Source organism: Brevundimonas sp. (genome assembly GCF_035627475.1).
GTDB lineage: Bacteria > Pseudomonadota > Alphaproteobacteria > Caulobacterales > Caulobacteraceae > Brevundimonas.
Window position 1 is genome coordinate 1 of record NZ_DASPLR010000015.1, and the last position, 54,129, is coordinate 54,129.

At 68.8% G+C, this 54,129-nt stretch carries 58 protein-coding genes (1 of these 58 only partly in view); 28 read left to right on the forward strand and 30 right to left on the reverse strand.

The window, feature by feature from the left end:
• From rpoD to VEA62_RS03685, 5 genes are all read left to right on the forward strand, one after another.
• Positions 1-1,195, forward strand: a 1,195-nt coding sequence (gene rpoD, locus VEA62_RS03665) for an RNA polymerase sigma factor RpoD (RefSeq protein ID WP_324818553.1), incomplete at its 5' end; no start/stop codon positions are given.
• Between the two features lie 217 nt (positions 1,196-1,412).
• On the forward strand, positions 1,413-2,114 hold the full coding sequence (locus VEA62_RS03670) for a hypothetical protein (protein WP_324818557.1): 702 nt from the start codon (positions 1,413-1,415) through the stop codon (positions 2,112-2,114).
• 90 nt (positions 2,115-2,204) lie between these two features.
• Positions 2,205-2,714 carry a 6-pyruvoyl trahydropterin synthase family protein gene (locus tag VEA62_RS03675; protein WP_324818560.1) on the forward strand — a complete coding sequence of 170 codons (510 nt, stop codon included), beginning with the start codon at positions 2,205-2,207 and terminating at the stop codon, positions 2,712-2,714.
• Positions 2,715-2,983: 269 nt separating this feature from the next.
• The gene (locus VEA62_RS03680) at positions 2,984-3,127 is read left to right on the forward strand and encodes a hypothetical protein (protein ID WP_324818563.1); all 144 of its coding nucleotides are present in this window, start codon (positions 2,984-2,986) and stop codon (positions 3,125-3,127) included.
• 72 nt (positions 3,128-3,199) lie between these two features.
• Positions 3,200-3,979, forward strand: a complete 780-nt coding sequence (locus tag VEA62_RS03685; RefSeq protein WP_324818564.1) for an HAD hydrolase-like protein — start codon at positions 3,200-3,202, stop codon at positions 3,977-3,979.
• Positions 3,980-4,039: 60 nt separating this feature from the next.
• Here the strand turns inward: VEA62_RS03685 and VEA62_RS03690 are convergent, their stop codons facing one another.
• Positions 4,040-4,831 (reverse strand): glucose 1-dehydrogenase, encoded by a 792-nt coding sequence (locus VEA62_RS03690; protein ID WP_324818568.1) that lies wholly within the window; start codon positions 4,829-4,831, stop codon positions 4,040-4,042.
• A 72-nt stretch (positions 4,832-4,903) separates the two neighbouring features.
• Between VEA62_RS03690 and VEA62_RS03695 the strand changes: the two genes are divergently transcribed.
• The 4 genes from VEA62_RS03695 to VEA62_RS03710 all read left to right on the forward strand — a co-directional run bounded on the left by VEA62_RS03695 (position 4,904) and on the right by VEA62_RS03710 (position 9,391).
• Positions 4,904-5,476, forward strand: coding sequence for a TetR/AcrR family transcriptional regulator (locus VEA62_RS03695; RefSeq protein ID WP_324818570.1), 573 nt, complete (start codon positions 4,904-4,906; stop codon positions 5,474-5,476).
• 205 nt (positions 5,477-5,681) lie between these two features.
• On the forward strand, positions 5,682-6,059 hold the full coding sequence (locus VEA62_RS03700; protein ID WP_324818573.1) for a MarR family winged helix-turn-helix transcriptional regulator: 378 nt from the start codon (positions 5,682-5,684) through the stop codon (positions 6,057-6,059).
• A 124-nt stretch (positions 6,060-6,183) separates the two neighbouring features.
• The gene (locus VEA62_RS03705; RefSeq protein ID WP_324818576.1) at positions 6,184-8,376 is read left to right on the forward strand and encodes a TonB-dependent receptor; all 2,193 of its coding nucleotides are present in this window, start codon (positions 6,184-6,186) and stop codon (positions 8,374-8,376) included.
• Between the two features lies 1 nt (position 8,377).
• Positions 8,378-9,391 carry an alpha/beta hydrolase gene (locus VEA62_RS03710; protein ID WP_324818578.1) on the forward strand — a complete coding sequence of 338 codons (1,014 nt, stop codon included), beginning with the start codon at positions 8,378-8,380 and terminating at the stop codon, positions 9,389-9,391.
• Positions 9,392-9,438: 47 nt separating this feature from the next.
• Here VEA62_RS03710 and VEA62_RS03715 read toward each other — a convergent pair whose 3' ends face one another.
• The 5 genes from VEA62_RS03715 to VEA62_RS03735 all read right to left on the reverse strand — a co-directional run bounded on the left by VEA62_RS03715 (position 9,439) and on the right by VEA62_RS03735 (position 18,686).
• Positions 9,439-10,953: a tryptophan halogenase family protein gene (locus VEA62_RS03715; RefSeq protein ID WP_324818581.1), complete on the reverse strand. Its 1,515-nt coding sequence runs from the start codon at positions 10,951-10,953 to the stop codon at positions 9,439-9,441.
• A gap of 24 nt (positions 10,954-10,977) precedes the next feature.
• Positions 10,978-12,921 (reverse strand): glycoside hydrolase family 3 protein, encoded by a 1,944-nt coding sequence (locus VEA62_RS03720; RefSeq protein ID WP_324818583.1) that lies wholly within the window; start codon positions 12,919-12,921, stop codon positions 10,978-10,980.
• A gap of 103 nt (positions 12,922-13,024) precedes the next feature.
• A complete protein-coding gene (locus VEA62_RS03725; RefSeq protein ID WP_324818586.1) occupies positions 13,025-15,880 on the reverse strand; it encodes a TonB-dependent receptor in 2,856 nt (951 codons plus the stop codon).
• Between the two features lie 194 nt (positions 15,881-16,074).
• Positions 16,075-17,511 carry a glycoside hydrolase family 30 protein gene (locus VEA62_RS03730; protein WP_324818589.1) on the reverse strand — a complete coding sequence of 479 codons (1,437 nt, stop codon included), beginning with the start codon at positions 17,509-17,511 and terminating at the stop codon, positions 16,075-16,077.
• Positions 17,512-17,618: 107 nt separating this feature from the next.
• A complete protein-coding gene (locus VEA62_RS03735; RefSeq protein WP_324818591.1) occupies positions 17,619-18,686 on the reverse strand; it encodes a LacI family DNA-binding transcriptional regulator in 1,068 nt (355 codons plus the stop codon).
• A 92-nt stretch (positions 18,687-18,778) separates the two neighbouring features.
• On the opposite strand from VEA62_RS03735, the gene VEA62_RS03740 reads away from it, so the two are divergent.
• Entirely contained in the window at positions 18,779-20,005 is a 1,227-nt protein-coding gene (locus VEA62_RS03740; protein ID WP_324818593.1) for an MFS transporter, read from the forward strand.
• 124 nt (positions 20,006-20,129) lie between these two features.
• Here the strand turns inward: VEA62_RS03740 and VEA62_RS03745 are convergent, their stop codons facing one another.
• Positions 20,130-20,480, reverse strand: a complete 351-nt coding sequence (locus VEA62_RS03745; RefSeq protein ID WP_324818597.1) for a DUF1428 domain-containing protein — start codon at positions 20,478-20,480, stop codon at positions 20,130-20,132.
• Between the two features lie 131 nt (positions 20,481-20,611).
• On the opposite strand from VEA62_RS03745, the gene VEA62_RS03750 reads away from it, so the two are divergent.
• Positions 20,612-21,301, forward strand: a complete 690-nt coding sequence (locus tag VEA62_RS03750; RefSeq protein ID WP_324818599.1) for a helix-turn-helix domain-containing protein — start codon at positions 20,612-20,614, stop codon at positions 21,299-21,301.
• Positions 21,302-21,306: 5 nt separating this feature from the next.
• Here the strand turns inward: VEA62_RS03750 and VEA62_RS03755 are convergent, their stop codons facing one another.
• Positions 21,307-21,516, reverse strand: a complete 210-nt coding sequence (locus VEA62_RS03755) for a flagellar hook protein FlgE (RefSeq protein WP_324818601.1) — start codon at positions 21,514-21,516, stop codon at positions 21,307-21,309.
• A gap of 136 nt (positions 21,517-21,652) precedes the next feature.
• On the opposite strand from VEA62_RS03755, the gene VEA62_RS03760 reads away from it, so the two are divergent.
• Both VEA62_RS03760 and VEA62_RS03765 read left to right on the forward strand, forming a co-directional pair.
• Positions 21,653-22,204, forward strand: a complete 552-nt coding sequence (locus tag VEA62_RS03760; RefSeq protein WP_324818603.1) for a hypothetical protein — start codon at positions 21,653-21,655, stop codon at positions 22,202-22,204.
• Between the two features lie 176 nt (positions 22,205-22,380).
• On the forward strand, positions 22,381-24,615 hold the full coding sequence (locus tag VEA62_RS03765; RefSeq protein WP_324818606.1) for a TonB-dependent receptor domain-containing protein: 2,235 nt from the start codon (positions 22,381-22,383) through the stop codon (positions 24,613-24,615).
• Here the strand turns inward: VEA62_RS03765 and VEA62_RS03770 are convergent, their stop codons facing one another.
• Genes VEA62_RS03770 through VEA62_RS03800 form a run of 7 tightly spaced genes read right to left on the reverse strand, consistent with a single transcriptional unit; the run spans position 24,616 to position 28,158 of the window.
• Positions 24,616-25,038 (reverse strand): DUF1801 domain-containing protein, encoded by a 423-nt coding sequence (locus VEA62_RS03770; protein WP_324818609.1) that lies wholly within the window; start codon positions 25,036-25,038, stop codon positions 24,616-24,618. It abuts the gene before it with no gap.
• Positions 25,039-25,052: 14 nt separating this feature from the next.
• Positions 25,053-25,475 (reverse strand): DUF1801 domain-containing protein, encoded by a 423-nt coding sequence (locus VEA62_RS03775; RefSeq protein WP_324818611.1) that lies wholly within the window; start codon positions 25,473-25,475, stop codon positions 25,053-25,055.
• The gene (locus VEA62_RS03780) at positions 25,472-25,696 is read right to left on the reverse strand and encodes a hypothetical protein (protein WP_324818612.1); all 225 of its coding nucleotides are present in this window, start codon (positions 25,694-25,696) and stop codon (positions 25,472-25,474) included. The genes VEA62_RS03775 and VEA62_RS03780 overlap by 4 nt, the downstream gene beginning before the upstream one ends.
• 26 nt (positions 25,697-25,722) lie before the next feature.
• Positions 25,723-26,154 carry an SRPBCC domain-containing protein gene (locus tag VEA62_RS03785; protein ID WP_324818614.1) on the reverse strand — a complete coding sequence of 144 codons (432 nt, stop codon included), beginning with the start codon at positions 26,152-26,154 and terminating at the stop codon, positions 25,723-25,725.
• A complete protein-coding gene (locus tag VEA62_RS03790; protein WP_324818616.1) occupies positions 26,151-26,474 on the reverse strand; it encodes a metalloregulator ArsR/SmtB family transcription factor in 324 nt (107 codons plus the stop codon). The genes VEA62_RS03785 and VEA62_RS03790 overlap by 4 nt, the downstream gene beginning before the upstream one ends.
• A gap of 59 nt (positions 26,475-26,533) precedes the next feature.
• Positions 26,534-27,382, reverse strand: a complete 849-nt coding sequence (locus VEA62_RS03795; protein WP_324818618.1) for a glycoside hydrolase family 16 protein — start codon at positions 27,380-27,382, stop codon at positions 26,534-26,536.
• 59 nt (positions 27,383-27,441) lie between these two features.
• Positions 27,442-28,158 carry a YbhB/YbcL family Raf kinase inhibitor-like protein gene (locus tag VEA62_RS03800; protein ID WP_324818620.1) on the reverse strand — a complete coding sequence of 239 codons (717 nt, stop codon included), beginning with the start codon at positions 28,156-28,158 and terminating at the stop codon, positions 27,442-27,444.
• Positions 28,159-28,254: 96 nt separating this feature from the next.
• Between VEA62_RS03800 and VEA62_RS03805 the strand changes: the two genes are divergently transcribed.
• Positions 28,255-28,578, forward strand: a complete 324-nt coding sequence (locus VEA62_RS03805; RefSeq protein ID WP_324818622.1) for an Mpo1-like protein — start codon at positions 28,255-28,257, stop codon at positions 28,576-28,578.
• Between the two features lie 3 nt (positions 28,579-28,581).
• Here VEA62_RS03805 and VEA62_RS03810 read toward each other — a convergent pair whose 3' ends face one another.
• Both VEA62_RS03810 and VEA62_RS03815 read right to left on the reverse strand, forming a co-directional pair.
• Positions 28,582-29,268 (reverse strand): hypothetical protein, encoded by a 687-nt coding sequence (locus VEA62_RS03810; RefSeq protein WP_324818625.1) that lies wholly within the window; start codon positions 29,266-29,268, stop codon positions 28,582-28,584.
• Positions 29,269-29,343: 75 nt separating this feature from the next.
• Positions 29,344-29,955 carry a 3D domain-containing protein gene (locus VEA62_RS03815; protein ID WP_324818628.1) on the reverse strand — a complete coding sequence of 204 codons (612 nt, stop codon included), beginning with the start codon at positions 29,953-29,955 and terminating at the stop codon, positions 29,344-29,346.
• 217 nt (positions 29,956-30,172) lie between these two features.
• Here VEA62_RS03815 and VEA62_RS03820 point away from each other — a divergent pair, with 217 nt between their 5' ends.
• The 3 genes from VEA62_RS03820 to VEA62_RS03830 all read left to right on the forward strand — a co-directional run bounded on the left by VEA62_RS03820 (position 30,173) and on the right by VEA62_RS03830 (position 32,636).
• Complete coding sequence (locus tag VEA62_RS03820; RefSeq protein ID WP_324818630.1) at positions 30,173-30,757, forward strand: glutathione S-transferase family protein; 585 nt, start codon at positions 30,173-30,175, stop codon at positions 30,755-30,757.
• A gap of 64 nt (positions 30,758-30,821) precedes the next feature.
• Positions 30,822-31,853: a S1/P1 Nuclease gene (locus VEA62_RS03825; RefSeq protein WP_324818632.1), complete on the forward strand. Its 1,032-nt coding sequence runs from the start codon at positions 30,822-30,824 to the stop codon at positions 31,851-31,853.
• 6 nt (positions 31,854-31,859) lie between these two features.
• The gene (locus VEA62_RS03830; protein ID WP_324818635.1) at positions 31,860-32,636 is read left to right on the forward strand and encodes an RNA methyltransferase; all 777 of its coding nucleotides are present in this window, start codon (positions 31,860-31,862) and stop codon (positions 32,634-32,636) included.
• Here the strand turns inward: VEA62_RS03830 and VEA62_RS03835 are convergent.
• Positions 32,633-33,340: an NAD-dependent deacylase gene (locus tag VEA62_RS03835; protein ID WP_324818637.1), complete on the reverse strand. Its 708-nt coding sequence runs from the start codon at positions 33,338-33,340 to the stop codon at positions 32,633-32,635. The two genes, VEA62_RS03830 and VEA62_RS03835, sit on opposite strands and share 4 nt — an antisense overlap.
• A 191-nt stretch (positions 33,341-33,531) precedes the next feature.
• Between VEA62_RS03835 and VEA62_RS03840 the strand changes: the two genes are divergently transcribed.
• The 9 genes from VEA62_RS03840 (at position 33,532) to VEA62_RS03880 (ending at position 40,367) form a co-directional block, all read left to right on the forward strand.
• Positions 33,532-34,638 (forward strand): S-(hydroxymethyl)glutathione dehydrogenase/class III alcohol dehydrogenase, encoded by a 1,107-nt coding sequence (locus VEA62_RS03840; protein WP_324818639.1) that lies wholly within the window; start codon positions 33,532-33,534, stop codon positions 34,636-34,638.
• Between the two features lie 59 nt (positions 34,639-34,697).
• Positions 34,698-35,081, forward strand: coding sequence for a VOC family protein (locus VEA62_RS03845; protein WP_324818641.1), 384 nt, complete (start codon positions 34,698-34,700; stop codon positions 35,079-35,081).
• 48 nt (positions 35,082-35,129) lie between these two features.
• Positions 35,130-35,963, forward strand: coding sequence for an S-formylglutathione hydrolase (gene fghA, locus VEA62_RS03850; RefSeq protein WP_324818644.1), 834 nt, complete (start codon positions 35,130-35,132; stop codon positions 35,961-35,963).
• A 45-nt stretch (positions 35,964-36,008) separates the two neighbouring features.
• On the forward strand, positions 36,009-36,974 hold the full coding sequence (locus VEA62_RS03855; RefSeq protein ID WP_324818647.1) for a DUF4350 domain-containing protein: 966 nt from the start codon (positions 36,009-36,011) through the stop codon (positions 36,972-36,974).
• Positions 36,975-36,993: 19 nt separating this feature from the next.
• Positions 36,994-37,236 carry a hypothetical protein gene (locus tag VEA62_RS03860; RefSeq protein WP_324818649.1) on the forward strand — a complete coding sequence of 81 codons (243 nt, stop codon included), beginning with the start codon at positions 36,994-36,996 and terminating at the stop codon, positions 37,234-37,236.
• An 86-nt stretch (positions 37,237-37,322) separates the two neighbouring features.
• A complete protein-coding gene (locus VEA62_RS03865; RefSeq protein WP_324818651.1) occupies positions 37,323-37,937 on the forward strand; it encodes a superoxide dismutase in 615 nt (204 codons plus the stop codon).
• 101 nt (positions 37,938-38,038) lie between these two features.
• On the forward strand, positions 38,039-38,998 hold the full coding sequence (locus tag VEA62_RS03870) for an MBL fold metallo-hydrolase (protein ID WP_324818654.1): 960 nt from the start codon (positions 38,039-38,041) through the stop codon (positions 38,996-38,998).
• Between the two features lie 148 nt (positions 38,999-39,146).
• Entirely contained in the window at positions 39,147-39,764 is a 618-nt protein-coding gene (gene rpsD, locus VEA62_RS03875; RefSeq protein ID WP_324818656.1) for a 30S ribosomal protein S4, read from the forward strand.
• Between the two features lie 213 nt (positions 39,765-39,977).
• Positions 39,978-40,367 carry a hypothetical protein gene (locus VEA62_RS03880; RefSeq protein WP_324818659.1) on the forward strand — a complete coding sequence of 130 codons (390 nt, stop codon included), beginning with the start codon at positions 39,978-39,980 and terminating at the stop codon, positions 40,365-40,367.
• Positions 40,368-40,373: 6 nt separating this feature from the next.
• On the opposite strand, the gene VEA62_RS03885 is transcribed toward VEA62_RS03880, so the two are convergent.
• From VEA62_RS03885 to map, 8 genes are all read right to left on the reverse strand, one after another.
• Positions 40,374-40,802 carry a thioesterase family protein gene (locus VEA62_RS03885; protein ID WP_324818662.1) on the reverse strand — a complete coding sequence of 143 codons (429 nt, stop codon included), beginning with the start codon at positions 40,800-40,802 and terminating at the stop codon, positions 40,374-40,376.
• Positions 40,802-41,158: a Grx4 family monothiol glutaredoxin gene (gene grxD, locus VEA62_RS03890; protein ID WP_324818665.1), complete on the reverse strand. Its 357-nt coding sequence runs from the start codon at positions 41,156-41,158 to the stop codon at positions 40,802-40,804. Before grxD ends, VEA62_RS03885 begins: the two co-directional genes overlap by 1 nt.
• Before the next feature lie 70 nt (positions 41,159-41,228).
• The gene (locus tag VEA62_RS03895) at positions 41,229-42,146 is read right to left on the reverse strand and encodes an aldo/keto reductase (protein WP_324818667.1); all 918 of its coding nucleotides are present in this window, start codon (positions 42,144-42,146) and stop codon (positions 41,229-41,231) included.
• 3 nt (positions 42,147-42,149) lie between these two features.
• The gene (locus tag VEA62_RS03900; RefSeq protein WP_324818668.1) at positions 42,150-42,419 is read right to left on the reverse strand and encodes a BolA family transcriptional regulator; all 270 of its coding nucleotides are present in this window, start codon (positions 42,417-42,419) and stop codon (positions 42,150-42,152) included.
• Between the two features lie 77 nt (positions 42,420-42,496).
• A complete protein-coding gene (locus VEA62_RS03905; RefSeq protein WP_324818670.1) occupies positions 42,497-43,015 on the reverse strand; it encodes a GNAT family N-acetyltransferase in 519 nt (172 codons plus the stop codon).
• The gene (locus VEA62_RS03910) at positions 43,012-43,998 is read right to left on the reverse strand and encodes a N(4)-(beta-N-acetylglucosaminyl)-L-asparaginase (protein WP_324818672.1); all 987 of its coding nucleotides are present in this window, start codon (positions 43,996-43,998) and stop codon (positions 43,012-43,014) included. The genes VEA62_RS03905 and VEA62_RS03910 overlap by 4 nt, the downstream gene beginning before the upstream one ends.
• The gene (gene radC / locus VEA62_RS03915) at positions 43,995-44,705 is read right to left on the reverse strand and encodes a RadC family protein (protein ID WP_324818814.1); all 711 of its coding nucleotides are present in this window, start codon (positions 44,703-44,705) and stop codon (positions 43,995-43,997) included. Before radC ends, VEA62_RS03910 begins: the two co-directional genes overlap by 4 nt.
• Positions 44,706-44,859: 154 nt before the next feature.
• A complete protein-coding gene (gene map / locus VEA62_RS03920) occupies positions 44,860-45,681 on the reverse strand; it encodes a type I methionyl aminopeptidase (protein WP_324818674.1) in 822 nt (273 codons plus the stop codon).
• Between the two features lie 105 nt (positions 45,682-45,786).
• Between map and VEA62_RS03925 the strand changes: the two genes are divergently transcribed.
• Entirely contained in the window at positions 45,787-46,539 is a 753-nt protein-coding gene (locus VEA62_RS03925; protein ID WP_324818677.1) for a competence/damage-inducible protein A, read from the forward strand.
• A gap of 161 nt (positions 46,540-46,700) precedes the next feature.
• On the opposite strand, the gene VEA62_RS03930 is transcribed toward VEA62_RS03925, so the two are convergent.
• The 4 genes from VEA62_RS03930 to VEA62_RS03945 form a co-directional block, all read right to left on the reverse strand.
• Complete coding sequence (locus VEA62_RS03930) at positions 46,701-47,789, reverse strand: endo-1,4-beta-xylanase (RefSeq protein ID WP_324818679.1); 1,089 nt, start codon at positions 47,787-47,789, stop codon at positions 46,701-46,703.
• Entirely contained in the window at positions 47,779-48,189 is a 411-nt protein-coding gene (locus VEA62_RS03935) for a flagellar export protein FliJ (protein ID WP_324818681.1), read from the reverse strand. The genes VEA62_RS03930 and VEA62_RS03935 overlap by 11 nt, the downstream gene beginning before the upstream one ends.
• A 13-nt stretch (positions 48,190-48,202) precedes the next feature.
• Complete coding sequence (gene fliI / locus VEA62_RS03940; protein WP_324818684.1) at positions 48,203-49,543, reverse strand: flagellar protein export ATPase FliI; 1,341 nt, start codon at positions 49,541-49,543, stop codon at positions 48,203-48,205.
• Positions 49,544-49,616: 73 nt separating this feature from the next.
• Positions 49,617-53,387, reverse strand: a complete 3,771-nt coding sequence (locus VEA62_RS03945) for a calcium-binding protein (protein WP_324818686.1) — start codon at positions 53,385-53,387, stop codon at positions 49,617-49,619.
• Positions 53,388-53,548: 161 nt separating this feature from the next.
• Between VEA62_RS03945 and cysK the strand changes: the two genes are divergently transcribed.
• Positions 53,549-54,129 carry the 5' portion of a cysteine synthase A gene (gene cysK, locus VEA62_RS03950; protein WP_324818689.1) on the forward strand. The gene runs 400 nt beyond the window's last position, so the window shows 581 of its 981 coding nt (coding positions 1-581); the start codon lies at positions 53,549-53,551; its stop codon lies beyond the right edge, outside the window.

A 54,129-nucleotide genomic window follows, 5' to 3' on the forward strand; every position in this document is an offset into this window, starting at 1 on the left:
CTTCAAGAAGCTGCGCCGCCTGCAGGAGCAGCACGTCGAGAACCGGCTCAAGAACACCACGCTCTCGCCCTCGCAGGAGCGCCGCTACAAGAAGCTGGAGGAGGAGATCCAGGAGGACGTGAAGTCCCTCTCGCTCAACTCCGCCCGCATCGAGAGCCTGGTCGAGCAGCTCTACGACATCAACAAGAAGCTGATGAGCCTGGAAGGCAAGCTGCTGCGCCTCGCCGAGTCCTACGGCGTCTCGCGCGAGGACTTCCTGCGGCAGTACCAGGGCTCCGAGCTCGATCCGAACTGGATCCGCCGCGTGGCCTCGCTCGCCTCCAAGGGCTGGAAGGACTTCGTCGCCCGCGAGAAGGAGGACATCCGGGAGATCCGGCAGTCGATCCAGAACCTCGCCAGCGAGACCGGCCTGGAGCCCGGCGAATACCGCCGGATCGTCCATCTGGTGCAGAAGTGCGAGAAGGAGGCCCGTCAGGCCAAGAAGGAGATGGTGGAGGCGAACCTGCGCCTCGTGATCTCCATCGCCAAGAAGTACACCAACCGCGGCCTGCAGTTCCTGGACCTGATCCAGGAGGGCAACATCGGCCTCATGAAGGCGGTCGACAAGTTCGAGTACCGCCGTGGCTATAAGTTCAGCACGTACGCCACATGGTGGATCCGGCAGGCGATCACCCGCTCGATCGCCGACCAGGCCCGCACCATCCGCATCCCGGTGCACATGATCGAGACGATCAACAAGATCGTCCGCACCAGCCGCCAGATGCTGCACGAGATCGGCCGCGAGCCGACCCCGGAGGAGCTGGCCGAAAAGCTGGCCATGCCGCTGGAGAAGGTCCGCAAGGTTCTGAAGATCGCCAAGGAGCCGATCAGCCTCGAGACCCCGATCGGGGACGAGGAAGACAGCCACCTGGGCGACTTCATCGAGGACAAGAACGCCGTCCTGCCGATCGACGCGGCCATCCAGTCGAACCTGCGCGAGACCACCACCCGGGTGCTGGCCTCGCTGACGCCGCGCGAGGAGCGGGTGCTGCGCATGCGCTTCGGCATCGGCATGAACACCGATCACACCCTGGAAGAGGTCGGCCAGCAGTTCTCGGTGACCCGCGAACGCATCCGCCAGATCGAGGCCAAGGCGCTGAGGAAGCTGAAGCATCCGTCGCGGTCGCGGAAGCTGCGGAGCTTCCTGGACAGCTGAGGTCAGGCGACAGGCAGCAAGCAACAAGGGGGCCCGGTGGAAACGCCGGGCCCTTTTCGCGTTCGGGTTGGCCCGGTTTGTCCCTGCCGGTTTTGTCCCTGTCGCGGGGACAGGGGCGGGACAGACGGGGACGGAAGAGGGACAGGACTCCGACTTCAAGATGCATGCTCGATCCCCACGTCCGGTTTTGACGTAGCGGCGCGGCAAGCTTCCCTGCATGAGCAAGCCGCCGCGCATCCGCCGATTTCCCGGCCAGCCGACCTGGACCCTGGCGCAGGAGGCCTATCTGGCCGGCGAGAGCGCCCGCTCAATCGCCGCCCGGCTCGACCTGACCGAGAACGGCATCCGCAAGCGCGCCGCCCGCAAGGGCTGGACGCGGACGCAGCACGCCGAGGCGGTGAAGCGCAGCGAACACCCGGCCGAGGCGCTGACTGCCTTGCTGGCCCGCATAGGCCGGATGATCCACGACGGGCGCGTCGCAGAGGCGGCGGCCCTGACCCGGAGCGCCGAAGCCCTCGCTCGCGCCGTCCGGGCCGCCCCGCCCATGCCCCGGCCCGCCCCCTCGCCCGAGGCGATGAAGGCGTGGCGCGAGGCCGAGACCCGGCGGTTGGAGGACTACCTGGGGCCGCGCGCCCGGGAGATGGCGGAGGCCCTGCTGAGCGACACCGGCTACGACGTCGGCGACCGCTGGGCCGCCTCGGCCCTGCGCTGGCGCGCCCGGGTGCTGGGCCCCGAACAGGCGGCGCAGGACTTCGCCCGCGGAGTCAGCGGCGGCTGGGCGGATCGCTACTGGGACGAGGCTGGCGAGCTGTGGCCGCCGCGCCCGTCGGAGAGCCCGGACGGGGGGATGCAAAGGCAGCACCAGAGGGGGTGTGAATGGCGGCGGACCCGGGGGGAGGACTGGGAAGAGGAGGTGTAGGGGTCATTGCGCTGCGGCAAGGCGGTTGTGCTCGGGCGCCGGTATCGAGGGGGGCCGGCGTCGCGGCCGGCGGCTCCGGAGACGCGGCCCATGGCCTTCCTGTCAACCAAGACCTACGGGGCCGAGCGAGGGCTGTCCTGCGCCCTGCGCCAGTGGGCGGCGTCGTCGCACTGCGCCCTGCTGCATGGCTACTCGCTGGGCTTCCGCTTCACCTTCGCGGCCGAACAGCTGGACGCGCGCGGCTGGGTGATCGACTTCGGCAAGGACGGCTTCGGCCCGATCCGCGACTGGCTGCACCGGACCTTCGATCACACCCTGCTGGTCGCGGCCGACGATCCGGAGGGGCCCGAGTTCCTGCGCCTGCGCGACCGCGGCCTCGCCGACGTGCGCATCCTGCCGGGGGTGAGCTGCGAGCGCATCGCCGCCTGGGTGGGCGAGCAGATGGAGCCGGGCGTGCGCGAGCGCACCGGCGGCCGCTGCTGGATCGCCTCGGTCGAGGTGTTCGAACACGGCGCCAACAGCGCGATCTGGCGCAACCCGGAGGACGTGCTGAGGGGGGTATCGGCGGAGGTGCTGGGGAGGCTGGCGGGGGAAGGGTGAGGGGGAAGGGGAGTATTTGCGCCAGATTGTCAGTCACGGGGGCGCGCATCGTCTTCCAGCAAGATCGCTACGACCGGAGTTGCAGGGCCCACAAGCGAGGGTGAGATTCTCCGGGTCATCAACGCCGCCCGCCCGCTTCAGCCGGACCTTCAAACGCATGTTCGGCCTGCAGCCTGCAGCCCTTCGCCTGATGTAGCCCCTACGTTCAAGTCGCCACTGCCGGGCGGGCCTAGACAGCGGACATCACCAACCGAAACCAGGAGTTTCACATGTCCGACCAGCCCCCCGCCCTGACCGAAGCCGCCGCGGAGGCCTCCACCTCTCAATCCTGCAAGGGCGGCGAGACCTGCGCCTGCGGTTCGAACTGCAATTGCGGCGACGCCTGCGCCTGCGCCGACGGCGCCGCTTGCTGAACCGATCGACCGGGAGGCGGCGGTTGCTGTCGCCCGGTCGACTCACCCTGCGATTTCAGACGTCCAGACCTCATGTCGAACCGACCCGAAACCCGTCGCCGACAGGGCGTAAAGCCGATCGTCACCGATATTCCCGGCTTCACGGGCTCCGCCGTGTCTCGCGCCTTCGCCGAAACCGATCGCCAGGCCTGTCAGGAGATCGCCGCGGAGGCGGCTGTCACACCGACATATCGGCTGGTCGTGTTCGACTTCGACGGCGTGCTCGCCGACAGCGCCGACTGGATGCTCCGAATGCTCCCCTCGATCATCGATGAGTTCGGCCTGACCCCGAAGAAGACCGGCGAGCTCCAGACCCTACGGGGCTCGCCAACGCGGGAGGTCGTTCGGTCGCTTGGCGTACCGGCCTGGAAGATCCCCGCCATAGCGCGCCGTCTGCGCCAGATGAGTGAGGGCTCCGCGGGGGAAATCACTGTCTTTCCCGGCGTCAGAGAGCTCCTCCGGAGCGTCAGGACGGCCGGCGTCGCCACGGCCATCGTCAGCTCAAACGGCGAGGCCACGGTCAGGACCGTACTGGGAGACGAAGTGCTTGGTTGGATTGATCATCTCGACTGCGGAGTTGCCCTCTTCGGCAAGGCCGCGCGGCTCCGTAAGCTGGCGCGGCGTTCAGGCGTCCCACCCCGAGAGTCAGTCTATGTCGGCGACGAGACGCGCGACATCGAGGCTGCGCGGTGGTCGGGATTTGCTTCGGCGGCCGTCACCTGGGGCTATGGGACCCGCGAGGTGCTGGCCGAACACTCGCCGACCGCGCTCGTGGAGACGGTGTCCGACCTGAAACTCTGCCTGGGAATCTGATTGATCCCTGGAGGTCAGCCAGGCGCCGCGAGCGGTCATCGAGAACAGGACCGGATCGACTCAGTCGGCGTGTGCGCCGCCCTCGCAGGGCAGCACGGCGCCCGTCGTCCAGCGCGCCTCGTCCGACAGCAGATAGAGCGCGGCGCGGGCCATGTCGTCGGGATGCGCGATGTAGTTCATCGGAAAGGCGTCGGCCATGGCCGCGCGTCCCTCGTCCGTAGGGATCCAGCGGTCGAACATTTCCGAGCGGGTGGCGCCCGGCGCGATGCAATTCACGCGGATGTTCTGGCGCGCGTACTCCAGTGCGACGCATCGGGTGAGACCGGTCAGGGCCCATTTCGACGCAGCATAGATTCCGTTGGAGGCGGCGCCGACCATTCCGCCGATCGACGAGGTGTTGACGATCGAACCGCCACCCGAGGCCAGCATCGCGGGGATCTGGTGCTTCATGCAGAGGAACGGGCCCCTCAGGTTGGTGGCCATCACTGCGTCCAGGCTGTCGGCCGGGAGCTCGGTGAACGGCGCCCGGACACCTCCCACGCCGGCATTGTTGAACGCCCCGTCCAGCCGACCGAACCTGGCCATGGTGAAGGCGATGGCGGCCTGAACCGAGGCCTCGTCCCGTACGTCGCAGGTGACAGCGGCGACGGGCAGCCCCTCGCCGCGCAGTTCGGCGGCCAAGGCCTCGATCCGGTCCGCGCGCCGCGAGGCGGCCACGACCGAGGCGCCTTCGGCGGCGAAGCGGCGAACCGCGGCGGCGCCGATGCCACTCGCGGCGCCGGTGACGAAGACGACGCGATCCTTCAACCGCGCACCGGCCCAAGCCAGCGGCGGCGGATTCTGGTAAGACATGTCCAAGGCTCCGGTTGACATTGTCAACCTAAGATGGGTGGTTGACGCTGTCAACCAAGTGGAGGCATTGGCTTGAGCACGCGGGATGCAATCGTGGCGGCAGCGGGCGACCTGCTGGACGAGGCTGGTCCCGAAGCGGTGACGTTGCGGGGCGTGGCTCAGCGGGTCGGCCTCTCGCATAACGCTCCCTACAAGCATTTCGCCGACAAGGAGGCGCTCCTCGCCGCGGTCGCGACGGCCGAGCTGCGGCGCCGGGCAGACGCGCCGCGGCCCGAGAGAGGCGAGCCGCTCGCCATTTTGAAGCGCATGCTGAGGGACAATGTGCGCTGGGCCGTACGGCACCCGGCGCGGTTCAAACTCACCTTCGGCAGCTGGACCCGGCACGACAAAGACCTGGGCGAGGCGGCCCACGCCGCCCGGAAGCGGTTCGTGGAGGCGGTCGCCGCTGCGCAGGCTGGGGGCGCCCTGCCTCCCGGAGACCCGGAGCGCGTGTCGGCGATGCTGTTGGCGCTGGGCCATGGCGCGGCCGACCTGGCGCTGGGCGGCCACCTGTCGCGGGAAGGCAAGGGGCGCGCAGATCCCGAGGACCTCGTGGACGACCTCTTCGACCTGCTTGAACGCGCCGCCCCACGAGGAACGCCATGAACGCCGGCCGGGCGCCGGGAGCGGACATCCGGGTGTCGGCCGGAACCCGACGCTCGACGCCTGCGGCGACAGGCGCTTCCTGACCGCGGAGCTCATGATCCCACGGCCGCCTTGGTGAAGGCGCCGCCCAGGCTGTCGTGGCGGTCATCGTCGCCCCGCCCGGAGGCGGGACTGGAATTTGTCAGCCGTTTCTGGACTATGGGCCATGGAGTCGCGCGACACTGATGAACTCATCGTCTGGGCGCAGGCGCTCGAGGCCTATGCCCGCGACTGGGACGAGACCTTCGAGAAGCGGCCCGGCTATTTCACCCAGGAGTTCTGGTACCTGCTGGTGGGCTGCATGATCGCCAACTGGAACGGCCGGCCGATGACCATGAGCCAGGCCTGCCAGCAGATGAAGAGCGGCTCAAACCGCACCCGCGAGGAGCGCATCAAGCGCGCCGTGGACGACGGCTTCCTGGTCAAGGAGCGGACCGGCGACGACGGCCGCACGGCCCTGGTCCGGCCGACGCCCAAGCTGGAGGCCCTGATGGTCGGCCACCTGCGGCGCACGCGCGAGATCATCCGGACGGCGCTCGACTGAAGCGCGATTGGGCGCAGCTTTTGCGGACAGTTTCGCGCGCAACTCTTCGCTAGTCGGCCAGGCGGCGCCGTGATGCCATGCCCCAATCGAGATCGCCCGTCAGCGGCGACCGGGGGAGGACATCATGAAGATCCACACCGCTGGCGGCGCGCGCCGCGCCCTCATGCTCGCAGGCGTCTCCGCCGCCGTGCTGACCGCCGTGCCGGCCGTGGCGCAGGAGCAGCCCCAGGCCGCTGAACAGGTTTCGACCGTGGAAGAGGTGGTGGTCACCGCCCGCCGGCGCGAGGAGCGGCTGCAGGACGTGCCGGTGGCGGTCACCGCCCTCTCGTCGGAGGCGCTGGAGAACCTGCAGGCGACGGACATCGGCGACCTGCAGGGCGCGGTCCCCAACCTGACCCTGCACGAAGGCGACGCCGCCAACGCCGTGGTCTATCTGAGGGGCGTCGGGCAGGTGGACAGCCTGGCCTTCGCCGATCCGGGCGTCGGGGTCTATGTGGATGACGTCTATCTGGGCCGCGCCCAGGGCGCCTTCCTGTCAGTCTATGACGTCGACCGGATCGAGGTGCTGCGCGGCCCGCAGGGCACGCTCTACGGCCGCAACACCATCGGCGGGGCGGTGAAATTCGTCTCGACCCCGCTCAGCGCCGAGTGGGGTGGCCGGGCCGAGGCGTCGGTCGGCGACTACGGGCTGGTCGAGTCGCGGATCAGCGTCGGCGGCGCCCTGAACGGCGACGCCACGCTGCTGGGCAAGGCGGCCGTGTCGCTGTCGCGGCGCGACGGCTATTCGGACAACGCCTTCGACGGCATGGACGACGGCGACAAGGATCAGGTCGCCGGCCGGGTCTCGCTCGAATATCGCCCCACCGACGCGCTGTCGGTCCGGTTGAACGTCGACGCCTCGCGGGATCGTCCCGACACCTCGCGGACCCCGGCGCGGGCGACGCCGGTGCTGGGCCTCTATCCCGACACTATGGCCGATCCCTTCGAGGTCGACGCCGATTTCAACGACCTGAACACGCTCGATACGTTCGGCGCCGCCCTGACCGCCGACTGGGCCCTGTCGGACCTGTGGTCGTTCAAGTCGGTCACGGCCTGGCGGTCCATGGACTACGCCAGCCATCTGGACCTCGACGCGACGCCCCTGGCCGTGTTCGGCGTCTATGTGGACGAGGACCAGCACCAGTTCAGTCAGGAGTTCCAGCTGACTTACGCCGGCGAGCGCCTGAACGCCGTCGCCGGCGTCTTTTATTTCGACGAGAGCGACCTGACCTATTCGGGCCTGCTGGGCCCGGTCATCAGCCTCGTCACCGGCTCGATCAACGACCAGCACAACCGGTCCTGGGCGGCCTATGGTCAGGCGACCTATGACCTCAGCGAGCGGCTCAGCCTGACGGCGGGCCTGCGCTACACCTATGAGGACAAGGACTTCCGCCGGACCCAGACCTTCTACGGGCCCCTGACCGAGCCGCCGGCGCGCGACGATCCCGGCCTGCTGGTGACCGACATCGACACCTCGGAAAGCTGGGATTCCTGGTCGCCGAAGCTGGGGCTGGACTATGCGGTCTCGGACGACGTCATGGCCTATGTCAGCGTCAGCCGGGGCTTCAAGTCGGGCGGTTTCGACGGCCGCGCCAACGACGCCTCCGGCGCCGCGCCCTACGACCCCGAGACCCTGTGGGCCTATGAGGCAGGGGTGAAGTCGACGCTGATGGACCGGCGCCTGACCGCCAATATGGCCGTCTTCTGGAACGACTACACCGACCTGCAGCTGTCCAGCTTCTCGGCCGATGGCGGCGGGGGGTTCATCGCCCTGTTCACCAACGCCGGCGCGGCCACCATCCGGGGGGCCGAACTGGAGTTGACAGCGCGGCCGGTCGCGGAACTGACGCTGAACGCCACCGTGGGCTATCTGGACGCCCGCTACGACGAATACATCGGGCCGGGCGGCGTCGACATCAGCGACCAGCGCCATCTGGTCAATGCGCCGGAGTGGTCGGCGCGGCTGGGCGGCGTCTATGTCGCGGACCTGGGCGTCAACGGCTCGCTGACCCTGGGCGCCGACGCCTCGTACCGGTCCAAGGTCTATCCGACGGTCTCGTCGAGCGAGGTCCTGGCCCAGGACGGCTACACCCTGGTCGACGCCTTCGTGCGCTGGAGCGACCGAGACGACCATCTGTTCGTCCAGCTGGGCGGCCAGAACCTGACGGACGAGCGGCATATCGAACAGGGCTTCGACCTGTCGGACTCGCTCGGCTACCAGCTGGCCTATTTCGGCGCGCCGCGGACGGTGCGCCTGACCGCCGGATTCAATTTCTGAGATGAGCCGGGCGCGAGGGCCGTGGGTCGAGCCGGATACGGCGGCGCTGCTGGCGGCCATGGCCAGGGACTTCGCCGGCGCCCCGGCCGAGCCGACGGTCGACGAGCGGCGCCAGGGCCTGAACATCGCCGCTGACCTGTACGGCCCGGCCCCGGCCCCGGTTGGGCGGATCGAGGATCGCTTCGCGCCGGGCCCCCACGGACCCGTGCCGGTGCGGATCTACTGGCCGCCGGAAGGCGAGGGGGAACGGCTGCGGCCGCTTGTGGTGCACATCCACGGCGGGGGATGGGTGCTGGGCGATCCCGACGGTTATGCGCGCGTCTGCCGGGCCTATTGCGCGGCCGGCGACTGCGTGGTGGTGGACGTCGACTACCGCCGGGCGCCAGAGCACAAACATCCCGTAGCCCTGGACGACTGTCTGGCGGCCCTCGCCTGGGCCGCGGCCAACGCCCGGGCGCTGGGGGGCGACCCGGCGCGCATCGTGGTGACCGGCGACAGCGCCGGCGGCCATCTGGCGGCGGCGACCTGTCAGCAGACCTCGATCCCGGTGGCGCTGCAGATTCTCGTCTATCCGGTGATGAGCGCCAGCGCCCGCGCCGACTTCCCTTCGCGCAGGGCGCTGGGCGACGGCGCGTATTTCCTGCGCGAGTTCGACATCCTGCGCGCCGAGAGCGAGTATTTCTCGCCCGGCGACGACCGCGAGAGCGCGCCGGCCTCGCCGCTTCTGGCGTCGGCCGCGGTGCTGTCGCGCCAGCCGCGCACCGTGGTGATAACCGCCAGCCTCGACCCGCTGTGCGACGAGGGCGCCGCCTATGCGAAGGCGCTGAAGCGCGCCGGCGTGGACGCCCGGGAGTGGCGGATCAGGGGGACGATCCACGGATTCGTCCTGTTCGCCGGGCGCATAGGCAAGGGGCGCGACATCATCCGGCGCATCGGGCGGGCCGTGTCCGGCGCGCGCTCGGGACCGGGGCGCTTCGGCCTGTTCCGACGCCAGCCGTCAGCCCCCCGGGGCTGAAGCGTTCGGCCCGGGTGCGGATTGGCGCGGACGATGGGCCGGGAGCGTCAGGCGGCCGGAACAGGGTCGGCGGGGCAGGTCCGCGCGACATAGTCGGCGTGATCCGGCATGACGGCGACGCATTTGCGGATCACTCCCTCGACGTTGTCGAGGAAGGCCACCACCTCGGCGTCGCTCTTGATGTCGACGAGGGGATCGTAGCCGCGCGGGATGACGCCCTGGCCGAGGAAGACCTGGATCCAGCTCTCCTCGGCGAACAGCTCCTCGTCCTCGCGAAAGACGCGGCCGTTGGCGGCGAAGAGGTCCATCTTGCGCTGGAGGGTGTCGGGCACCTCCATGTCGCGGCAGTAGCGCCAGAACGGCGAGTCGTCCCGCGCGGTGGCCTTGTAGTGCAGGATGATGAAGTCGCGGATCCGCTCGTACTCGAAATCGGTCTGACGGTTGAACTCGGCGATCCCGGCGGGGTCGAAGCCGGCGTCCGGCAGCAGGCGCACCATGCGGATGATGGCCGACTGGATGAGGTGGATGCTGGTCGACTCGATCGGCTCGAGGAAGCCGCCGGCAAGGCCGATGGCGACGCAGTTCCTGTTCCACGCCTGTTTGCGCTTGCCGGGGAGGAAGCGGAGCCGGTTCGGCTCGGCCAGTTGTTCGCCGTCCAGATTGGCGAGCAGGACCCGTTCCGCCTCGTCGTCGTCGATGTGGGCGCTGGAGTAGACGTGGCCGTTGCCGGTGCGGTGCTGCAGCGGGATGCGCCACTGCCAGCCCGACGAGCGGGCGGTGGCGCGGGTGTAGGGGGTGAACGGCTCGGTTCGCGTGCAGGGCACGGCCATGGCCCGGTCGCAGATCAGCCAGCGGCTCCAGTCCTCGTAGCCGGTCTTCATCGCCTGTTCGATGATCAGGCCGCGGAAGCCCGAGCAGTCCACGAACAGGTCGGCCTCGATGACCTCGCCGTCGTCCATGGTCACGGACTGGACGAAACCGTCGTCGCCCCGCAGCGTCACGTCGGCGACCTTGCCCTCGCGCCGCTTCACGCCCGTGGCCTCGGCCAGACCGCGCAGGTAGCGGCCGTAGAGGCCGGCGTCGAACTGGAAGGCGTGGGCGATCTGGCCGATGGGCGAGTCGACCATCTTCGGATCGGCGCGCATGAATTTGTTCTCGAGCGCCGCGGCCGTGTTGATCGAGAAATTGGCGAAGTCGGAGGCGCGGCCCAGGCTGTTCATCTTCAGCCAGTACTGGTGGCAGCGCAGCCATTCCATGTCGCGGCCGATCAGGCCGAAGCCGTGGATGTAGCTGTGCCCCTGCTTCCACCAGTCGACGAACTGGACCCCCAGCTTGTAGCTGCCCTGGGTCCGTTTCATGAACTCGTTCTCGTCGAGACCGAGCAGCTCGTTGTATTTCTTGATCGCCGGGATGGTGGCTTCGCCGACCCCGACGATGCCGATGGCCTCCGACTCGATCAGGGTGATGTCGTACAGGCCCTTGAAGAGCCTGGAGAGCAGGGCCGCCGTCATCCAGCCGGCCGTGCCGCCGCCGACGATCAGGATCTTCTTGAGCTGCCTCATTCCGTCCCGTGAGCTCCTGTGAATCTAGTTCTCGCAGGTCGCCGGCGTCGACGGCAAGGGCAGGCGGCCGACCGGGGCGGCGCGGCCGTAGCTGAGCCCGTAACCGCGGGCGAACTGAACCACCTGGCCCGCGCCCTCGCCGGTGCTGCACGCCGAGCCGGGCCAGGCGAAGGAGAGCCGGCCGGTGAAGTCGTTTGCGCCGCCGACCAGGACGTCCGCCAGTCCGCCGCCCTCGGTGCCGGGCAGGAAGGCGGCCACAAAGGCGTCCGACAGATTGATCAGGTCGTTCGCATAGGCCGGGCGGCCCGAATAGAGCACGGTGATCACCGGCACACCCTTGCCCGACACGGCCTGGAGGGCGGCCAGATCGGCGGGGTGCTGCAGGCTGTGCTGGACCGGCGCGGGATAGCGGACATCGCCGTTGTATTCGGCGTAGGGGGTCTCGCCCAGCACGGCCACCACGGCGTCGAACTGCGATACGTCCACGCCGGCGCCATCGACGGAATATGTCACGTTGTCGGCCCCGAGAGTCTCGCGCAGGGCGGCCAGCAGGGTCTGGCCGGTGGCGAAGTCGGCGTTGACGTTCTCGGTCCCCTGCCAGGTCAGCGACCAGCCGCCGGTCTGGTTCGACAGGCTGTCGGCGCTGGCCCCGACGACGAGGATTTTCCGGCCCGCCCGCAGCGGCAGGGCGGCGTTGTCGTTCTTGAGCAGGACCACTGACTTGCGCACGGCCTCGCGGGCGAGCGCGGCGGCGTTCAGCGCCTCGGCGCGGCCGGTGAGGGGACTGGCGTCGGCCGGGCGCTCGAACAGGCCGGAGCGCATCTTGACGCGCAGGATGCGGGTCACGGCGTCGTCGATGCGGGCTTCGGGGATGCGGCCCTCGCGGACGTCGGCGATGGTGTTGGCGATGAAGGCGCGCCAGTCCTCGGGCACCATGAAGACGTCGATGCCGGCGTTGACCGCTTGCGGGCAGTGGTCCTTGGCGCAGCCGGCGACCTGTTCGATGCCGTTCCAGTCGGACACCACCAGGCCGTCGAAACCGAGGTCGCCCTTCAAGTGGCCCGCGATCAGGTCGCGGTTGCCGTGCATCTTGCCGTGATCCTGACCCGCCCCGGTGTCGTACCAGCTGCTGTAGGAGATCATCACCGTCTGCACGTCGGCGTCCAGCGCGCCGATATAGCCGGCGCCGTGGCGGGTCAGCAGGTCCTCGCGGGTGGCGCGGGTCTGGCCCTGGTCGACGCCGTTGAAGGTTCCGCCATCGCCCAGATAGTGTTTGGCCGTGGCCAGCACGTCGCCGTCGCCGGTCAAGCCGCCCTGCAGGCCGCGCACCATGGCCTCGCCATAGCGGCGGACGAGGGCCGGATCGCTGGACCAGCTTTCGTAGGTCCGGCCCCAACGGCGGTTCTCGCCGACCGCCAGGGTCGGGGCGAAGGCCCAGGTGATGCCGGTGGCGCGGACCTGCCGCGCCGTGGCCCGGCCGATCCGCTCGATCAGGGCCGGATCGTTGGCGGCGCCGAGGCCGATGTTGTGCGGGAAGATGGTGGCGCCGGAGACGTTGTTGTGGCCGTGCACGGCGTCCGTGCCCCACAGCAGCGGAATCTTCACCGGCATGTCGGTGGACATTGCGGCGTCGGCGTAGGCGTCGGCCCAGGCGGCCCAATCGGCCACGGTCGAACGCTTGTCGTTGTCCGGCCAGGCGCCGCCGCCGTTCAGCACCGTGCCGATGTAGTACTGACGCACCTCGTCCGGAGTGATGTTGCGGACGTCCGGCTGGGTGATCTGGCCGACCTTCTGCTCCAGCGTCATGCCCGCGACGATCCGGGCGATGCGGGCTTCCATGGCGGGGTCGAGGGCGGCGGCGGGACGCGCGGCCGCAGCTTCAGCCTGCACCGGCGGCAGGATCGCCGTCGGCGCGCAGCCCGCCAGCAGAAGGAGCGAAAGCGAGAGCTTCAGGACGGGGCGCTTCATTCGTGTACTCGACGACTCACAGGGAAGGTAGGCCGCCGGGACCGGACGGGGAGGCCTCCGGTCCCGGCGTTTCCGAATCCGGCGCGTTGGGCCGCGCCGGTGGTCAGAACCGGTAGTTGATGCCGAACAGGAACTGCCGGCCGTACTCTTCGTAGGTCTCGGGCAAGCTGCCGCCGTCCGCCGTGGTGGTGCCGCCGCTGTCGAGGCCGAGACGCGTGCGGTAGGGCGAGTTGGTCAGGTTGTTGACCTGGAACAGCAGGCCAAGACCCTCCAGCTGACCTTCCTGGAAGGTGTAGCCGATCTGGGCGTCGATCTGCTCGTCGTCGAGGATCTCGGTCTGACCGCGGGTCGCGAACAGCTGAACCACCTCGCCCTTGAAGGCCTCGCGGAAGCGCTTGCTGATGCGCGCCTGGAAGCCGTCGCGCTCGTAGTAGGCGGTCATGTTGTAGACCATGCCCGAGAGCCCCGGGATGCGGACGGGCGGCCCGCCGGCGGTAGGGTTGAGGTCGGACTCCGTGAAGGAGACGCTGCCCAGCACGCCAAAGCCGTCCAGCGGCTCCCATACTGTGCCGAAGTTGAGGGCGCCGCTGATCTCGATGCCCTCGACCACGCCGCCCTTGCCGTTGGCGGGGAGGGTGATCTGGCCGATCGGGCTGATCGTCACGCCGGGCGGGATGGAGGAGGCGGTGCTGGGCAGCGGGATGCCCGAGAAGTCGAACTCGGTAGTCTGCTGATAGATGTAGGTGTCGAGGTTCTTGTAGAAGCCTGCAATCGACAGATAGGTCGTGGGGTCCACGTACCATTCATAAGCCAGGTCGAAGGCGGTGGCCCGCCACGGCTCGAGATGCGGGTTGCCGCCCGAGGCCGACCATGGATTGACCGTCGTGCCCGGCAGGCAGGGCTGACCGCTGCAGACCAGGGCGTTGAAGCCCGGCGTCACATTGGCGCGCATCTCGTCCATACGGGGACGGGCCATGGTCTTGGAGGCCGCGAAACGGATGCGGTGCCCGCCGCCCAGGTCGTAGATCATGTTCAGGCTGGGCAGGACGTCGGTGTAATCCGCGCCCTCCGTGATCGTCATCGGCGTGATCGGCTGGCCCGGCTCCAGGCCGTTGATGACTACGCCGGTCGATTCCTGCGACTGTTGGACGATCTGGACGCCCACGTTGCCGCGGACCTGGCCCTTCTCGAAAGCCGCCCGCGCGAACCAGGTGATGACCTCTTCCTCGATGTCCCAGTTCTTGTCGAAATAGTTGGCGTCGAGGATCGGCGCGCGGTCGTAGTAGACGTCCAGCGCCCGGCTCAGATCGATGCTCAGCACATCGCCGAAGCCGCCGAAGTCCAGCGACGTAGGCTCCACCAGGTACTGGGAATCGACCAGCACCTGCTGGCGTCCATTCTTGAGGAACAGGTCGAAGTCGTCGACGCGCTTGGTCTTGTTGCGGTTGGCCAGGTTCACCCCGGCGCTGACGGTGTGGATGATGCCGTCCAGGTCGCGCTCGAACCTCAGGTCGGCGGCGTAGATACGCTCCTCGACGTCGGGGAAGCGGATGGCGCCGTCGTGGCCCCAGCCGCCCCAGGGCGCGCGGTCGCCCAGCGACACCTGCGAGGCGTCGGCGTAGTTCAGGCCGGCTCCATAGGTCGGATAGCCGTCGTCGTTGACCTCGAAGGTGATGGTGTCGAGCGTGCGGCCGACGTCCGGGGTGCCCGGCGTCACGCCGCCGACGCCGCGGCCGTAGCCGGCGTAGGTCTCGAGAATCTGCTCGCGCCGCTCGTTGGTAGAATACGACAGGTCGGCCACGACGCGCGTGCGCTCGTCGATCTCGTATTCGGTGTTCAGCCCGGCCGAAAACAGCTCGTCCTCGCGGGTGTTGTAGTCGTTGCGGATGATGGGAACGCCGCCGTTCAGGGTGCCGCTCGTGGCGAACAGCGAGCCCCCGCGATCCTCGGTCTGGACGTTGGTGAAGGTGGCGTTGTCGGCCCAGCCGTTTGAGAACCACTGCGCCCCGCGCGTCGTCTCTTCCTGGTCGAACTTCGAATAGTAGAGGTCCAGCGTCGAGTGCAGCCGGTCGTTCGGACGCCATTCGACGATACCGATGACCGCGTCCCGCTGGTTCAGGCGCGAGGTGGCGAACAGCTCCTGCCCGTTCAGGATCAGGGCGTTATCGGCGCTGTCGGGAGTGACGGCGAAGCCGAACGCCTCGTAGCCATAGGCCTTGTAGTGCCGGTTCTGCGACGGCGAGTCGAGGTGGGCGTAACCCAGGGCGACGCCGATGGTGTCGTCCGCGAACTGGTCGATGTAGCTGACCGAGAAGCGGCCGCCATAGTTGCGGACGTCGTCGTTCAGGCTGTCGCCCTCGATCATTTCGCCGCGCAGGTTCAGCGCGATGGCGCGGCTGCCGAACTCGAGCGGGCGGACGGTCCGCAGGTCGGCGGTGCCCGACAGGCCCATGCCGGAAATCTCGGCGTCCGGCGTCTTGTAGATGACCACGCCGGACAGCAGTTCCGAGGGGTACTGGTCGAACTCGACCGCACGGTTGTCGCCGGAGCTGGCCTGCTGGCGGCCGTTCAGCAGGGTGGTGGTGAAGTCGGGCGCGAGGCCGCGGATGGAGATCACCTGGGCGCGGCCGTTGACGCGCTGGGCGGCGAGGCCCGGCAGGCGGGCGATCGACTCGGCGATCGAGACGTCCGGCAGCTTGCCGATGTCCTCGGCCGAGACGGCCTCGACGATCGAGGTCTCGTTGCGCTTGATGCTGATCGAGTCCGCCAGGCCGCGACGCAGGCCGGTGACGACCACCTCCTCGACCTCGGTGACCGGCTCATCCTGGTCGCTGGCGGTATCCTGAGCGACCGCGACGCCCGGCGCCGCCAGCGCCAGGGCGAGGGCGGATACGGTCAGGCAAAGCTGTGACGGCGAGACGGCGCCGAATCCCCTGACGCCCGCGAACTGGCTCCGCATGAGTACCCCCTGTTGTTTCCCCGGCGTGGACCCTTGAGCCGCACGTCCCTTTTTCTTTCGCCGCCCCATCCCTGGAGGATGGTGTTGGAAGCGCTTCCAACCGGTAATCGAATTGACGGCGGGGCGCAATCCGAATCCCGGCGCCGCAGATCACGCCTTGCAACGACCGGCGGCGCCGGCCGGGCGCGGACCGGTCAGTCGAGGGCTTTCCAGACGTAGGTGGCGGCGGTCTGCGGCGGCAGTTCCGCGGCGGCGCCCCGATCGCCCTCGCGAATTTCGAACGTGACCGGGGCGGCGCCTTCGTTGAGGACGATCAGCACCCGCTCGCCGTCCGGATTGACGAAGGCGAGCGCCTGCAGTCCGTCGGTCACGGTCGAGGCCACGCGCCGCGCGCCGGGACGGACGAAGCGGCTGGCGTGGCCGAAGGCGTAGTATTCCTGGTTCCGAGTGACCTCGCCGGTGCGGCTGTCGATGGTGACCACGCCCCGGCAGTCGCCGCAGCCGCCCGCATGGGGGCCGTGGTTCTCGTCGAGGGCCAGATTCCACATCAGCACGCCGCGCGCCCAGTGTCCGGTCGAGCCGATGATCAGGTTCTTCATCGTCCAGGTGAAGCTGTCCGCGAAGGCGGGAGTCCATTCGCCCCCCGAGCACTCGGTGAAGAAGACGTCCTTGTCGGGCCAGACGTCGCGGACCTGGCTCTGGGCCGCGACATCGCCGCCGTAGCAGTGCCAGGCCACACCGGCGATGAAGCCGCGGGCCTGCTCGTCCGCCAGTACGGTCAGGGGCTGCTGCGGCAGATCCCAGTTGTGATCCCAGTCCAGGATCCGGGTTTCGATGCCGGCGTCGCGGAGCAGCGGCCCCAGGCGCCCGCCCACGAACTCGGCCCGGCCCTCCGGCCCCCAGCGCATGCCGGGGTAGCTGTCCGGCTCGAAATCGGGCTCGTTCTGGATACTGAGATAGTCCGTCGGCACGCCGTGCGCCGCCGCCGAGTCGATATAGCGGCGGAGATATTCGGCATAGGTCGGATAGAATTCCTTCTTCAGCTGGCCCTGGATCATCGAGCCGGTCGTCTTCATCCATCCCGGGGCGCTCCACGGCGAGGCCATGACCTTGAGGTCGGGATTGATGGCGACCGCCGCGCGCACGGTCGGGAAGACGTACTCTTCCATTCGCGCCGTCGAGAAGGTCGCGAGGGTCGGGTCGGGGGTGTCGGCGAGGCTGTAGTGGTCGAGCGAGAAGTCCGAGGCGCCGATGGTCACGCGGGTGAAGCTGAAGCCGAGACCGCCGTCCTGCCGGCCGAACAGCTCGCGCAGCAGCGCGTCGCGGCGGGCGTCGTCAAGGCGGGTCTGGATCAGCCAGGCCGAGGCGTCGGTGATGGCGGCGCCGAAGCCGACCATTTCCTGGAGCGGACGGCCCGGGTCGACGGCGACGGCCGCGCCCTCAGCGCCGGGCGACGGCTGGAAGCGGAGCGGGGCCTGCTCCGAGAGCAAGCGGCTGCGGTCGCCCGAGGTCATCCAGACGCGCGCAGACGGCTCGGCCGCGGCGCCGGCGCACGCGGCCGTTCCGAGAGTTGCGAGAGCCGCACCTGCCACCAGGGCCCGGCGCGCGAGCGATGCGATTCGGCTCGTCATGGGCATTCCTCCTCCCGTTGGTCGGACGCTCAAGCCTCGGGCGGCGTCCGTTGATCCGGCGCTTCCTGTTGGGAGCGCTTCCAATAGGAAGGGGCCTGAGCCTCGCGTCAAGCGCTGGCGGTCGCGAGCCTCGGCGCCGCGCGCCCGGCGGAGGCCCGGGCGATCACCGCGTGGGGCATGACCGTGAATTGCCAGTCGGAGCCCCGCCGCGTCCCCGCGAGCCGTGCGGCGATGATCCTGACCGCCTCGCCCGCCATATCCTTCAGGGGCTGGTGGACGGTGGTGAGCGGGGGCCAGACGATCTCCGACACGGGGGTGTCGTCGAAGCCGGTGATCGACAGATGCCCCGGAACGTCCAGGCCCCGGCCGTGCGCGGCAGACAGGGCCCCCGCGGCCATGTCGTCGTTGGCGCAGACGAGGGCGGTGGGCGGATCCGGCTGATCGAACAGGCGGGCAGCGAGGACGCTGCCGGACCGGAAGGTGAAGTCACCCTGCACGACGGTCACCGCCCCGGGTCCAAGGCCGCGCTCGCCCAGGGCGCGCTTCAGCCCGTCGAGGCGCTGCCCGGCGGACAGGTGACCCTCGATGCCGCTGATGAAACCGAATCGCCTGTGTCCGAGATCCAGCAGGCGCCGCGCGATGTCATAGCCGCCCGCCTCGTCGTCGATGCCCACGCCGTCGGCGACCGACCGGCCCGGTCCGCCCGGCGAGATGGTCGCGACCTCGCAGCCCTGCCGGCGGATTTCCTCGATCAGGGTGGCGTCGTCGGCGAACGGCGGAGTCAGGATCAGACCCTGGCAGCGCTGGGTGGTCATCAGCTCCAGCACCTGTTCACGGCGGTCCGGGCTCTGCTGGGCCACGTGACGGGTCATCAGCTGGAAGCCGAGGGACAGGCACTCGCGCAGGGCGCCGAGCTCCAGCGCCGAGGCGTAGAAGGAGTTGGGCTCCGCCTCGAGGTCCGAAGCCAGGATCAAGGCCAGCATGCGGCTGCCGCCGCCGGCGAGCGAGCGCGCCTGCGGATTGACCCGGTAGTTCAGCGCCGCCACCGCCGCCAGCACCCGGTCACGCACCTCGGCGCGAACGTTGGGCCCGCCGTTGAGCACGCGGGACACGGTGGTGCGGCCGACGCCGGACTGCCGGGCCACATCGTCGATGGTGGGTTTTCTGGACGTCAAGCTCGCTCCCCGCGGACAAGGCGCGCGTCCTCCGCGTCGCCCAGGCTCTACAATAGGTCGACGCGGCGCGCAGGGCGACCTCATATGTCGTCATGACCGCCCCCGCCGCCGAGTCGACGCCGACCCATCGCTCCCGCTGGTTCATTCTCGGCTATGGGGCGGCCCAGGCCGGGGCCTTCATCTGCTTCATTCCCCTGCTCACCCTTCTGTTGCCCGGAAAGGCCCAGCTGCTGGGCGGCGCGGACAAGGCCCTGCTGCTCAGCCAGATGGCCATGCTGGGCGGACTGACCGCCGCCGTCGCCAATCTGCTGTTCGGGAGTCTGAGCGACCGCACCCGAAGCCCGCTCGGGCGGCGACGGCCATGGATCCTGGCCGGGCTGACGCTTGTCGCCCTGGCCTTGGCCCTGATCGGCGGCGCGACCACTCCGCTGCAGCTGGCCCTGGGCGTGATGGCGTTTCAGATGGCCGTGAACGCCCTCTACGCGCCGCTCACCGCCCTTGTCCCGGACATGGTGGCCGACTCCCAGAAGGGCCTGGTCTCTGCCTGGGCCGGCGCCGCCCTGCCGGTCGCCAACCTGTTCACGGCGCTGGTCGTGACTCGCCTGGCGAGCTCGCCTCCGCTGCAGTTCGGGATCGTCATCGCCGTGGCCGCGATGATGATCCTGCCCTTCGCCCTCACCCTGAGCGAGCCCCGCCTGTCGCGCCAGCCGGCGCCGCCCCCGCGGCTATCGTTCGAGGCCCTCAGGGACCTCCGCTTCTTTCTGACCTTCGTGTCGCGTTTGCTGGTCGAGAGCGCGGTGGCCATCAACACACTCTTCCTGCTGTTCCTGCTGCAGGACCAGCCCGGCGCGCGGCCGCAGGGGTGGTCCGCCCTCGAACTGTTCGGCGCACTCCTGATCGCCTCCACCGTGGCGGCGGCGCTCGGCGGCTTCATCGGCGGCGTGGGCTCGGACCGGCTGGGCAAACGCCGGATTTTCGTCGTCGCCGGCGGCCTCGGCATGGCCGCGGCGCTGGCCGTGATGGTGTTCTGGCCGGCCTGGCCGGGGCCGCTGGCGGGCCAGTTGCTGTTCGGCGCCGCCCACGGCCTGCACGCCACCCCGGTGGCGGCCATGACGGCGGAGATCCTGCCGGACCGGGCCGCGGCAGGGCGCGATCTGGGCGTGATGAACATGGCGGTCGCCCTGCCGCAGAGCCTGGCCCCGGCCTCCGCCGCCGTCCTGCTGGGTCTGGGCCTGCCGCTGACCGCCGTCTTCCTGGCGGCGTCTGTCGCCGCCCTGATCGCCGCCTGCGTCCTCGCGCCGTTCCGGCGTCTGACCTGACGGAGGCGCCGGGGACTTCTCATCGTCGGTCCGGGTCAGGAGCGGACGCCGCCGCCCTCCCTTGCGGTGAGGAAGAGACGGGAGGCGTCGCGGCCATTATTCCCCGATGGGAAAGGTCTGCCGACTACCGCCCCTCGAACACCGGGGCGAAGCCGCCCCACATCATGCGCTTGCCGTCGAAGGGCATGTCCATGTTGGCGAAGTCGGGGTCGGACGACATCTCGGCGAAACACTTGTCGGCCGTGGCGCGGTCGGGCCAGCGGAGCCAGGAGAAGACCACGGCCTCGCCGGGCTCGAGCTTAACGGCCAGGTCGAAGCCGGTGACCTTGCCGGGCGGAACGTCCTCGCCCCAGGTCTCGACCTGTTCGAGAGCGCCGTATTTCTGGAACAGCGGCCAGGATTTGCGGGCGGACTCGATGTAGGCCTCCTTCTTGGCGGCCGGTACGGGAAGCAGGAAGCCGGTGATGTAGGACATTCTGGTTGCTCCTTGGGAGAGGCTACCGCTCGGGACGCGGTCCCTCGCTGCTTGAGCCCGGTGGGTTCTGACTGCCGCGGACGTGCTGTGCGACTTGAGACTCATGCCGTGATAAGTTAGGTATGACAAGTATGAAGTTAGAAAAAATAACCAGCCTGCATGGGAGGCGGTACGAAGACGCCTGCGGGACCGCGCTGGGGCTGGAGATACTGGGCGAGCGCTGGGCGCTGCTGGTGGTGCGCGAACTGATGCTGGGCCCCAAACGGTTCGGCGACCTCCGCGCCAGCCTGCGCGGGCTGAGCGCCAATGTGCTGACCCAGCGGCTGGAAGGGCTGGAGGCGGCGGGCGTGCTGGTCAAACGGAGGCTGCCTCCTCCGGCGTCAGTGCAGGTCTATGAATTAACGCCGTGGGGGCTGGAGGCCGAGCCGATCATCCAGGCCATGGGTCGGTGGGCTGCGCGGTCGCCGGACCACGACGCGACCCTGCCGCTGAGCCCGGTGGGGCTGATGCTGTCGTTCCGGACCATGTTCGATGCGGGCAAGGCCGGGGCGACGCGGACGGTGCTGGGATTCCGCTTCGGGGCGGAGAGTTTCGTGGTGCGCGTGGCGGATGGGGCGCTGACCGCGGCGCGGGCCGAGCCCGCCGGAGCCGAGGCGGTGGTGACAGGCTCTCCGGAAGGCGTGGCCGCCCTGGTCTATGGCGACGAGGCCGGGCTGGCGGCGCGGATGGCGCAGCTGACGGTGGAGGGCGACGCGGGCGCCCTTGTCCGCTTCACCCGGTGGTTCGAACTGCCCCCCAAGGCGGAGCGGCGCGCAGCCTGACGGGATCAGGCCAGGATGTCGAGCAGGGTTCCGGCCATGTCGTCGGCCGTCCTGAGCACAGAGACGTTGGCCTCGAGTGCGATCCGGGCGCCGAGGCGCTCGACGGTTTCGCCGGCCAGGTCGGCGAGCGGATCGGCGGCGGTTCGGCGCGCGCTGGCCTCGAAACGGGCCGAGGCGGCGGCGATGCCGGCGGCGGCGATGGCGTGGGCCTGCATGAGCGTCTCTCCGGAGGTCGGGGGCAGACTGGCGCGGGAGGCTGAAGGCGGCGCCAATAAAACTGGTGAACAGGCCGCGCGATCGGTGTTCGCTGAATCGACAGGCCGGTGCGGACATGATTGGCTGCGGCCGGGGATGCAGCAACGGACGGTCGTCATGGTCAGCCTCGCCCATCTGAAGCGCCGCCTGGGACAGTACGCGGCCGTCTGGGTGGCCGCCTTCCTGCTGTCGGGGACCGCGATCCTCGTCGGGCTTTGGTTCGCCGACCTGATGACGGCGGCCGATCTGGTGCTGCCGGTCGGGCTGGCGCTGACGGCGCTGGTGCTGGGGGCGGGGGTGGTCGCCAGCCTGGTCTCGCGCGAGACGGTGGGGACCAAGCTGCTGGTGGTGCTGCTGGCGCTGCTGCTGGTCCTGCCGCTGCTGTGGGCGCCGGTGTCGGCGGCGGTGGCCATCGCCTTCTTCGCCGACCGCTCGATCGAGTATTCGGAGGCCTACGCAGCCTTCCAGATCGGCGTGTCGCAGGTGCTGTTCCCGATCAGCCAGGCGCTGGGGGAGGGCGAGCTGTTCGGCTGGGTCTGGAGCGCCTTCCAGTGGGTGTCGACGATCGTCGGCTTCCTGTCGGCTCTGGCGAAGGTGTGGCCGATGGTGAAGCGGCTGCTGGGGCCGGAGCCGGCGGCGGAGGTCTGAGGACGCGGCCGGCCTTGCGAATATTCGGCCGACGCAGATGACCAAACCGTAATGTTCAGTCGGCTCTAATCTGGCCCCCAGCATGACCAAGAAGTAACTTTCGGAGAGTCGGTGCGCTCTATAGTTGAGCGAGGCAGTTGCGGGAGCCGTTTCCCGCAACCCCGGGGGAGTGCGTCGTGAATACAGTCAAGGTTCTGCTGCTGGCCGGCACGGCGTTTGTGACGTCGGCCGGGGCGGCGCTGGCGCAGACGCCCGCTCCCCCGCAAACGCCGCCTGGCGCGCAGGACCTTGAGCCCGAGCCCGAGGCGTCGGAGGAGGAGGAGGCGACGGCGGTCGAGGAGGTGGTGGTCGAAGGGCGCAACACCGACATCCGCACCTCTATCGACTCCGTCAGCTACAGCCTCGCCGACGACCTGCAGGCCCGGACCGGCAGCCTGGCGGACGCCTTGCGCAACGTTCCGTCGGTGGACGTGGACCCGCAGGGCAATGTCTCGCTGCGGGGGGATTCGAACGTTACCATCCTGATCGACGGCCGGCCCTCGGGCATGCTGAGCGGCCAGGGTCGGGGGCAGGCGCTGCTACAACTGCCGGCCGACACCTATGCGCGCATCGAGGTGATGACCAATCCGTCGGCGGCCTACAGCCCGGAGGGCTCGGGCGGGGTCATCAACCTGATCACCAAGCCGACGACGGTGCGCCCGGGTGCGACCACCACCGGCTCGATACGGGTCAACGTGGGCGCAGAGGGCCGCTACAATCTCGGCTTCAGCGGCGCCTACAGCCGCGACCGGCTGACGCTTTCGGGCGACCTGGGTCTGCGCCACGACAGCATTCTCCAGGAGGTCGACCGTTTCCGCGAACGCGACGCGGGCGGCGGGGTGTTCGTCGAGAGCCGCCAGACCCAGGACATCGATTCCACCATGGACGGTCGGTTCGGACGGCTCACCGCCGAGTACCGCCTGACCGACAAGACGCAGCTGACCGGCGAGATCCGCGCCCAGCGCTTCGGCAACGACGGCGAGGGCGTGGAGCTGTTCGAGGGCGAGAACGCGGCGGGAGCGGTGATCGACTCCTATCGCCGCGACAGCGAAGGCGGCTTCCAGGGCCGGGGCCTGGGGGCGACGGCGCGGGTGCTGCACCGCTTCGACGACCAGGGCCATGAATGGTCGACCGAGCTGCGGGTCGACCGCGGACGCAATGCCTTCGAGCAGTTCACGCTTACAGAGGCCATCCTGCCGCCGGCGGCCGACGTCTATGAACTGGTCGACAACCGCACCGAGTTCACCATCCTGGGCTTCACCAGCGCCTACGTCCGGCCGATGTCGGACGGGGGCAAGCTGCGGGCCGGCTACGAGCTGGAGATGCGCGAACCGGAGATCAGCAATGCGGTCAGCCGGGGCTCGACCCCGAACGCCCTGACCCCCGATCCCCTGGTCACCAACCAGTTCAAAGCCGAACAGGCGGTGCACGCGCTCTACGGCACCTGGGAGCGGCCGTTCGGCAAGTTGTCGGCGCAGGCGGGGCTGCGGCTGGAGTACACCGAAGTCGACCTGGACCAGGTCACGACCGGCATCCAGGAGTCCAACAGCTATTTCCGCGCCTATCCGACCCTGCACCTCGGCTACGAGTTGACCGGGGAGCAGACGCTGCGCGCGAGCTACAGCCGCCGGATCCAGCGACCTCAGCCGTTCGACCTGAACCCGTTCCTGGTCTTCCAGGACCCGTTCAACTACCGCTCGGGAAATCCGCAGCTGGAGCCGCAGGAGACCGACTCCTTCGAACTCATGTGGCAGCGGCGAGTGCAGCAGACCTTCTACCAGGCGACGCTCTACTACCGCGACACGACGAAAGCCTTCACCCAGGTGAGCACCGACATAGGCGGGGGGATCTTCGTGACCCGTCCCGAGAACCTCGGGGCGCGCCGCGACATGGGGCTGGAGCTGACCGCCAATGGCAAGCTCCACGAGACCTTGCGCTACAACGCCAGCGTCAACGTCTTCCACCAGGAGATCGACGCCACGGGAATCGCCGGCGCACAGAACAGCTCGGGGACCGTGTTTTCCGGTCGCGCCAACCTGAACTGGCAGCCGACGGCGGCCGACTTCCTGCAGATCGCCGGCTTCTGGCAGGGCGAGTCCCTGCAGGCGCAGGGCGTCCGCGAGGCGGGTGGAATGGTCAACCTGGGCTACCGTCGCAAGCTGACCGAGAAGTGGGCCTTCCAGGCGACCGTGCGGGACGTCTTCGACCAGTTCGGCGACGTCACCGTGTTCGACACGCCCCAATTCCGCGAGCGGACCGAGCGGCGCTTCGGCGGCCGCGCCTGGTACGTGGGCCTGACCTACGCCTTTGGACAGGGTCCGCGCCGGCAGGAGCCGCAGTTCGACTTCGCCGCACCCCAGACCGGGGGCTGATCAGGGACGGGCGGACCGGGCGCGGGACGTCGAGACGTTCAGCGCCACGGCCGCGCGGATCAGGGCCTTGAGGGCAGGCTCGTCGATCGTGTCGCCCTCGCGGAAGTCGATGGCGCGCCGGGTGTTTCCCTCCAGGCTGGAGTTGAACAGGCCGGACGGGTCGTCCAGCGCGGCGCCCCTGGCGAAGGTCATCTTGACGGCCGACTTGTAGGTTTCGCCGGTGGTGAGGATGCCGCTGTGCTCCCAGACCGGAACGCGACCCCATTTGACCGTCTCGACCACCTCGGGGTCGGCCTCGTGAATGAGCCTGCGGATGCGGGCGAGGGTTTCGCCGCGCCAGTCGGCGAGAGCCGCGATCTTCGCGTCGATGCGCTGCGAGGCGGGGAGGGCGGCTTCGGCCGGGTCGATGTCGGTCTTTCCCATGAGGGCGTCTCCGTTCACATGCGTTCGCCGGGCAGGCGGCTGGCCTGTCTGATCCAGTCGGTGAGCCGGGGTTCGTCCATCGTGTCGTCCTCGTGGATGTGGAGGTAGCGCACGTCCTTCTGCTTCGACCCGACCGGCGGGAGAGGGTCGAGCGCCGCGCCGCGGAAGAAGGCCACCTTCAGATAGCGGTCGAAGGCGTGGAAGCTCATGAACCAGGCCCCGTCCTCGACCGCGTAGAGCGGCGTGTTCCATTTGACGGCCTTCTTCACGCCCGGGACGGTGCGCTCGATCAGGGCGTCGAGGCGGCGGGCGGCGTCGCCTTTCCAGCCCGGCGCGGCGGCGATCCAGGCCCGCACCGGGGCGTCGCCGAACCCCTTTGGGATCTGCGGATTGCCGCCGGAGAGGAGGGCGGGTTTCGCCGTCTTGCCGCCGGTCATCGCGCCGGCCCCCGTCCGTCGCGCCGCCGGGCGGCGTAGGGCAGGAAGAACATGTAGAGGCCGCTGAGCGTCAGCAGGGCGAGCGGGAACAGCGGCAGGAAATACACCCATTCGGCAGGCGTGCGGCCCAGGCCCAGGGCCAGGAAGATGCCGGCGACAACGACGGTGAAGGCCATGGCGATCCAGCGGTGGGCCTGCCGTATGGCTGTGCTCCAGTTCATGGGAACCTCCTCGATGGTTGTGGGGGTCAGTCCGCGCCGGCCACGGCTTCTTCCAGCTTGTCGAGGAAGAGCGGCCAGCCGGCCATGGCGCCGCCGAAGGCCTGGCGCTGGTCGGGCCGGAAGCCGGCCTGTTCGACGCGCAGGTGCGTGCCGGCGGGCGTCGGGGTGAGGGTGAAGGTCACGACGCTCTCCAGGTTGAAGGCCGGATCGTCGTGGGCATGGTTCCAGGTGTAGGACAGGGTGCGGTTCGGCTCGACGGCGAGGACCTCGCAGTCCAGTATGCCGCCCCAGTCGCCGCGCAGCTGGAACTGATGGCCGACGGCGGGGCTGAAGTCGTTCTTCATCAGCCATTCCTCCATCAGATGGGGCTGGGTCAGGGCGCGCCAGATCTTCTCCGGCGGCCAGGCGATCTCGCGTTCGACGACGACGGAGCGCGTTCGGGTCGCGGGTTCGGTCATTGGTCCATCCTTTTGAGCAGGTCCTCGAGGTGGTCGATCCGGGTCTCCCAGAATCCGGCCATCCGGTTCGTCCAGTCGGTCAACGGCGCGAGGGCCTCGAGCCGGGCGCTGTAGTGGGTCTGGCGGCCCGCCGGGCGGTCGCGCACCAGGCCGGCCTGTTTGAGGACCCCGAGATGTTTCGAGACCGCCGGCTGCGAAATTCCCGCCCGCGTGGTCAGGGCCCCGACCGTCTGCTCGCCCTCGCGGCACAGCTGCTCGAAGATCCCCCGGCGGGTGGGATCGGCGAGGGTTCGGAAAAGCAGGTCGGGGGTGGGTTGCATCCGGAGACCGATAACCGATGGGCTATAGGTCGACGTATAACCAGATGGCTATGAGTGAGTCAAGGGACGGTCGGTGGGGCCTCATCCGGACGCCAGACCCGGACCCAGTCGATCTCCAGCCGTTGCGGCAGGGCGGCGTCGTCCACGCCCTCGGCCCCGCCCCAGTCGCCGCCGACGGCGACGTTGAGAATGAGCCGGAAGGGGCGGTCGAACGGCCAGGCGTCGCGGTCGGTGCGCTCGTTCGGGAAACTGTAGTACGGCTGCCCGTCGAGCATGAAGTCGACCGCGTCGGGGGTCCAGCGGACCTGGTAGACGTGGAAGGCCTCGCAGGCGTCGGGGACGGCGATCTCGGCGCCGCGCTGGGTCCTGGCGACGTGGTTGTAGCGTCCGGTGTGGACGGTGCCGTGGACGACGCCGGGGCGGTGTCCGACATGCTCCATGATGTCGATCTCGCCGTCGCCTGGCCAGACCTCGAGATCGACCGGCAGCATCCAGATCGCCGGCCAGGTCCCGCGCCCGCAGGGCAGCTTCGCACGCGCTTCGAACACGCCGTACGTCCAGCCTTCCCGGCTGAGCATGCGGGCGGAGGTGTAGTCCTGGCGGCCCCAGTCGGCGGCGGTATCGAGCCGCTCGCGGCGCGCCTCGATAATCAGGCGGCCGTCCTCGACCCGGGCGTTTTCCAGCCGGTCGGCGGCGTAATACTGGCGCTCGTTGTTGTACCAGCCCGTGCGGTTGGCCTGGGTGTCGTACGTCCACAGGGCCGGATCGGGCAGGCCGTCGCGGTCAAACTCGTCGGCCCACACGAGTTGGTGGCCGGGCGGGCCTTCGGCGACGGCGGCGGGGGCGGGGGTCTGGGCCGCGGCCGGAGCGGCGAGCAGGAGCGGGGCGAGCAGGAGGGCGAGGCGCATCCGGCGACGTTAGCCTCGCACCGCTGACGTCGGGGATCACGGATGGTGACAGGCCCGACTCAGTCGGGCCGGACCACGCCGTCGGGGTCGTGCGGGGCGTGACGGTCGGGGTCGTCGCGGTCGAGACCGCCGCGGCCGGCGTTCGCCTCGGCCTCCGTCGGCGGGCGCGGCTGGCCTTCGTCCTGCCCATAAGAGCCGGTGCGGGCGGTCGAGGGGGCGTCGAGGGTCGGATGCGGGTTCTCGAACCGGCCGACCAGTTCGCCCCGGGCGATGGTCGCACTCCGCAGCACATTGACGAATTCGACCAGCGGGATGTCCTCGGCCAGGTCGAGATGGCGGTCGAGACCAAAGAGCTGAAAATAATACCGGTGCGGGCCATGCCCCTGCGGCGGGGCCATGCCGAGCCAGCCGGGACGGCCCTGGCTGTTGAGGCCCTGGACCAGGTCGTGGCCGCCGTCGGGATGCGCGGTCTTGTCGAGGTTGGCGGGCAGGCCCGTCCAGGCGCCGGGGATGTTCCAGACCAGCCAGTGCAGGGTCGGCTCGTCGCGCGGGGCGTCGGGGTCCTCGACCACCAGCGCCCAGGTGACGACCTCCAGCGGTCCGCTCCACGACAGGGGCGGCGAGGTATCGTCGCCGGCCTGGGCATGGTCGACGGAGAGCCAGCCGTCGGCGTCGATGGCCGGCGAGGTGAGGACGATTTCACCGGACTGGTACGGCTGGACCTTGAGGGCGGTGATGGCGCCGCCGGAATGCTCGGGCTGCTGATGCTGGGCCATGGCGGGACTCCTTTGCCGGAGAACCGCCCAGGGGCGCGAAGGTTCGGAGCCGGACACGCTCTTGCGGCGGGGCGTGGGCGGAGTCATCGTCGACGCATGAGCACCCAGGAGCCGGCGGGCGGACGCTTCGAGAGCTTTTCCGCCTTCTACCCGCACTACATCCACGAACACTCCAACCGGACGTGCCGACGCATCCACGTGGTCGGGTCGGCGCTGGTGCTGGTGGTGCTGGCCGTGGCGATCGTGACGCTGAACCCGTGGTGGCTGCTGGCCATGCCGCTGGTCGGCTACGGCTTCGCCTGGGTCGGGCATTTCTTCTTCGAGAAGAACCGGCCGGCGACGTTCAGATATCCGCTGTGGAGCCTGATGGGCGACTGGCGGATGTTCTTCGAAACCGTGAGCGGGAAGCGGCGCTTCTAGACCTCAGCGGTTGGCCGGGTCCTGGAAGGCGAAGAGGCTGATGGCGAGGACGGCCGCCGCGTCGCGGTCCGGCGAGCCCCGGGGCGGGAGATAGAAGGTCGGCCGGAAGCCGTTCAGGTCCAGGCCGCCGATCTCGACGCCATCGCGGCTGAAGACATAGCCCATGACCCGGCCGCCGCCGAAGGGCAGGCCGCCGATCCGCTTCGTCTCGGCGCGCAGGACGATGTCGCCCCAGACCAGTTCGCCGGCGCGTTGCGGCTGCTGCAGGCGGCTGAGCAGACTGCCGCGGGACAGCGCCAGGGACAGGCGGGCGCCCTCAGGTGCGGCTCCGGCGTACTGGCACTCGTAGGCGAGGGGTTCGCGGTCGAATGTGATCCAGAGAATCTGACGATGGCTCTGGCCGCCACCGCAATCGCCCTGGACGGTTCCGGCGGATGTCGAAAGGTCGAACTCGGCCCTGGCCATGTCGCGCGATTGCCACGGCAGACGACTGCTGGAGCCGCGGGACGTCGCCGAGCCGGTGTATTCGGCTACGGCGAATCCGGGGCGGAACAGACTGGGGCCGCGGCGGCCTTCGAGGCCGATCCGGTCGGTACGCTCGGTCATCGGAGCGGAGGGCGCAGCGGTCTGGGATGCGGCGCCGGTGGCCACGGCGAGCACGGCGACGGCGAACAGGCTGGCGATTTTCATGGGCCCCTCCCTCGATCGGGAGGAGACTACGCCGGTTTCAGAGAACAGCAATCCGCCAGGGCGGCGCCGACCCGTTTACTGCGAGCCGACGTTCGTGGCCGCCGAAGCCATCAGGGTCTGGCTCGGCTGGCTGTCCCACGACGGCGGACAGCCCTCGAAACGGCCGGCGTCGACGAGGGTCAGGCGGCGCTGGTTGAAGCGCATGGCGGGCCGCATCGAACCCCGGCCGTGGCCGGTGTAGAGGTCGATCTTCTGGCCCTTGATGGCGCCGCCGGTGTCGGAAGCGTACCAGTAGCCGTCGTGCAGCGTGCCGTCGGGCATGCGCATGCCGACCGTCTCGGGGATGAACAGACGGGTGCGGCGGGGGATGTAGCGCGGATCAGTGGCGATGGTGCGCATCGGGATCGGCCGGCAGCCGAGGCTGTCGTTGCCAGTCGCTCCGCCGCCACCCGCATGGTAGAGGTTGACGCGGGCGGTCCAGCGCGGATCAGCCTCCATCAGCGCCTGCTGCTCGGGGTTCAAGCCCGCCATGCCGCTGTCGGAACCTTCGTCCGCGGGCTCCGTTGATTCCACGACCGGGTCGGCTGCGACCGCGGCTTCGTAGGATACGGGTTCACCCGGAACCGCCGCATGGGCGGAGAAGGCCATCGCCCAGAAGAGGGCGAACGCAGCGGCACTGCCGAGCATGATTCGACTCGCGTAGGCGCCGGCCCCTGTCCGTCCGGCGGGGCGCTTGTCGTCAACAAATGCGGCGAAAACCAGACATTCCCGCCAGCGTGCGACCTCCTGTCCGGTCGAGCGGTGGATAAGTGGCCCTTGTGATGGTCAAGCCGAATCTCGTTTTGCCAACAGCCTGAAATCTGTAAGCTGTATTCGCAGATCAGAAACACTTTGCTGGGTCGAGATGCTTACTGTTTATGGAGATATTCGGTCCGGTAACTGTTTGAAGGTCAAGTGGTTGCTGGACCGCCTCGGTCGTGATTATCGCTGGGTCGAAACCGACGTCATGTCCCGCGGCACGCGATCCACAGAATTCCTCGAGATGAATCCGGCTGGACAGGTTCCGGCGGTGGTGTTCGGGGACGGTCGGGCGCTGGCGCAGTCGAACGCCATCATCGGCTATTTCGGCGAGGGCACGGCGTATGTGCCGGCCGATGCGTGGGACCGGGCGAAGATGTACGAGTGGCTGTTCTGGGAGCAGTACAGCCACGAACCCTGTATCGCCGTGGTCCGGTTCCAGCGGGCCTTCCTCGGCAAGCCGGCGTCCGAAATCGAGCCGCGGCTGGTGCAGCGAGGTTACGCCGCGCTCGACCGGATGGAGGCGGCGCTGACGGAGGCGGACTGGCTGGTCGGGGACGGGCCGACGCTCGCCGACCTGGCGCTGGTCGCCTACACCCGGTGGGCGCACGAGGGGGGCTTCGACCTGGCGCCCTATTCGGCGATCCGGCGATGGATCGGGCGGGTGGAGGCGGCGTTCGGGATTCAATGACCCCTCTCCCGCCGGGAGAGGGTTTCGTTTAGATGACCCGACGTTTCCAGCCCCGGAGTTCGCCATGAAGCGCCTCGTTATCGCCGTCTCCGCCCTGACACTCGGGGTGGCGGCCCTGTCGGCTCCGGCCATGGTTTCCGCCTGGGGCAACACCGGGCATCGGCTGATCGGGGTCGCCGCCGTGCGCGGCCTGCCCGGGGAAATGCCGGCCTTCCTGCGCACGCCGGGGGCCGCGGCCGAAGTCGGCGAGCTGGCGCGCGAGCCGGACCGCACCAAGGGCGGCGGCCAGCCGCACGACCGCGAGCGCGACACGGCCCACTTCATTGACATGGACGATGCGGCCCATGTGATCAGCGCCGCCGGGCCGTCGATCGACGCCCTGCCGCGGCTGAAGTCGGAATACGATGCGGCCCTGGTCGCCGCCGGGCTCGATGTCGACGACGCCGGCTACCTGCCGTACGCGATCATGGACGGCTATCAGCAGCTGGTGCGCGACTTCGCCACCTGGCGGGTGCTGAACGCCGCCGAGGCGCGCGAGAGCGATCCGGGCAAGCGCGCCTGGTACGGCGAGGACCGGCTGCGGCGCGAGGCGCTGATCCTGCGCGACATGGGCTATCTGGGGCACTACGTCGGCGACGGCAGCCAGCCGCACCATACGACGATCCACTACAATGGCTGGTCGCGGGACGTGCCGAACCCGGAAGGCTTCACCACCTCGCGGCAGACGCACGGCGCGTTCGAGGGCGCCTTCACGGCGCGGGTGGCGCGGCTGGACGCGGTCGAGGCGGCGATGGCGGCGCCCCGGCTGGACGGGTTCGATCTGCGGGCGCGCGTGCCGGCCTATCTGAAGACGACGCTGGCCGAGGTGCTGCCGTTCTACCAGCTGGAGAAGGCGGGCGGGTTCGGCGAGGGCGACGTGCGGGGCGCGGCCTTCGCGACGGGACGGCTGGCGGCGGGAGCGTCGGAGCTGCGCGACCTGTTCATCCTGGCGTGGCGGGACTCGGCCGATGACGAGATCGGCTGGCCCAAGGTGAAGGTGGCCGAGGTCGAGGCCGGAACCGCCGATCCGTGGCTGGCCATGTACGGCGAGGACTGATCCGCGTTGAGTGATCTGCCCCCCCCCGTCGTCATCCTCGACAAGCCGCAGCTGGCCGACAACATCGGGGCGGTGGCGCGGGTGATGGCCAATTTCGGCCTGTCCGAGCTGAGGCTTGTCGCGCCCCGCGACGGCTGGCCCCAGGATCGGGCCTGGGCCACCGCCTCGGGCGCCGACTGGGTGCTGGACGGGGTGAAGGTGTTCGACACGGTGGCGGAGGCCATCGCCGATCTGAACACCGTGTTCTCGACCACCGCCCGGCCGCGCGAGACGCGGATGCCGGTGCGGACGCCGAGGGAGTCGATGCGGCTGCTCTATGACGATCGGGCCTCGGGGCTGACGGTTGGCCTGCTGTTCGGCGGCGAGCGGGCCGGGCTGGAGACCACCGACATCGCCCTGACGCAGGGCATCGTCACCATTCCGATCGATCCGAAGCACCATTCGCTGAATCTGGCGCAGGCGGTGGCGATCAACGCCTATGAGTGGCGCACCCTGATCCTCGATGCGCCGCCACCGCGGTTCCGCGAGGGGGATCCGCCGGCGTCGAACGATCTGCTGGTCGGAATGTACGAACATCTGGAGAAGGAGCTGGACGAGGGCGGCTTCTTCCATCCGCCGGAGAAGAAGCGGTCGATGAGCCAGAACCTGCGGGTCATGCTGGGTCGGGCGGGGTTCAGCGAGCAGGAGGTGGCGACGTTTCGAGGGGTGATCCACGCCCTGGCCAGGGGTCGGGGCCGGGTGCTGGCCAAGCTTGCGGCGAAGGGGGTGACGGGCGGAGATTAGAGGTCGGCACAGAACGCCGGCACGACCTCGGTCGCCCGGCCATGCTGGGCTTCGTCGAAGAAGCGGCTGCCAAGCGACGGCTCAAGGTTGAGTTCGACGGTTCGGGCGCCGGCCATGCTGGCGCGCTGGACGAAGCCGGCGGCCGGGTAGACGGCGCCGGAGGTGCCGATGGAGACGAACAGGTCGCACGCCGCCAGCGCCCGCTCGATGCGCTCCATGTGCAGCGGAAACTCGCCGAACCAGACGATGTGCGGGCGCAGCCGGCCCTGCGGATGGAAGGGCGAGGGCTCGACCGGGGCGAGGTTGCCGGACCAGTCGCAGACACGGCCGGTGGCGGTGCATTCGGCCTTGAGCAATTCGCCGTGCATGTGGATCAGCTCGAAGCCGGGGGCAGGCGGCCTTTCGGCGTGGGCGCGGTCGTGCAGGTCGTCGACGTTCTGGGTGACCAGCAGGACGTCGCCGTCCCAGCGGGCGGCGAGGTCGGCGAGGGCGCGGTGGGCGGCGTTGGGCTGGACGTCGGCCAACTGGCGGCGGCGGCGGTTGTAGAAGTCCTGCACCAGGGCCGGGTCGCGGGCGAAGGCCTGGGGCGTGGCGACGTCCTCGACGCGATGGCCCATCCACAGGCCGTCGTCGGCGCGGAAGGTGGGGACGCCGGACTCGGCGGAGATGCCGGAGCCGGTGAGGATGACGAGGTTGCGCGGCATGGGCCCACTAAAGCCCTTCTCCCCCTGCGGGAGAAGGTGGCCGAGCGGAGCGAGGTCGGATGAGGGGTCGCGCGGAAGGTTGGATCGCGGGCTTGAAAGAGGGCGCCGCTGGTGCGACCCCTCATCCGTCAGCCCTTCGGGCTGCCACCTTCTCCCGCAGGGGGAGAAGGGACGCGAACGGAGCTCCGCCCATGAAAACCCGCGCCGCCGTCGCCTTCGAGGCCAAGAAGCCGCTGGAAATCGTCGAGGTCGATCTGGAGGGGCCGCGGGCCGGTGAGGTGCTGGTCGAGATCAAGGCCACGGGCATCTGCCACACCGACGCCTATACGCTGGACGGGCTGGACAGCGAGGGGATCTTCCCGTCGATCCTCGGCCATGAGGGCGCGGGCGTTGTGGTCGAGGTGGGCGCCGGCGTGACCTCGGTGGCCGTCGGCGACCATGTGATCCCGCTGTACACGCCCGAGTGCCGGCAATGTAAGAGCTGCCTGAGCCGCAAGACCAACCTGTGCACCGCCATCCGCGGGACGCAGGGCAAGGGGCTGATGCCCGACGGCACGTCGCGGTTCAGCTACAAGGGGCAGGCCATCGCCCACTATATGGGCTGTTCGACCTTCTCGAATTTCACGGTGCTGCCGGAGATCGCGGTGGCGAAGATCCGCAAGGACGCGCCGTTCGACAAGGCCTGCTACGTCGGCTGCGGCGTGACCACGGGCGTCGGGGCGGTGGTCAATACGGCCAAGGTGGAGCCGGGCGCCAACTGCGTCGTGTTCGGTCTCGGCGGCATCGGACTGAACGTCATCCAGGGTCTGAAGATGGTCGGGGCCGACATGATCGTCGGCGTCGACATCAATCCGGCCAAGGCGGAATGGGGCCGGCGCTTCGGTATGACCCATTTCGTCAATCCGAAGACGGTCGACGACGTGGTGGCGCATCTGGTCGAGCTGACCGGCGGCGGGGCGGACTACACCTTCGACTGCACCGGCAACACCACGGTGATGCGCCAGGCGCTGGAGGCCTGCCACCGCGGATGGGGCGAGAGCGTCATCATCGGCGTGGCCGAGGCGGGCAAGGAGATCGCCACGCGGCCGTTCCAGCTGGTCACCGGACGGGTGTGGCGCGGCTCGGCCTTTGGCGGCGCGCGGGGGCGGACCGATACGCCGAAGGTGGTCGACTGGTACATGGACGGGAAGATCGAGATCGACCCGATGATCACCCACACCCTGCCGCTGGAGCGGATCAACGAGGCCTTCGACCTGATGCATGCGGGGGAGAGCATCAGAAGCGTGGTGGTGTTCTAGAGGCTTGCGCCGCCCAGACAGTTGTTTAAGAAAACTGTCTGGATTGCAGGAGGGAAGCCATGTTCACCCACATCACCGTCGGCGCGAACGACGTCGAGGCGTCGCGGAAATTCTATGACGCGGCGCTGGGGGCGCTAGGCATCGGGCCGGCGCAGGGGCCGGATCCCAAGGGACGCTACTGGTGGCGGACGGACCGGGGGGCGTTCGCGGTCGGCAAGCCGATCGACGGAGACCCCGCCTGCCACGCCAATGGCGGGACCATCGGTTTCGCGGCGAAGACGCCGGAGATGGTCCACGCCTTTCACGACGCCGGCGCGGCGGCCGGCGGGCGTTCGATCGAGGATCCGCCGGGCCTGCGTGAAGGGCCGTTCGGCAAGCTGTACCTGGCCTATCTGCGCGATCCGGACGGCAACAAGGTCTGCGCCCTGCACCGTCCCGGATAGCCGCTGCGCGGCTTCCGGGATGACAAGGAGGGCGTTAGAGGGTCGGGCATGGAAACCCTGAAGACCCACACCGTCCACGGCGGAACGCTCCGCTATCTGCGCCACGACAGCGCGACCACCGGCACGGCGATGACCCTGTCGGTATTCGTGCCGCCGGGGGAGGGGCCGTTTCCGGTGCTGATCTGGCTGTCGGGCCTGACCTGCACCGAGGACAATTTCACCACCAAGGCCGGGGCCTATGGGCCGGCGGCGGCGCATGGGGTGATCGTGGTCGCTCCGGACACCTCGCCCCGCGGCGAGGGCGTGGCGGATGACGACAGCTATGACCTGGGGCAGGGGGCGGGCTTCTATGTCGATGCGACGCAGGCGCCTTGGGCCGAGCATTTCCGCATGGAGAGCTATGTCGTCGACGAGCTGATCGGGCTGATCGACGAGGCGTTCCCGACCACGAAGGCGCGGGCGATCTCGGGGCATTCGATGGGCGGGCACGGCGCGCTGGCGCTGGCGCTGAGGCATCCGCATCTGTTCCGGTCGGTATCGGCTTTCGCGCCCATCGCGTCGCCGACGCGATGCCCATGGGGTGAGAAGGCGTTCACGGCCTATCTGGGCGAGGACCGGGAGGCGTGGGCGGAGCACGACGCGGCGCGGCTGATTGAGGCGGGGGTGGGCGCGGGCTGCTACGACGACATCCTGATCGACCAGGGCGACGCTGATCCATTCCTGGCCGGGCAGTTGAAGCCGGAGCTGCTGACCGCGGCGGCGGCGGCTGCGGGGCAGACGGTCACCTTGCGGATGCAGCCGGGGTACGACCACTCCTACTTCTTCATGGCCAGCTTCATCGCCGACCATATGGCCTTTCATGCGGCGCGGCTGGAGGGCTGAACCGGGGCGTGTCAGGGTGAGGCCCGGACCTGAGGAGGGATATCGATGAGACTTGCCGCACTCGCCGCCGGCGTGCTCGCGCTGGCGCTCGCCGCCCCCACGCTGGCCCAGCAGCAGATGGTCGATCCGGACTTTCGTCCGACGGTGGAACGCCCGGCGTATGCCGAGGCGCAGGGACCGGTCGTGACGATCGACGAGGCGCATCTGAATTACCACAGGATGAACGGGCAGTACGCGCCGTTCGCAGCCCTGCTGAGGGCCGACGGCTATCGTGTGCAGGCCGGAACGCTGGCGTTCGACGCCGGTGGCCTCGACGGCGTCGATGTTCTGGTCATCGCCAACGCCGGCGCCACAAGCGAGCAGCCGACGCCGCCGGCCTTCACGGAGGCCGAGGGCGCGGCGCTGGAGGCGTGGGTCCGGGCGGGCGGCAAGCTGCTGCTGATCGCCGATCACACGCCGTTCGGGGCGGCGGCAGAGGCGCTGGCGGCGCGGTTCGGCGTCAGGATGGGCACGGGCTACGCCTTCGCGATGACGGACGGGGGCGGCGACCTGACGACCAACCTGACCTACCCCGCCGAGGCGTTCGGGGCTCACCCCATCTTCGCCGGGCGTGACGCCTCGGAGCGGGTGGATAGCGTGACTGCTTTCACCGGCCAGTCGCTGGCGGGGCCCGAGGGAGCGACGGTGCTGCTGCACATGACGGATGGGGCGAGGGAGTCTCCGGACCTGCCGACGTTGCAGGCCCTGGCGGATCGGCTGGATGATGCCGCTGTTCCCGATGCGGCGATCGCGGAACTGTCGAGGCCGGCGTTGCCGGCCCAGGGACTGGCCTTCGAATACGGTCGGGGACGGGTGGTGGTGCTGGGCGAGGCCGGGATGCTGTCGGCGCAGCTGATTCGCTATCCGCCGGAGAGCGGCCAGGCCGATCGGCGCTTCGGCATGAATGCGGCCCTGGGCAATGCGCGCTTCGGCCTGAACATAATGCACTGGCTGACCGGCCTGCTGCCCTGAAGCCGTGCTAGGGGACGACATGACCGACGCTTCCAACACATCCAGCTCCGCCCATGACGAGATGTTCGCCGCCCTGTGCCGGGAGGTGGGGTTCTGCCTGCATCCGAAGGGCGAGAAGCGCGTCGTCGCAGCCCTGCCCAGCGGGCTGGACGCCGCGACGCGGGCCGTGTTCGAGGCCGAGGGGGTGGATTTCGCGTCCGCCTCCGGGGACCTGCGGCGGGCCGTGCGCGACTGTCTGAAGGCCAATCTGCCTGAAGGCTGAGAGGACAGAATTCGGCCTCCGGGCTTGGGTTCGCCGCGCGGGCGCCTAGATGAGGGCTCCCCGAAACCCGTCGAAGGAGCCTCCCCATGGCCTTTACGCTTCCGCCCCTCCCGTATGCCTATGACGCCCTGGAGCCGGCCATCGACAAGGCGACGATGGAGTTTCACCACGACAAGCACCATCAGGCCTATGTCGACAATCTGAACAAGGCGGTGGACGCCGACAGCGCCCTGCAGGGGAAATCGCTGGAGGAGCTGTTCGCCAACATCTCGAGCGCGCCGAAGGCCGTGCGCAACAACGGCGGCGGGCACTGGAACCACAGCCTGTTCTGGGAACTTCTGGCGCCGCAAGGCCAGACCGGCGAGCCGTCGACCGAACTGGCCGCCGCCATCGACCGCGATCTGGACGGGATGGAGAAATTCAAGGAGGCCTTCAACGCGGCCGGCGCCGGTCAGTTCGGTTCGGGCTGGGCCTGGTTGATCGTCCAGGACGGCAAGCTGAAGGTCACCTCGACGCCGAACCAGGACAATCCGCTGATGGACGTGGCCGACGAGAAGGGCGCCGTGGTGCTGGCCGCCGACGTCTGGGAGCACGCCTATTACCTGAAGTACCAGAACCGCCGGGCCGACTATCTGAAGGCCTTCTGGACGGTGGTGAACTGGAACAAGGCCAACGAACTGTTCGCGGCAGCCACACGCTGACCGTCGGAGAACCGTCGCCGTCTTTTTGACGGTGACGGGCTGGCGGCGCCGCGATTTTGCCCTATCTAGGTCATCGGGTGATGACTTGGGAGGGCCCGCCGATGACGCCATCGTTCAAAATCGCCGCCGCCGGCCTGATGCTGGCGACCTTGGCGGGCGTGGCGGGTTGTAGCCGCGAGGGTCCTGCGCAGGGGGATCAGACGGCTGCGAAGGCGGCAGTCCCCGCGCCCGTCAGCCCGGACGTCAGCGCCGTTCGCATTGGCACTCTGGAGGCGACTGCGCTGAGGGACGGCACGATCAACATCACGGCCGGCGACGCGAAGACGAGTCCCTGGACCAATGTCGCCGAGGTGTCGGCCCTGTTGACCTCGACGGGCGTGACAGACGGGACGATCCATCTTTCGATCCAGCCCCTTCTGGTGCGGGACGGCGAGCGGGTGGTGCTGATCGACGCCGGGGCCGGAGGCCAGATGGGTACCGAGGGCAAGCTGACAGCGTCCTTGCGGGCCGCAGGCGTAGAGCCGGGGCAGGTCACCGATGTTCTGATCTCGCACGCCCACGGTGATCATGTTGGCGGTCTGGTCGGTCCTGACGGACAGCTGACTTTCCCCAACGCCACAGTCCGCATGAGCGCGCCGGAGTGGGCCTACGCCCGTGCCAGCGCGGAGGAAGCCGGGGCAGGCGCCCTGCTGGCGGCCATCACGCCCAAGGTCGAACCGTTCGCGCCCGGCGCCCAGGTGACCCCGTCGATCAAGGCGGTTCCGCTGGCCGGTCACACGCCGGGGCACAGCGGCTATGAGATCGTCTCGGGCGAGGACCGGCTGCTGTACATCGGCGACGCCATGCACAGTTCGGTCATTTCGGTGCAGCGACCGCAGTGGCGCAACGCCTGGGACAGCGACAACGCCGCGGCGGTGGCGACGCGGCAGGATCTGCTGGAGCGCGGCGTGACCGGGACACGACGAATTTACGGCGTGCATTTCCCCTTCCCTGGGGTCGGCCGGTTCCAGCGCGTCGATGACGGCTTCGTCTGGATCCCGGACTCGTCCGCCCAGCCTTGACTCAAGGGGGGACGGCCGTCATAAGCCCCGCCTTCACGCCACCGGCTCGCCGCGTTGCGTGATCCACTACGGACGATGCGTGGACCGCCGTTGAGATCGTCTCTCCATCTGGGGAGGGACCGGGCCGCATCATTGAAAAGAGTGACTTATGTCCAAGCGCCATAGCGCCAAGTACAAACTCGACCGGGTCATGGGTGAAAACCTGTGGGGCCGCTCGAAATCCCCGGTCAACAAGCGTTCCTACGGCCCCGGCCAGCACGGCCAGCGCCGCAAGTCGAAGGTCTCGGACTTCGGCCTGCAGCTGAAGGCCAAGCAGAAGCTGAAGGGCTACTACGCCAACATCACCGAGAAGCAGTTCGCCGCGACCTATGAAGAGGCGTCGCGCCGCAAGGGCAACAGCTCGGAAAACCTGATCGGCCTGCTGGAATCGCGCCTGGACGCCATCGTCTACCGCGCCAAATTCGTCCCGACCCCCTGGGCCGCGCGCCAGTTCGTCAGCCACGGCCACGTGACCGTCGACGGCAAGAAGGTCGACATCGCCTCGTACCGGGTCAAGCCGGGGCAGGTCGTCGAGGTCAAGGAAAAGTCCCGCTCGATGGCGCTGGTGCTTGAGGCCCAGCAGTCGTCGGAACGCGACGTGCCCGACTATCTGGAGTTGGGCGACCGCGGCTTCTCGGTCCGCTACGTCCGCGTGCCGGAACTGGCCGACGTGCCGTTCCCGGTCAAGATGGAGCCGAACCTGGTCGTGGAATACTACTCGTCGTAATCTTTCTGGCGCGATGCTCGCGACGCGGTCACTCGCGACTTGAGCGTCGGGCCGGAAATGCGCTCAGGCAGTGAGCCGCCGCGCGGCGAGCGCTGGCGCCACCAACAAGGGCCCCGGAGCAATCCGGGGCCCTTTCCGTATGCATCGGGTTCCCCTCGCGGGCGAACAGGCGCACATTGGCCGGGTTCAGGATTTCGGCGCGGGAGGCCGGGAATGAAACGGATCGTCACGCTCGCGGGGGCCCTGGCGCTGGTCGCCGTCCTGCCGGGGTGCGCGCTGGTCGACAGGTTCATGCCTGAGGCGCTGGCGGTGGAGACTGCGGAAACGCCGGGGCAGATCGAGCCGGTCCACGCCGTGGCCATCGTTCAGGACCAGGCGGTGTTCTGGGTCAGTTCGAATGGCTGCACCCAGAAGTCAGACCTGACGCCGGTGGTCCGCCGCGCCGGCGACGCTTCGGTGATCACCCTGCGCCGGATCAAGGAAGACCGCTGCCTCGAGCCGCGCGCCGAGGGCGTCGAGATGCGCTGGAGCTTCCAGGAAATGGGGCTGGCGCCTGGCAGCCGGGTGTCGGTCGAGAATCCCTACCAGCTGCCGCAGGGCTGAGAGGGGTCAGCGCGCCTCGAAGGCCGGCAGCATGTCCGGCGGGATGCGGTGCGGCCGCATGGTGGCGGCGTCGACCAGGACCCATTCCGATACCCCTTGGGCGCAAAGCCGGCCCTCGGCGTCCTCGATGCGGACATACCGGTTGAAGCGCGGGCCGTGCGGGTCGCCGACCCAGGTGCGGGCCTTCACGTCGGTGGCGTCCGGGAGCAGGGGGCGAAAATAGTCGATCTCGTGCCGCACGGCGACCCACGACCATTTCGCGCGGGTTTCCGGGTCGAAGCGGGCGTTCCAGTGGGCCGTGCCGGCATCCTGCAGCCAGCCGACATAGACGACGTTGTTGACGTGGCCGTTGTCGTCGATGTGCCCGGGCCTGACTTCCAGCGGGACGACGAAGATCTCGCGGTCGGCCCGGGGTTCGAGCTGGGCCCTGGCCATCAGGCCTCGGCGTCGCCGAGCGGCACGCCCTTGTCAGCCAGCAGCGTCTGGAGTTCGCCCGCATTGAACATTTCGCGGACGATGTCGGAGCCGCCGACGAACTCACCCTTGACGTAGAGCTGGGGAATGGTCGGCCAGTCGCTGAAGACCTTGATGCCGTCGCGCAGGGCCTCGTCCTGCAGCACGTCGACGCCGACAAAGGGCGCGCCGACGTGGTCGAGGATCTGCACCGCCAGGGAGGAGAAGCCGCAACGCGGCGCGTCCGGCGTGCCCTTCATGAACAGCACGACGTCATGCTGTTTCACCGTATCGGCGATGAAGGTCTGGACGGGATTGGCGACGGCTTGATCGGTCACTGGTACTGGCCTTTCGGTGAAGGCCGTCAGCTAGGCGCCCAAAGGGGCGGGGTCAAGGCGTCGGAAGGTCTCAGGCGGCCTTGGCGGCCGCGACGCGCGCCATCTCGATCTGGGCGGCGAGGCCCGGCGGCATGTCGCGATCCGGCACCAGGCCGAGCATGTTCAGCCGCTCCGTGTCGCTGGCGCGGATCAGCACGCTGGAGACCGAGGGGTCGGTCAGGGCGTAGGCCAGGCAGATGGCCTCCGCGGGCCAGTTGTTGGTGCGGTGCAGGAAGGCGAAGGTGCCAGCATGGGCCAGCGGATTGGCCTTGGTCTTCGGCCCGCCAAAGCCGAACAGGCCCTTCTTCGGCTGATGCACGGTGGCCGCCTTCTTCGCCGTGTCGAGGCTCTCCGGGAAGTAGTCGTAGACGAAGATGGCCATGTCCGCTTCCTGGGCGGCGCGAAGGCGGGAGCGGACCTGCCACGGCGAGTTGACGTGGAAGGGCGAGATCAGGACGTCGAAGGCTCCGGTGGAGACATAGGTGTCCATAACGTCGCCGTCGCCCGAAATGCCCAGCAGGCGGACCCGCTCGGTGGCGCGCAGGGCCTTGAGAGCGTTGAGCGTCGACTGCGGGAGTTCGTGGTCGGCGGGTTCGTCGAGGATGGCGAGATCGAACCAGCCGAGGCCGGAGATGCCGAGTGCGCGGTCGATGGCCGAGGTGATGCCCTCGGCCGAGAAGTCGCGATCCGATCCCCGGCGGCCGTCCCCGGCGCCGAGGGTGAGCGAAACCTGGACCAGCTTGCGGTCCACATGCTTCAGGGCCTGACCGAGAATTTCCGCCAGCACGGGATCCGCGGTCTCCAGCCGGTAGCTGTTGATGCCGGATTCCAGCGCCGAATAGATCAGCTCGCGGCCGGCCACCGGCCCGTGGGAGATGTCGCGCGGGCCAAGGCTCAGCGTCAGCGCCGAAACCGCCTGACCCGCCTGTCCGAAGGGACGGTAGCGCATGGTTCAGTCTCCTGCCGGGGAGGGGTTGGCGGGGGAGGGGTTGGCCGGGGCAGAGGTCTCGAGCGCCAGCGCGTGAAGTTCACCGCCCATCTTGCCCTTCAGCGCCGCGTAGACGAGCTGGTGCTGGCGCACGCGGGGCAGGCCCGCGAACGCGGTCGAGACGACGCGGGCGCGATAGTGGTCGCCGTCGCCGGCCAGATCGTCGATGACGATCTCGGCATCGGGAAAGGCTCCGGCCAGGTGGCCGCGAAGCTCATCGACGGACATGGGCATGGGGCGGCGGTTCTCTCTCGAATTTCACCGGCCAGATTGCCGCGTAAACCTTAATGGCTGGCTACACGCGCGGCGGTTCAGGCGGCGGTGCGCTCGAACAGGGTCACCGCCTCGCCCTTGTAGGTCGTCTCGACGTAGGGCGCGTAGCCGGCCCGGCGGGCGAGGGCGATGGAGGGGCCGTTGTCGGGCGAGATCATGCAGACCGTGCGCGGCGCGTTGAGGCTGTCGTCGCACCAGGCCAGGGCTGCGGAGAGGGCCTCGAAGGCGAGGCCCTTGCCCTGGAAGCGCGGCTGGACGCCCCAGCCGAGTTCCGGGGCGTCGAAAGGCGGATCGAGCACCCGGTGGAAGTCCAGCACGCCGACGCTGCCGACATGCTCGCCGGTGTCCTTCAGCCGGATGGTCCAGTTGCCGTGGCCCAGCGCCTCCCAGTGGCCGATATCGCGCAGCAGGCGGAACCAGACGTCCTCGCCGGTCAAGGGCTCGGGAAAGATGTGGCGGATGAAGGCGGGATCGGCCCAGAGGGCGCACAGGTCGTCATAGTCCGCCACGTCCACCGGGGTCAGGGTCAGGCGTTCGGTGATAAGGGTGCTGGTCATGAGGGCTCGAACAGGGCTCCGGCGCGCTCGATACGGGTCTGGCCGCTCGCGTCGGTAACGGCGTAGGTGAAGCCGGGCTGGAGCGCAAAGCCCCCGGCGCGGCCCTGTTTGTCGAGCGCCAGCAGGGCGACCTGCGAACCGGCGACCCTGGCGCCCCGCAGCCGGGCCAGCCGTTCGACAACACGGCGACAGGCGGTCGTGGGGTCGAGGCCGGCGCGCATGGCCTCGACGACGGCATGCGAGCCGGCGACGCGAACGACGTCCTCGCCAACACCGGTGGCGGTGGCGCCGCCGACCTCGTCGTCGACATAGAGGCCGGCGCCGATCAGCGGGCTGTCGCCGACCCTGCCGCGCATTTTGAAGGCCATGCCGGAAGTGGTGCAGGCGCCGGCCATGCGGTTGGCGGCGTCGATGGCCAGCAGGCCGATAGTGTCGTGGTTGGCCGCGCCGCCGTTCCAGTCGATGTTCTCGCTGTTGATGCGCGGGGCGTAGTCGGCGGTCTCCAGCCATTCCCGCCAGGCCGCCTCGGCGCGGGGGGTGAGCAGGTCTTGCGTGGGGAAGCCCTGATCGACGGCGAAGGTGCGCGCGCCCTCCCCGACCAGCATGGTGTGGGGCGTGCGCTCCATGACCCGGCGGGCGACGGAGACGGCGTGGACTACGTCCTCGAGCGCGCACACCGCGCCGATGTCACCGGCCCAGGTCATGACGCAGGCGTCCAGCGTTACCCGGCCGTCGCGGTCGGGCAGGCCGCCGAGGCCGACCGACGAATTGCTCTCGTCCGCCTCGGCCACGCGGCCGCCGGCCTCGACCATGTCGAGCGCCGAGCCGCCAGTCGCGCGGACCGCCAGGCCGGCGGCATTGGCGGCGGCGCCGAAGTCCCAGGTGGAGACCATGACGGCGGAGGCGGTGGTTCGGGCGGCGGCGGTCGCCAGGGCGGCGACCGGAGAGGCGCCGAGCACGGTCCTGCGGGAAGGGCCGCTCACATCAGCCCCAGTTGCTTGAAGCTGGCCACGCCGTCGCGACCTACGATGAGATGGTCGTGGACTGACAGCTCCAGCGCCCGGGCGGCTTCGATGACCTGGCGGGTCATCTCGATGTCGGGGCGCGACGGGGTCGGGTCGCCCGACGGGTGGTTGTGGACGATGATCATCGACTTGGCCGAAAGCTCCAGGGCCCGGCGCACCACCTCGCGCGGATAGACCGGGGCGTGGTCGACGGTGCCGCGATTCTGGATTTCGTCGAGGATCAGCTGGTTGCGGTTGTCGAGATAGAGCACGCGGAACTGCTCGCGCGGCTCATGCTGGAGCGAGAGGCGGACGTAGGCGAGCAGGGCGGTCCACGAGGAGATGACGGTGCGCTTGCCGGCCTCCTCGAGCGTGACCCGCCGCGCGACCTCGTGCAGGGCGGCCAGGTCGAGGGCGGTCTCCGCGCCGATACCCCGGGTCCGCCCGCGCGCGTCCTCGGACTTCACCGTCATCAGATCCTCGACCGAGGCGGCCAGCACCGCCGCGAGCGAGCCGAAGCGGGCCAGCAGAGCCTTGGCGATCGGCTTGACGTCGCCCTGAGGCTGGCTGCGGAACAGGAAGAGTTCTAGCAGTTCGTAGTCGGGCAGGTGGTGCAGGCCCGCCGCGCGGGCGCGGTCCCGCAGCCGTTCCCGGTGGCCGGACAGGCCGGATCCCTTCAGGGCGATGACCGCGGCGGAGGGCGGGGCCTGACGCGGCGGCGGAGTCGGGAAGGGCAGCACTGATGACACGGCGGCCTCCGGATGAGTGCCCGTACGATGCCAGAACAGACAGGGAACGTCCAGTTCGGCGGTTCAGGCCGTTCGGCCCGCGCCTACCCGGTCAGAATTTCGGCCGGAACAGCCCCGCCGGGCTGGCGGTGAAGAGTTCGACCCCGTCCTCGGTGACGCCGATGCTGTGCTCGCACTGGGCCGACAGGGACTTGTCGCGGGTGACGGCGGTCCAGCCGTCGGACAGGACCTTCACGTGCGGCTTGCCCAGGTTCACCATCGGCTCGACGGTGAAGAACATCCCCTGTTTCAACGTCGCGCCCTCGCCGCGGCGGCCGTAATGGAGAACGTTGGGGCTGTCGTGGAAGATGCGGCCGATGCCGTGGCCGCAGAAGTCGCGGACGACGGACATGCGGTTGGCCTCGACTACCTGCTGGATGGCGTAGCCGATGTCGCCGAAGGTGGCGCCGGGCTTGATCACGGCGAGGCCGGCCTCGAGCGCGTCGTAGGTGACGTCGATCAGCTTGCGGGCGCGGGCGTTGATGTTTCCGACCGGGTACATGCGGCTGGAGTCGCCGTGCCAGCCGTCGACGATGACGGTGTGGTCGATGTTGACGATGTCGCCGTCCTTGAGAACCTTGTCGCCGGGGATGCCGTGGCAGACGACGTGGTTGATCGAGGTGCAGACGGTCTTCTCATAGCCCTTGTAGCCGAGGCAGGCGGGCAGGGCGCCGTGGTCGAGGGTGAACTCGCGGATGCGGTCGTCGATCTCGCCCGTGGTGACGCCCGGCCTGACGTATTCGGTGATCATGTCGAGCGCCTCGGCGACCAGGCGACCGGCCTTGCGCATGCCCTCGAAGCCCTCGGCGTCATGGACGCGGATCTCGTGGGTGCGGACGAAGGCGTCGCTGTCCAGTTCGGGGGTCTCGTACATCGTGGGCTTTCGGTCGGGGTCGGCTCGGATTTCAGATGGCCATCATAGCACACAAGCTCAAGGCGCTACGATGACCGCCGGCCTGCGACAGTCTAGCGTGGACCGATGACCGAATCCTCTCCGACCGCCGCCGTCCTGATCATCGGCGACGAGGTGCTGTCCGGACGGACGCAGGACACCAACCTGAACACCATCGCGCGGTTCCTGGCGGCGCTGGGGATCGATCTGATGGAGGCGCGGACGGTCGGGGACCGCAAGGCGCAGATCGTCGAGGCGCTGAACGCGCTGAGAGCCGGGCACGACTATGTCTTCACCACCGGGGGCATCGGGCCGACGCATGACGACATCACCGCCGATGCGGTCGCGACGGCGTTCGGGGTGGCCCTGCCGGAGCATCCGGAGGCGCTGGCGATCCTGCAGCGGCGCTATGGGGCGGAGTTCAATGCGCCGCGGCGGCGGATGGCGCGGATACCCGAGGGCGGGAGGCTGATCGCCAATCCGGTGACGGACGCTCCGGGCTTCCAGATCGGCAACGTCTTCGTCATGGCGGGCGTGCCGAAGATCATGACGGCCATGCTGGAGGATGTGGCCCCCCGGCTGAGGACCGGGGCGGTGGTGCATGCGCGGACGGTGCGGGTGACGGGCGTCGGGGAGGGGGACGTGGCTGAGATGCTGACGGCGGCGGCGCGGGCGGAGCGGGAGGTCAGTTTCGGCAGCTATCCGTTCGGGCACGGGTCAGTCGGGGAGATGGGGACGAATCTGGTGGTGCGGGGGCGGGATGAGGCGAAGGTGGAGGCGGCGGTGGCGAGGCTGTTGGCGGCGTTGGCGGCGGCGGGGGTGGTGGCCGTGCGAGGCTGATCCTTCTCCCGATGGGAGAAGGTGGCCGGGCGGAGCCCGGTCGGATGTGGGGCGGGTGGTTGGAGCGGCGAAGCCGCCCCCGGACAGCCGACCCACACCCTTTCGCGCAAGGACGACGGCTACGCCGCCGTGCGCTCAAGCCCTCTCCCATCGGGAGAGGGTCAGCGCGCGAACGCCTCGGCCACGGCTTGATAGGCTGGATTGGCGCGGCCCTCGGCGTCGAGCAGCAGGGCGCTTTCGTCGGGGCGGTTCTTGCCCTCTTCGCGGACCAGCCAGCTGTCGGAGTCACGCAGGCCCCAGGTGGTGAAGGCGTAGCGCTGGCGTTCGGGCAGGGCCATGAAGGCCTCGGCCAGTTCGCCGACGCGGGCGACCTGCTGTGCGCGGCGTTCGGCGGTGGAACGCAGGTCGGGCAGGCGGCCTCCGTCGCGCTGCATCGGAAAGTCCAGCTCCGAGACATGGATCGGCAGGCCAAGGGAGGCGGCGTCTCGCATGAAGGCCGTGATCTGTCCGGCGGGTATCTCGATGTTCAGGTGCGACTGGGTTCCGATGCCGCCGATGGGCGCCCCGAGGTTGAGCAGGCGTTCGACGAGGCGGAGGAAGGTCGCGCCCTTCGCCGGAATGTTCTCGAGATTGTACTCGTTGAGGAACAGGACGGCCTCGGGATCGGCGGCCCTGGCCTGTTCGAAGGCGCGAACCATGTAGCCGTCCATGCCGAGGGCGCGGCTCCAGTGGCAGTCTCGCAGGCCGTCGCCATCCTCGGCCACTGGCTCGTTGATCACGTCCCATCCCGCCATCTGCCCACGGTTGCGGCCGACGAAGGTCGAGATGTAGCGGTCGTATTCGGCGGCGAAGCGAGCGCGGGGAACGTCGTCGTTGAAGACGCTCGCCCCCTGCGAATACCAGATCAGGGTGTGGCCGTGGACGCGCAGGCCGTTGTCGCGGGCGAAGGCGACGACCCGGTCGGACGGCTCGAAATCATAGGTGAAGCCGGGGCCGAGGGTGCGCTCCATCTTCTGCTCCCACTCGGGCGTTAGCTGGGAGCAGTGGCGCAGGATCTGTTCGACCCAGTCCGCCTGGTCGAGCTGCCCGGTCATGCCGGTGGCGCCAAACGGGAACGGCGCAAGGGACTTGAGCGGCGGCGCGAGGGGGCCGGCGGCCGGGCTCGCTACGGCGAAGCGATCACAGGCAGCGAGAGCGATGGGGGCCACGAGCAGGGCACGGCGAGTCAGGCGGGGCGGTTCAGCCCGCACGGCGCCTCAGGCCCAGTTCATCGAAGGCGGCGGTCTCGCGCTTGCCGGCGGCGATCAGTCGGTTGAGGCGGGTGGTTTCGGCGACGTGCTCGAACTTCTTCAGCTCCTCGAAGGCGCCGGTCAGAGCGTCGCGGGCCCCTTCCTCTTCTGCGCTGATCTCGACGACATCGGCCTCGGCGGCGGATTTGCGCAGCTTCCAGCCGTTCAGATAGGCCTGTAGCAACAGGCCGGCCTCGGCGTCCTCGCGGGCGCGTTCCTGTTCGATCTCGGCCTCGGCCTCGAGCACGGCGATGCGCATTTCGGCGGAGGCCCGGCGGGCGGTAATCTCGGCGAGCCGCTTCTGCAGCGTCTCGACCTCGTAGCTGGAGATGCGGATCAGGGATTGGGCCCAAGCGGTCATCATGCGTCTCCGGTCACTGCATCATTCCCTGATTGAGAATGGTTTCCAGACGGTCAAAGGAATCGGCCAGCCGCGTCACGTCATGGTGATCCTGGCCGAGAAAGGCCTCAAGGGCCGGATTGAGGGCGATGGCGCGGTCGACGATGGGATCGGCGCCGGTGCGGTAGGCGCCGATCCTGATCAGCTCTTCCATGTTCGCATAGGCCGACAGGCACTGGCGGGCGCGGCGGTTCAGCTCGCGCTCGGGCGGGGTCTGGCAGCCTGGCAGGGTGCGGCTGACGGACTTCAGCACGTCGATGGCCGGGAAACGGCCGCGCTCGGCTATCTTGCGGTCCATGACGATGTGGCCGTCGAGGATGCCTCGCACGGCGTCGGCGATCGGCTCGTCATGGTCGCCGCCGTCGACCAGTACGGTGAACAGGGCGGTGATCGGACCCGCGGTGGTGCCGTCGGGACGGACGGGGCCAGGACCGGCGCGCTCCAGAAGCTTGGGCAGTTCGGTGAAGACCGTGGGGGTGTAGCCCTTGGTGGTCGGAGGCTCGCCGGCGGCCAGGCCGATTTCGCGCTGGGCCATGGCGAAGCGGGTGACGCTGTCCATCAGGCAGAGAACCTCAAGGTCCTGGTCGCGCAGGAATTCGGCGATGGCCATGGTCATGTAGGCGGCCTGGCGGCGCTTCAGCGCCGGCTCGTCACTCGTGGCGACGACAACGATGGCGCGCCTCAGGCCTTCCTCGCCAAGGGTCTCCTCGATGAACTCGCGGACCTCCCGGCCCCGCTCCCCGATCAGGCCGACGACGACGACATCGCAGGTGGCCTGGCGCGCCAGCATGGACAGCAGCACCGACTTGCCCACCCCGGAACCGGCGAAGATGCCGAGGCGCTGGCCCCGGCAGGTGGTGGTGAAGACGTCCATGGCCCGGACGCCCAGGTCGAGCCGTTCGCCGACCCGGCCGCGCGAATGGGCCGGAGGCGGCGGGGCGCGCAGGGGGTAGGCGGCGGGTCCGGCCGGAAGAGGACCCTTGCCGTCGATGGGCTGGCCGAAGGCGTCGATGATGCGGCCCAGCCAAGCGGTGGTGGGGCGGACGCTGGCGGCGGAGGAGACGATGCGAATATCGGCGCCGGGGGCCACGCCCTCCACCGGTCCGAACGGCATCAGCAGGGCCTTGGCGTCGCGGAAACCGACGACCTCGGCCGGCAGGGGCGAGAGACGTCCCCGGGCGATCTCGGCCCGGGCGCCGACGGCCAGACGGGACAGGCCGCCCCGGGACTCGATCAGCAGACCATTCACGCCCGCGACCTTTCCGGTCACGACCAGCGGGTCGATCGCTTCGACAGCGGCGGCGAGATTGCGCAAGCGGAGGGCCCCGGGAACAGGCGTTCAGGGATGCGCCGACATGGTTAACGGGAGGTGAAGGCGGGGGGCTTGTCTAGCCCGCCCAGTCGTGCCCGCAGGGACGAAGCCCGGCGGGGCCTTCTTCTGTCCAGCCGTAATGATCCAGAAGCGAGACCGTCAGGGCGTGATCGCCCGCGAGCTCCAGCGTCAGGCCCGGAAATTTTCTTGGCGGGAGATCGCAGACAAGCAGAACGTCCGGAAGGCCGGGCTGGATCTGTGGACCGTCGGCGCCAGGCTTGAACACGAACGCGTCGCCGCCCGAACCACGGACGGGCAGCACTTGCGGAACGGGCGTCTCGCTCTTTCCAGCCATCGGGGGCAGGACCAGTGGGCCGCTGTCACCCATCCCGAACTGCCGGGCCAGATCGATCTCGCCGCCCTGACTGAACCGGATCATTTCCACCCCGGTCAGACTGTCGCCGCCGTCCACGCCCTTCAGGATGAAGCGGTCACCCTCTGCGAGGAGGCGGTAGTCGTCCATGGCGCCTTCCACGAACAGAGTGTCGTAACCCTCGCCGCCGTTGATGACATCGTTGCCAAGGCCGCCGTTCAGCTCATCGTCGCCCGGGCCTCCATTCAGATGATCCGCGCCTGGGCCGCCGTACAGCGCGTCCTCCCCGACGCCGCCGTTCATGATGTCCGCCCCGGCCGTTCCCTGTGTCGGGTCGGCTCGCAGCACGAGCAACTGGTCCGAAAACTGAAGCCGCTCCACGCCGGTCAGGAGGTCGGTCGAGATGAGGGTAATGGTGTCATTGCCGGGATGCTGGCCGTCGGGCCCGCTCACTGTTGTGACGCCGTTGTCGGTAACGATCACATAGTCGGCACGGGCCCCTGTGAAGATCGCGACGTCGCTCCCGCCGCCGCCCTCTATCCGGTCAGAGCCACGGCCACCGGTAAGCCGGTCATCCCCCCCGCCACCAAGGAGGGCGTCATCCTGGAGACCGCCATCGAGTTGATCGGCGCCGTCGCCGCCATCGAGATGATCTTCTCGCCCACCCCCGGTCAGGACATCATCGCCTGCCAGCCCGAATAGGTGATCACGCCCATTGTCGGTCGATCCCTGCATCTCAAAAAGGTAGGGGACCGGACCGCCGTCGAGGACGTCATTCAATTCAGTTCCGACGATTTCGTCATCCCCGCCGAGACCCCGCTCGTGGATGCCGTATCCAGTCAGGGATATGAGCCGGTCCGAGAAGCGCAGCAGTTCCACGCTTATCAGCGTATCGACGCCATCGGGGCCGGTCATGGTGATCGTGTCGCCGTCGATTGTCCAGGAGTAGGCGGAGAGCGGGCCGGCGTAGCTGACGAAGTCGTCGCCCGCGCCGCCATCGAGCAGGTCGTCTCCCGCCCCGCCGATCAAGGTGTCCGAGTAATCCTCCCCGACCAGGTGGTCCGCATCCGCCCCGCCCATCAGCAGATCGCGACCCCAACCGCCGTGGACTGGTCCGGTCTGTCTCCCGGCGCTTCCGTCGTAGACATCGTCGCCTTCGTTAAGCCGGATCTCGCCGTCGATCAGCCCGGTGTTGGTCACCCGCTCGTCGCCGCTGCTAAGACTGACGGCGCCGCGAATCTCACCGGAATTGTCAAGGAAGCTACGGGTGACCTCCCACCCGTAGCCCCTCGCGTCGATCGCGACGTCGGCCTCGATCAGACCCGTATTGGTGATTTCGATGACATCGGATTCCAGCAGGATGCCGATGGAGTTACCGGTGCGGTTCTCGACCCGGATCGTTCCATGGTTGACAATGGTGGAATAGGTCAGGCTGCGAATTCCCAACACGTCCCCGGACCCGATGACGTCGATCAGGCCGTGGTTTTCGAGGGAGCCGTGGTAGTGGAGGTTGGCGCCCCAGGCGCGGCCCGCGCTCTCGACGTGAAGGATCCCGGTGTTGAACAGGGACATGGCCATCTGCAGGCCGTTCAGACCCACCGCCGAATAGGTGCTGCGCACATCGATCAGACCATGGTTGTTGACGGCGGAGTCAAAGCCTTCGCTGACCACGCCGAACGCCATGACCTCGGGTCCGGTGGTGACGACCCTGAGCACACCCGTCGCCAGATTGTCGAAGTTGCCGCCAAAGTTGAAGCCCGCCAGTCCCACGCCACCGGCGCTGTTCAATGCATTGACCGTGATCAGGCCGCCGTTCGTAATCCCGGCGCCGGGTTCGAGGATTCCGTAGACCGCCAGCGTTCCGATCGTGCCGTCGAACGTCACGGACTCGCCTTCGAGGATGTGGAACCGACCACGGATTTCGACGTGGGACTCTCCCAGCAAGGCCGGCGCTTCGCCCCCGATCTCATAGACAGGCCGGGCTGAGGTGGTGAAGCTCGTGCGGGCGGAGACCACGTGGACGGTAGTGTTTAGCAGCAGGATCGAGTCCGTCTCGGACAGGACAATACGGACGTCCGCGCCTGACTGCACAATCTCGCGCCAAGCCGAATAGCCATGGATGACGAGAGTGTCGGCGGAGGTCAGATCCGTGATCACATCGGCACCGTCGCCCAAGCCGAAGCGGAAGGCGTCAGTGCCCGCGCCGCCCGACAGCGTATCGGCGCCCCGACCCCCGGCGAGCTCATCGGCTCCGCCGCGGCCGTCGATGGTGTCGTCGCCGTCGGCGCCGAAAAGCAGGTTGCCAGCCGAGTCGCCCCGCAGCCGGTCGGCCCAACGACTGCCGTGGACGTTCTCCACGCCGCTGATCTGATCCTGCCCCGCGGCGGTGGCCACGCCTCCGGCGAGGTCCAGGTCCACGCCCATCGTCAGGCCAGCGTAGGTCACGGCGTCGATCCCCGCCCCCGCGTCTATGGCATTGTTCCCCCGCCCGCCCTGAAGAACGTCGTCGCCGCCGCCGCCGACCAGGTGATCGTCGCCGTCCTCGCCGAACAGGATATCGCCGGCGTCGCCGCCGGTCAGGTCATCGTCCCCGAAGCCCCCGTGGACGGCGCCCAGATGGCTTCCACCGCGACCGTCGTAGACGTCCGCGCCATAGCCGAGCCACACCTCGCCTGAGATCGAGCCGCTATTGATCAGCCGGTCGTCGCCCCGCGCCAGATCGACGAGGCCGACGATTCGGCCCGAGTTCGTAACCACTTGGGCGGCCGCCTGGGGCGGAGACCCGGCCGTCTCGTCGAGGATGGCGTACTGGGCCTCGATCAGGCCCGTGTTGACAATGTGGCTGACCGTCGGTTCGGAGTGGCCGACGCCGATACCGATGCTCCAGCCGTCGGCCGAGGTGGCCACGGCGCGTATGGTCCCGCTGTTGGTTATCTCGGCCTCGCGCCCGGTGCGGACGCCGACCGCCGTGACCCCGGTTACCTCAAGCAAGCCGGAGTTCGTCACCGTGGCGCCATTGCTGGCCAGAACACCCCAAGCATCGTGGCTCGACCGGACGGTGAAGCTGTTGGTGTTGGTGAAGACGAAGGTCATGTCGGAGGTCATGACCCCGAGCGCGTCTTGGACGGCGACGACCTCGAAGACGCCGTGATTGACCAGATCGCCGTTCCAGCCGCCGAATCCTTGGGCAGACGTGAAGCCGATGGTCATGTTCTGACCGCCCGTTGAGTTGATCCGGATGACGCCGGTCGCCTCATTGGTGAACACCGAGCCTACATCGAGGCTACCGTAGTCGTAGTTGATGCCTGCTACGATGAAGGGGCTGCTGGTGTTGATCAGGATGGTCCCAGCGTTGTTGAACGACACCACCGACTGACCGGCTGCGGGGTGAATGAAATTCACGCCGATGCCGTCGGTGATCGTCCAGGATTGTCCCGGCGCCAGCCTCTGGGTCATCGAAATGTTGTAGGTCACGCTCGCCCCCGCATCCGGAAGCAGCAGACCAGTCGCGCCTGCAAAACGCAAGGTTGCACCAAGGGATCAGCGCGAGGGTCGGAGAATGGAATTTCGCGCGCGCGGCCTTTGCTGATCGGCCATATGGCCTATTTGTTGCCTGCCTTCCTTGGAGTGCGCTCGTGACCGACACCCCCTATGACCCGTCCGCCCATCTGAAATCCGGACGCGGGAAGATCTATCCGTCCATTCTGGACACCATCGGCGACACGCCGGTGGTCGGGCTGCCGCGGCTGTCCGAGGAATACCGGCCGAGGGCGACCGTCCTGGCCAAGCTGGAGTTCTTCAACCCGATCGCCTCGGTGAAGGACCGGATCGGGGTGGCCATGATCGATGCGCTGGAACAGGCGGGAAAGCTCGGGCCTGGCGCGGTGCTGGTCGAGCCGACCAGCGGCAACACCGGCATCGCCCTCGCCTTTGTCGCCGCCGCCAAGGGCTACCGGCTGATCCTGGTCATGCCCGAGAGCATGTCGATGGAGCGTCGGAAGATGCTGGCGCTGCTGGGAGCCGAGCTGGTGCTGACGCCGGCCGAGAAGGGCATGAAGGGGGCCATCGCCATGGCCCAGGAACTGCTGGAGCAGAACCCGGGCGCGGTCAGTCCTTCGCAGTTCGACAATCCCGCCAATCCGGCCATTCACAGGGTCACCACCGCCGAGGAGATCTGGAACGATACGGCGGGCGGAGTCGACATCGTCGTCTCGGG

What these genes read in the sequence shown, in the direction of transcription:
- VEA62_RS03670 (WP_324818557.1), top strand. Translation starts at nt 1,413, where the DNA reads ATGAGCAAGCCGCCGCGCATCCGCCGATTTCCCGGCCAGCCGACCTGG.
- VEA62_RS03675 (WP_324818560.1), top strand. Translation starts at nt 2,205, where the DNA reads ATGGCCTTCCTGTCAACCAAGACCTACGGGGCCGAGCGAGGGCTGTCC.
- VEA62_RS03680 (WP_324818563.1), top strand. Translation starts at nt 2,984, where the DNA reads ATGTCCGACCAGCCCCCCGCCCTGACCGAAGCCGCCGCGGAGGCCTCC.
- VEA62_RS03685 (WP_324818564.1), top strand. Translation starts at nt 3,200, where the DNA reads ATGTCGAACCGACCCGAAACCCGTCGCCGACAGGGCGTAAAGCCGATC.
- VEA62_RS03690 (WP_324818568.1), bottom strand. Translation starts at nt 4,831, where the DNA reads ATGTCTTACCAGAATCCGCCGCCGCTGGCTTGGGCCGGTGCGCGGTTG.
- VEA62_RS03700 (WP_324818573.1), top strand. Translation starts at nt 5,682, where the DNA reads ATGGAGTCGCGCGACACTGATGAACTCATCGTCTGGGCGCAGGCGCTC.
- VEA62_RS03705 (WP_324818576.1), top strand. Translation starts at nt 6,184, where the DNA reads ATGAAGATCCACACCGCTGGCGGCGCGCGCCGCGCCCTCATGCTCGCA.
- VEA62_RS03710 (WP_324818578.1), top strand. Translation starts at nt 8,378, where the DNA reads ATGAGCCGGGCGCGAGGGCCGTGGGTCGAGCCGGATACGGCGGCGCTG.
- VEA62_RS03715 (WP_324818581.1), bottom strand. Translation starts at nt 10,953, where the DNA reads ATGAGGCAGCTCAAGAAGATCCTGATCGTCGGCGGCGGCACGGCCGGC.
- VEA62_RS03720 (WP_324818583.1), bottom strand. Translation starts at nt 12,921, where the DNA reads ATGAAGCGCCCCGTCCTGAAGCTCTCGCTTTCGCTCCTTCTGCTGGCG.
- VEA62_RS03725 (WP_324818586.1), bottom strand. Translation starts at nt 15,880, where the DNA reads ATGCGGAGCCAGTTCGCGGGCGTCAGGGGATTCGGCGCCGTCTCGCCG.
- VEA62_RS03730 (WP_324818589.1), bottom strand. Translation starts at nt 17,511, where the DNA reads ATGACGAGCCGAATCGCATCGCTCGCGCGCCGGGCCCTGGTGGCAGGT.
- VEA62_RS03740 (WP_324818593.1), top strand. Translation starts at nt 18,779, where the DNA reads ATGACCGCCCCCGCCGCCGAGTCGACGCCGACCCATCGCTCCCGCTGG.
- VEA62_RS03745 (WP_324818597.1), bottom strand. Translation starts at nt 20,480, where the DNA reads ATGTCCTACATCACCGGCTTCCTGCTTCCCGTACCGGCCGCCAAGAAG.
- VEA62_RS03750 (WP_324818599.1), top strand. Translation starts at nt 20,612, where the DNA reads ATGAAGTTAGAAAAAATAACCAGCCTGCATGGGAGGCGGTACGAAGAC.
- VEA62_RS03755 (WP_324818601.1), bottom strand. Translation starts at nt 21,516, where the DNA reads ATGCAGGCCCACGCCATCGCCGCCGCCGGCATCGCCGCCGCCTCGGCC.
- VEA62_RS03760 (WP_324818603.1), top strand. Translation starts at nt 21,653, where the DNA reads ATGCAGCAACGGACGGTCGTCATGGTCAGCCTCGCCCATCTGAAGCGC.
- VEA62_RS03770 (WP_324818609.1), bottom strand. Translation starts at nt 25,038, where the DNA reads ATGGGAAAGACCGACATCGACCCGGCCGAAGCCGCCCTCCCCGCCTCG.
- VEA62_RS03775 (WP_324818611.1), bottom strand. Translation starts at nt 25,475, where the DNA reads ATGACCGGCGGCAAGACGGCGAAACCCGCCCTCCTCTCCGGCGGCAAT.
- VEA62_RS03780 (WP_324818612.1), bottom strand. Translation starts at nt 25,696, where the DNA reads ATGAACTGGAGCACAGCCATACGGCAGGCCCACCGCTGGATCGCCATG.
- VEA62_RS03785 (WP_324818614.1), bottom strand. Translation starts at nt 26,154, where the DNA reads ATGACCGAACCCGCGACCCGAACGCGCTCCGTCGTCGTCGAACGCGAG.
- VEA62_RS03790 (WP_324818616.1), bottom strand. Translation starts at nt 26,474, where the DNA reads ATGCAACCCACCCCCGACCTGCTTTTCCGAACCCTCGCCGATCCCACC.
- VEA62_RS03795 (WP_324818618.1), bottom strand. Translation starts at nt 27,382, where the DNA reads ATGCGCCTCGCCCTCCTGCTCGCCCCGCTCCTGCTCGCCGCTCCGGCC.
- VEA62_RS03800 (WP_324818620.1), bottom strand. Translation starts at nt 28,158, where the DNA reads ATGGCCCAGCATCAGCAGCCCGAGCATTCCGGCGGCGCCATCACCGCC.
- VEA62_RS03805 (WP_324818622.1), top strand. Translation starts at nt 28,255, where the DNA reads ATGAGCACCCAGGAGCCGGCGGGCGGACGCTTCGAGAGCTTTTCCGCC.
- VEA62_RS03810 (WP_324818625.1), bottom strand. Translation starts at nt 29,268, where the DNA reads ATGAAAATCGCCAGCCTGTTCGCCGTCGCCGTGCTCGCCGTGGCCACC.
- VEA62_RS03815 (WP_324818628.1), bottom strand. Translation starts at nt 29,955, where the DNA reads ATGCTCGGCAGTGCCGCTGCGTTCGCCCTCTTCTGGGCGATGGCCTTC.
- VEA62_RS03820 (WP_324818630.1), top strand. Translation starts at nt 30,173, where the DNA reads ATGCTTACTGTTTATGGAGATATTCGGTCCGGTAACTGTTTGAAGGTC.
- VEA62_RS03825 (WP_324818632.1), top strand. Translation starts at nt 30,822, where the DNA reads ATGAAGCGCCTCGTTATCGCCGTCTCCGCCCTGACACTCGGGGTGGCG.
- VEA62_RS03835 (WP_324818637.1), bottom strand. Translation starts at nt 33,340, where the DNA reads ATGCCGCGCAACCTCGTCATCCTCACCGGCTCCGGCATCTCCGCCGAG.
- VEA62_RS03840 (WP_324818639.1), top strand. Translation starts at nt 33,532, where the DNA reads ATGAAAACCCGCGCCGCCGTCGCCTTCGAGGCCAAGAAGCCGCTGGAA.
- VEA62_RS03845 (WP_324818641.1), top strand. Translation starts at nt 34,698, where the DNA reads ATGTTCACCCACATCACCGTCGGCGCGAACGACGTCGAGGCGTCGCGG.
- fghA (WP_324818644.1), top strand. Translation starts at nt 35,130, where the DNA reads ATGGAAACCCTGAAGACCCACACCGTCCACGGCGGAACGCTCCGCTAT.
- VEA62_RS03855 (WP_324818647.1), top strand. Translation starts at nt 36,009, where the DNA reads ATGAGACTTGCCGCACTCGCCGCCGGCGTGCTCGCGCTGGCGCTCGCC.
- VEA62_RS03860 (WP_324818649.1), top strand. Translation starts at nt 36,994, where the DNA reads ATGACCGACGCTTCCAACACATCCAGCTCCGCCCATGACGAGATGTTC.
- VEA62_RS03865 (WP_324818651.1), top strand. Translation starts at nt 37,323, where the DNA reads ATGGCCTTTACGCTTCCGCCCCTCCCGTATGCCTATGACGCCCTGGAG.
- VEA62_RS03870 (WP_324818654.1), top strand. Translation starts at nt 38,039, where the DNA reads ATGACGCCATCGTTCAAAATCGCCGCCGCCGGCCTGATGCTGGCGACC.
- rpsD (WP_324818656.1), top strand. Translation starts at nt 39,147, where the DNA reads ATGTCCAAGCGCCATAGCGCCAAGTACAAACTCGACCGGGTCATGGGT.
- VEA62_RS03880 (WP_324818659.1), top strand. Translation starts at nt 39,978, where the DNA reads ATGAAACGGATCGTCACGCTCGCGGGGGCCCTGGCGCTGGTCGCCGTC.
- VEA62_RS03885 (WP_324818662.1), bottom strand. Translation starts at nt 40,802, where the DNA reads ATGGCCAGGGCCCAGCTCGAACCCCGGGCCGACCGCGAGATCTTCGTC.
- VEA62_RS03895 (WP_324818667.1), bottom strand. Translation starts at nt 42,146, where the DNA reads ATGCGCTACCGTCCCTTCGGACAGGCGGGTCAGGCGGTTTCGGCGCTG.
- VEA62_RS03900 (WP_324818668.1), bottom strand. Translation starts at nt 42,419, where the DNA reads ATGCCCATGTCCGTCGATGAGCTTCGCGGCCACCTGGCCGGAGCCTTT.
- VEA62_RS03905 (WP_324818670.1), bottom strand. Translation starts at nt 43,015, where the DNA reads ATGACCAGCACCCTTATCACCGAACGCCTGACCCTGACCCCGGTGGAC.
- map (WP_324818674.1), bottom strand. Translation starts at nt 45,681, where the DNA reads ATGTACGAGACCCCCGAACTGGACAGCGACGCCTTCGTCCGCACCCAC.
- VEA62_RS03925 (WP_324818677.1), top strand. Translation starts at nt 45,787, where the DNA reads ATGACCGAATCCTCTCCGACCGCCGCCGTCCTGATCATCGGCGACGAG.
- VEA62_RS03935 (WP_324818681.1), bottom strand. Translation starts at nt 48,189, where the DNA reads ATGACCGCTTGGGCCCAATCCCTGATCCGCATCTCCAGCTACGAGGTC.